Origin of the sequence: uncultured Cocleimonas sp. (assembly GCF_947495625.1) — a bacterium.
Lineage (GTDB): Bacteria > Pseudomonadota > Gammaproteobacteria > Thiotrichales > Thiotrichaceae > Cocleimonas.
Genome location: NZ_CANLZW010000004.1, coordinates 115,344 through 173,014, shown reverse-complemented (window position 1 = coordinate 173,014; position 57,671 = coordinate 115,344). Strand labels below are relative to the sequence as shown.

44 protein-coding genes (2 of these 44 cut by a window edge) are annotated in these 57,671 nt (G+C 38.2%); 13 read left to right on the top strand and 31 right to left on the bottom strand.

Translation table 11 applies throughout. From position 1 onward, the window contains the following. The 7 genes from Q1A31_RS03870 to Q1A31_RS03840 all read right to left on the bottom strand — a co-directional run. On the bottom strand, positions 1-487 hold the 5' portion of the coding sequence (locus tag Q1A31_RS03870; RefSeq protein ID WP_299872630.1) for a DUF1415 domain-containing protein. 74 nt of this gene lie to the left of the window's left edge; only the first 487 of its 561 coding nucleotides appear in the window; it begins with the start codon at positions 485-487; its stop codon lies beyond the left edge, outside the window. A 100-nt stretch (positions 488-587) separates the two neighbouring features. Continuing rightward, the gene (locus Q1A31_RS03865) at positions 588-1,196 is read right to left on the bottom strand and encodes an ankyrin repeat domain-containing protein (RefSeq protein ID WP_299872627.1); all 609 of its coding nucleotides are present in this window, start codon (positions 1,194-1,196) and stop codon (positions 588-590) included. Positions 1,197-1,487: 291 nt separating this feature from the next. After that, positions 1,488-3,041: an ankyrin repeat domain-containing protein gene (locus Q1A31_RS03860; protein WP_299872624.1), complete on the bottom strand. Its 1,554-nt coding sequence runs from the start codon at positions 3,039-3,041 to the stop codon at positions 1,488-1,490. 150 nt (positions 3,042-3,191) lie between these two features. After that, positions 3,192-3,974 (bottom strand): ABC transporter substrate-binding protein, encoded by a 783-nt coding sequence (locus Q1A31_RS03855; protein ID WP_299872621.1) that lies wholly within the window; start codon positions 3,972-3,974, stop codon positions 3,192-3,194. A gap of 459 nt (positions 3,975-4,433) precedes the next feature. Continuing rightward, positions 4,434-5,213 (bottom strand): ABC transporter substrate-binding protein, encoded by a 780-nt coding sequence (locus tag Q1A31_RS03850; protein ID WP_299872618.1) that lies wholly within the window; start codon positions 5,211-5,213, stop codon positions 4,434-4,436. Positions 5,214-5,342: 129 nt separating this feature from the next. After that, a complete protein-coding gene (locus Q1A31_RS03845) occupies positions 5,343-6,659 on the bottom strand; it encodes a VWA-like domain-containing protein (RefSeq protein ID WP_299872615.1) in 1,317 nt (438 codons plus the stop codon). Next, complete coding sequence (locus tag Q1A31_RS03840) at positions 6,652-7,701, bottom strand: AAA family ATPase (RefSeq protein ID WP_299872612.1); 1,050 nt, start codon at positions 7,699-7,701, stop codon at positions 6,652-6,654. Before Q1A31_RS03840 ends, Q1A31_RS03845 begins: the two co-directional genes overlap by 8 nt. Before the next feature lie 212 nt (positions 7,702-7,913). On the opposite strand from Q1A31_RS03840, the gene Q1A31_RS03835 reads away from it, so the two are divergent. From Q1A31_RS03835 to bioA, 3 genes are all read left to right on the top strand, one after another. Then, positions 7,914-8,303 (top strand): hypothetical protein, encoded by a 390-nt coding sequence (locus tag Q1A31_RS03835; protein WP_299872609.1) that lies wholly within the window; start codon positions 7,914-7,916, stop codon positions 8,301-8,303. Next, positions 8,303-8,746, top strand: coding sequence for a DUF2384 domain-containing protein (locus tag Q1A31_RS03830; RefSeq protein WP_299872606.1), 444 nt, complete (start codon positions 8,303-8,305; stop codon positions 8,744-8,746). The genes Q1A31_RS03835 and Q1A31_RS03830 overlap by 1 nt, the downstream gene beginning before the upstream one ends. Positions 8,747-8,834: 88 nt before the next feature. Beyond that, on the top strand, positions 8,835-10,145 hold the full coding sequence (gene bioA, locus Q1A31_RS03825; protein ID WP_299872603.1) for an adenosylmethionine--8-amino-7-oxononanoate transaminase: 1,311 nt from the start codon (positions 8,835-8,837) through the stop codon (positions 10,143-10,145). 142 nt (positions 10,146-10,287) lie between these two features. Here bioA and Q1A31_RS03820 read toward each other — a convergent pair whose 3' ends face one another. Beyond that, the gene (locus tag Q1A31_RS03820) at positions 10,288-10,632 is read right to left on the bottom strand and encodes a hypothetical protein (protein WP_299872601.1); all 345 of its coding nucleotides are present in this window, start codon (positions 10,630-10,632) and stop codon (positions 10,288-10,290) included. Positions 10,633-11,291: 659 nt separating this feature from the next. Here Q1A31_RS03820 and Q1A31_RS03815 point away from each other — a divergent pair. From Q1A31_RS03815 to Q1A31_RS03800, 4 genes are all read left to right on the top strand, one after another. Continuing rightward, positions 11,292-12,305 (top strand): hypothetical protein, encoded by a 1,014-nt coding sequence (locus tag Q1A31_RS03815; protein WP_299872598.1) that lies wholly within the window; start codon positions 11,292-11,294, stop codon positions 12,303-12,305. Positions 12,306-12,476: 171 nt separating this feature from the next. After that, positions 12,477-13,553, top strand: a complete 1,077-nt coding sequence (locus Q1A31_RS03810) for an FtsX-like permease family protein (protein ID WP_299872595.1) — start codon at positions 12,477-12,479, stop codon at positions 13,551-13,553. Then, on the top strand, positions 13,546-14,256 hold the full coding sequence (locus Q1A31_RS03805; RefSeq protein ID WP_299872592.1) for an ABC transporter ATP-binding protein: 711 nt from the start codon (positions 13,546-13,548) through the stop codon (positions 14,254-14,256). The genes Q1A31_RS03810 and Q1A31_RS03805 overlap by 8 nt, the downstream gene beginning before the upstream one ends. Before the next feature lie 61 nt (positions 14,257-14,317). Then, positions 14,318-15,331, top strand: coding sequence for a hypothetical protein (locus Q1A31_RS03800; RefSeq protein ID WP_299872589.1), 1,014 nt, complete (start codon positions 14,318-14,320; stop codon positions 15,329-15,331). 36 nt (positions 15,332-15,367) lie between these two features. Here the strand turns inward: Q1A31_RS03800 and Q1A31_RS03795 are convergent, their stop codons facing one another. The 6 genes from Q1A31_RS03795 to Q1A31_RS03770 all read right to left on the bottom strand — a co-directional run bounded on the left by Q1A31_RS03795 (position 15,368) and on the right by Q1A31_RS03770 (position 25,997). Then, positions 15,368-16,306, bottom strand: coding sequence for an ABC transporter permease (locus Q1A31_RS03795; protein WP_299872586.1), 939 nt, complete (start codon positions 16,304-16,306; stop codon positions 15,368-15,370). Beyond that, a complete protein-coding gene (locus tag Q1A31_RS03790) occupies positions 16,306-17,286 on the bottom strand; it encodes an ABC transporter permease (RefSeq protein WP_299872583.1) in 981 nt (326 codons plus the stop codon). The genes Q1A31_RS03795 and Q1A31_RS03790 overlap by 1 nt, the downstream gene beginning before the upstream one ends. 109 nt (positions 17,287-17,395) lie before the next feature. Next, positions 17,396-18,961, bottom strand: a complete 1,566-nt coding sequence (locus Q1A31_RS03785) for an ABC transporter substrate-binding protein (RefSeq protein WP_299872580.1) — start codon at positions 18,959-18,961, stop codon at positions 17,396-17,398. A 181-nt stretch (positions 18,962-19,142) separates the two neighbouring features. Beyond that, positions 19,143-20,864: an ABC transporter ATP-binding protein gene (locus Q1A31_RS03780; protein ID WP_299872577.1), complete on the bottom strand. Its 1,722-nt coding sequence runs from the start codon at positions 20,862-20,864 to the stop codon at positions 19,143-19,145. A 330-nt stretch (positions 20,865-21,194) separates the two neighbouring features. After that, complete coding sequence (locus tag Q1A31_RS03775) at positions 21,195-25,637, bottom strand: Ig-like domain-containing protein (RefSeq protein WP_299872574.1); 4,443 nt, start codon at positions 25,635-25,637, stop codon at positions 21,195-21,197. Positions 25,638-25,694: 57 nt separating this feature from the next. Continuing rightward, positions 25,695-25,997 carry a hypothetical protein gene (locus Q1A31_RS03770; protein ID WP_299872572.1) on the bottom strand — a complete coding sequence of 101 codons (303 nt, stop codon included), beginning with the start codon at positions 25,995-25,997 and terminating at the stop codon, positions 25,695-25,697. A gap of 116 nt (positions 25,998-26,113) precedes the next feature. Here Q1A31_RS03770 and Q1A31_RS03765 point away from each other — a divergent pair, with 116 nt between their 5' ends. The 4 genes from Q1A31_RS03765 (at position 26,114) to Q1A31_RS03750 (ending at position 30,398) form a co-directional block, all read left to right on the top strand. Then, on the top strand, positions 26,114-27,364 hold the full coding sequence (locus Q1A31_RS03765) for a lipoprotein-releasing ABC transporter permease subunit (RefSeq protein WP_299872569.1): 1,251 nt from the start codon (positions 26,114-26,116) through the stop codon (positions 27,362-27,364). Positions 27,365-27,405: 41 nt separating this feature from the next. Continuing rightward, positions 27,406-28,698 (top strand): lipoprotein-releasing ABC transporter permease subunit, encoded by a 1,293-nt coding sequence (locus tag Q1A31_RS03760; protein ID WP_299872566.1) that lies wholly within the window; start codon positions 27,406-27,408, stop codon positions 28,696-28,698. Then, a complete protein-coding gene (lolD, locus tag Q1A31_RS03755; protein WP_299872563.1) occupies positions 28,691-29,404 on the top strand; it encodes a lipoprotein-releasing ABC transporter ATP-binding protein LolD in 714 nt (237 codons plus the stop codon). The genes Q1A31_RS03760 and lolD overlap by 8 nt, the downstream gene beginning before the upstream one ends. 103 nt (positions 29,405-29,507) lie before the next feature. Continuing rightward, complete coding sequence (locus Q1A31_RS03750) at positions 29,508-30,398, top strand: PPK2 family polyphosphate kinase (RefSeq protein WP_299872560.1); 891 nt, start codon at positions 29,508-29,510, stop codon at positions 30,396-30,398. A gap of 172 nt (positions 30,399-30,570) precedes the next feature. On the opposite strand, the gene Q1A31_RS03745 is transcribed toward Q1A31_RS03750, so the two are convergent. The 6 genes from Q1A31_RS03745 to Q1A31_RS03720 all read right to left on the bottom strand — a co-directional run bounded on the left by Q1A31_RS03745 (position 30,571) and on the right by Q1A31_RS03720 (position 41,308). Further along, a complete protein-coding gene (locus Q1A31_RS03745; RefSeq protein WP_299872557.1) occupies positions 30,571-31,191 on the bottom strand; it encodes a hypothetical protein in 621 nt (206 codons plus the stop codon). Between the two features lie 59 nt (positions 31,192-31,250). Further along, entirely contained in the window at positions 31,251-33,755 is a 2,505-nt protein-coding gene (locus Q1A31_RS03740; protein ID WP_299872555.1) for a sugar-binding protein, read from the bottom strand. Positions 33,756-34,184: 429 nt separating this feature from the next. Next, entirely contained in the window at positions 34,185-34,508 is a 324-nt protein-coding gene (locus tag Q1A31_RS03735; protein WP_299872553.1) for a potassium channel family protein, read from the bottom strand. Positions 34,509-34,527: 19 nt separating this feature from the next. Continuing rightward, the gene (locus Q1A31_RS03730; RefSeq protein ID WP_299872550.1) at positions 34,528-37,572 is read right to left on the bottom strand and encodes an efflux RND transporter permease subunit; all 3,045 of its coding nucleotides are present in this window, start codon (positions 37,570-37,572) and stop codon (positions 34,528-34,530) included. Positions 37,573-37,576: 4 nt separating this feature from the next. Further along, positions 37,577-38,872 (bottom strand): efflux RND transporter periplasmic adaptor subunit, encoded by a 1,296-nt coding sequence (locus Q1A31_RS03725; RefSeq protein ID WP_299872547.1) that lies wholly within the window; start codon positions 38,870-38,872, stop codon positions 37,577-37,579. Between the two features lie 186 nt (positions 38,873-39,058). After that, positions 39,059-41,308 (bottom strand): NADP-dependent isocitrate dehydrogenase, encoded by a 2,250-nt coding sequence (locus Q1A31_RS03720; RefSeq protein ID WP_299872544.1) that lies wholly within the window; start codon positions 41,306-41,308, stop codon positions 39,059-39,061. Positions 41,309-41,786: 478 nt separating this feature from the next. Between Q1A31_RS03720 and Q1A31_RS03715 the strand changes: the two genes are divergently transcribed. Continuing rightward, the gene (locus Q1A31_RS03715) at positions 41,787-43,298 is read left to right on the top strand and encodes a fumarate hydratase (protein ID WP_299872541.1); all 1,512 of its coding nucleotides are present in this window, start codon (positions 41,787-41,789) and stop codon (positions 43,296-43,298) included. Positions 43,299-43,636: 338 nt separating this feature from the next. Beyond that, positions 43,637-44,161 carry a porin family protein gene (locus Q1A31_RS03710; RefSeq protein ID WP_299872538.1) on the top strand — a complete coding sequence of 175 codons (525 nt, stop codon included), beginning with the start codon at positions 43,637-43,639 and terminating at the stop codon, positions 44,159-44,161. A gap of 192 nt (positions 44,162-44,353) precedes the next feature. Here Q1A31_RS03710 and Q1A31_RS03705 read toward each other — a convergent pair whose 3' ends face one another. From Q1A31_RS03705 to Q1A31_RS03655, 11 genes are all read right to left on the bottom strand, one after another. Further along, on the bottom strand, positions 44,354-44,680 hold the full coding sequence (locus Q1A31_RS03705; protein ID WP_299872536.1) for a YkgJ family cysteine cluster protein: 327 nt from the start codon (positions 44,678-44,680) through the stop codon (positions 44,354-44,356). Positions 44,681-44,735: 55 nt separating this feature from the next. Beyond that, positions 44,736-45,746: a pseudouridine synthase gene (locus tag Q1A31_RS03700; RefSeq protein WP_299872533.1), complete on the bottom strand. Its 1,011-nt coding sequence runs from the start codon at positions 45,744-45,746 to the stop codon at positions 44,736-44,738. A 106-nt stretch (positions 45,747-45,852) separates the two neighbouring features. Further along, entirely contained in the window at positions 45,853-47,583 is a 1,731-nt protein-coding gene (locus Q1A31_RS03695; protein WP_299872531.1) for an ATP-binding protein, read from the bottom strand. A 9-nt stretch (positions 47,584-47,592) separates the two neighbouring features. Continuing rightward, on the bottom strand, positions 47,593-48,138 hold the full coding sequence (locus Q1A31_RS03690) for a heme NO-binding domain-containing protein (RefSeq protein ID WP_299872528.1): 546 nt from the start codon (positions 48,136-48,138) through the stop codon (positions 47,593-47,595). Beyond that, complete coding sequence (locus Q1A31_RS03685; RefSeq protein WP_299872525.1) at positions 48,135-50,939, bottom strand: ATP-binding protein; 2,805 nt, start codon at positions 50,937-50,939, stop codon at positions 48,135-48,137. The genes Q1A31_RS03690 and Q1A31_RS03685 overlap by 4 nt, the downstream gene beginning before the upstream one ends. Before the next feature lie 46 nt (positions 50,940-50,985). Next, positions 50,986-52,626 carry a glucose-6-phosphate isomerase gene (gene pgi / locus Q1A31_RS03680; RefSeq protein WP_299872522.1) on the bottom strand — a complete coding sequence of 547 codons (1,641 nt, stop codon included), beginning with the start codon at positions 52,624-52,626 and terminating at the stop codon, positions 50,986-50,988. An 85-nt stretch (positions 52,627-52,711) separates the two neighbouring features. Beyond that, on the bottom strand, positions 52,712-54,037 hold the full coding sequence (locus Q1A31_RS03675; RefSeq protein WP_299872520.1) for a DUF3131 domain-containing protein: 1,326 nt from the start codon (positions 54,035-54,037) through the stop codon (positions 52,712-52,714). 15 nt (positions 54,038-54,052) lie between these two features. Continuing rightward, the gene (locus Q1A31_RS03670) at positions 54,053-55,897 is read right to left on the bottom strand and encodes a cellulose synthase catalytic subunit (protein WP_299872517.1); all 1,845 of its coding nucleotides are present in this window, start codon (positions 55,895-55,897) and stop codon (positions 54,053-54,055) included. A gap of 38 nt (positions 55,898-55,935) precedes the next feature. Then, positions 55,936-56,352 carry an ATP-binding protein gene (locus tag Q1A31_RS03665; RefSeq protein ID WP_299872515.1) on the bottom strand — a complete coding sequence of 139 codons (417 nt, stop codon included), beginning with the start codon at positions 56,350-56,352 and terminating at the stop codon, positions 55,936-55,938. A 49-nt stretch (positions 56,353-56,401) separates the two neighbouring features. Further along, positions 56,402-56,749, bottom strand: a complete 348-nt coding sequence (locus tag Q1A31_RS03660; protein ID WP_299872512.1) for an STAS domain-containing protein — start codon at positions 56,747-56,749, stop codon at positions 56,402-56,404. Positions 56,750-56,770: 21 nt separating this feature from the next. Beyond that, on the bottom strand, positions 56,771-57,671 hold the 3' portion of the coding sequence (locus Q1A31_RS03655) for a fused response regulator/phosphatase (RefSeq protein ID WP_299872509.1). 272 nt of this gene lie beyond the right edge of the window; 901 of the gene's 1,173 nt are visible here — the last part of the coding sequence; its start codon lies beyond the right edge, outside the window — the gene reads right to left on this strand; its stop codon occupies positions 56,771-56,773.

The window sequence follows — 57,671 nt, the reverse complement described above, 5'->3', positions numbered from 1 at the left end:
GGATATTCTCAGGGTTTGGATAGCTCTCTAATACTTTTTCTAAACTAGCTTCGCGAAGTAAATGTAGCATCGGGTAGGGTGATCGATTGGTGTAATTACTCGCGTCATTTTCATCGGAATCAGCAAATAGATACTGTGGGTGAAAACTGGCTAATTGGTAAATGCCTTCATAACCTTGTTTATGCATCAAGGCATCTGCTATCTCTAAAAAATCGAGATAATCATCAAAGTCAGAAAGAGAATCAGGAAAAATTAACAGGCTCGTTTCGATAGCAGCATCATTGTCGAGCTTTTCACAATTGATGATGAGTTGCTCAAGTTGTTGTTCGATTCCGGATTGTTCGATCAGTTCGTAGTAAATCGTGTTATTCACGAATTCGCGTTTAGCAAACGGACAAATTGAATGTTCGATAATAACCGTGTTTAGCCATTTTTGAGTTTGGCTAATTGCTTTAAATTCTGTATTTGATGTGGGTAAAGTAGTCATTCGTGTATTGTAAATACACCCCCCCACTTATAGCGAGTTTTTGTTTAAATATTTATGATTTTAATTCGAATATTGTAAATATACATCGATGAACCGAGCACTAAAGTGTTCTAACCAGATGGCTACGATCAAGAAGCGCCCCATATTTAAGTAGAATATTTACCGCTTCGCTGTTGCCTTCCTGAATTGCAAAAGTTAAAGGTGAGGTGTTATCGCTAGAATGTGTATTCACATTTGCACCTTGTTCCAGCAAGAATTTGATAATATCGTTACTACCCATTCTAACGGCACAATTCAGTGCTGTTTCTTTGAAGTTATCTTTAAGTTCTAAGTCAGCGTCATGATCGATTAACAACTTTATCATTTTTGTATTCTGAACATGGATAGCAAAGTGTAAAGGTGTTTGACCTCTAATCAAGAAATTCACATCGAAAGAAGAATCTACAATCACTTTTAAGGTATCGAAAATATTATGTTCTATTAAAGTAACAATCAGTATTTGTTGATGGATCTCACTAAGTTGATAAAATTTTAATAGGACTTCTTTACTGTTATTTAGAGCGTCATAAATCGAAATGATCTCTTCAATATTATCGTACAAGTTGCTTTCTGGGATTTTGTTTTTATCAGCACTTTTTTTTATATCAATATTTGAATTTGCCGAAGGCTTAAGCAATTTCAGAGTAGATGATAAAGATGGGAATTTCATAATCAGTGTGTTTCTTATTAACTATTTTATTTTAGTTATTGAGTTGTTAATTAAACGAGTAAGATTCATTGTAAAACACGGTTACTGAACTGATCGTTAATGACTGCTAATTAGCGGGATATTATTCAACTGCTATCTTTAGTTAGGCTGAAAAAATCGCTTATAAATAGTTTTTCGAATAGTTTTTTCTAGTTAGGCACCCTCCCACTTATAGGTACTTTTTTGATATTATTTTTTTAATATCTACCCTGAGCGTAGACTGTCTAACTCTGATCAATCCCAGTCTAGCTGTTAAGTACTTGAAATAATAACGCTATCTTTTTCTGCTTTTTTAATCATTTCTATGATTTGTTTATTCTTGAACTTAAGCGCAAGATCTAACGCTGTTTGACCTTTTTTGTTTTTAATAGAGAGGTTTACATCCTGCTTTAATAAGTATTCCAGCGTGTCTCTTTTTTTGCCCTTAACCGCCAGCATAACTATAGTCCAACCACTGTTTGTGGTTTTATGAATGTCTGCACCTTTATCGATTAATAATTTAAGCGTATCCAGTGAATGGTGACGAGCAGTTGATAGGGCAGCTGTCCAGCCCGTTTTATTTTGAATATCAACTTTCGCACCCTGATCTATTAAATATCTGATGACGTTTTTATGACCCCAACCAGCTGCTCTCATTAATGGCGTGTCTTTTTTATTTGTAGCAAGCGCATGAATATCAGAACCTTGTTGGTGTAAGAGTTTTACAACCTCTAAATGGCCATGTCTTGCCGCCAAATGTAACGCTGTTGAACCGTCTTTGTCACGCGCATGAATATCAACGCCATTCTTAAGCAACATTCTGACAACTTCATAATCGCCTTTACTACTGGCTTTTAATAAAATGTCTTGTGGTTTTTTAACAATGCTCAATAACTCTTTTACTGTATTAGCATGACTATAATGGGCTGCCAGCCATAGCGGTCCGTGTTTGAATTTGTTGGTACGTTCGAGATTAGCGCCAGACGCTAAAAGAATCTTTACAATGTCAGTGTGGCCATTGGCAGCTGCAGTCATTAACGGAGTGTTTTTTGATTTTTCGGTGGGCAGCTCTATATCAGCCGAATGCTTTAATAATTGTGAAACAACGTCAGTATTGCCTTTGTTGCTGGCTAACGAAAGTGGGCTCCAGCCATTATTGGAACGCGAATCGACATCGATGCCATTATCAATCAGATAGTCAACAAGATGGGGATGATTGTAATTAGCTGCATAATGTAGCAAGGTCCAACCATTCTTCTGTTGTTTTATATGTAGATTAGCGTCGTGTTTAACGAGTAATTCTATGGCCTCTTTATTGCCTTTATACGCAGCTGTAGTGAGTGGTGAAGAGCCACTTTTACCGACGGTGTTTACATCTGCTCCCTGACTTATCAGGTATTTGAGCATCTCAATGTCATCCGTTCTGACTGCACTTTTTAAAGCGCTTTCCTGGTCTTCATCTTTTAGTTCGAGGTCTGCACTGTTTTTCACCAGTACTTTAATCGCATCCAGATTTTTGTCTTCAATCGCAAAATGCAGCGGTGATTTTCCTACGTAAAGATAGTTAATATCAAATCCGGATTTAATGATTGAATCTAACAAATCAGAGCGTTTGAGTCTTATTAATGTAAAGAAAATTATTTTCTGGTTTGATGGATGAAGCTTATTGAATCTATTGAGTAGTGCAGTCTCTTCACTTTTCTCTGATTCCATTGTCAGAAAATCTTTAACGATAGAGCGGGGATTATTCTCTGCATGAGAAGTAATAGGAAGAGCAAGTAAAAGAGAAGATAGGCTGATCGTTAGAAACAATGGCGTGCTTTTCATAGGTTTTTATTATTATGTATGAGAGGTATTTTAAATAATAAAGGAAAAACAGGATGTTATGAAATCTATAAGACAAGAGGTGTCTTAGAAAATAACGATTTTTATTATTATACACCCCCCTACTTATAGGCGGTTTTTACAGGCACTTTTTTATTTGTAACTATCAATCACTCTCTGAAAACCTTTCTTCAGGGTGACTCTTTCAAAAGCCTGTTCTAATTGTTTGATCAAATTAGTGGGGACTGACTTTTTTGAAAAACCAAAATAAACCTGATTTGTGTTGATAACGAATGGGTCTACTTTATATTCCCCGGTTTTCATCAATTCAATTTCGGCAGATACACCGCTGTAATTCTGTCTTAATATCCCAATAATTCTGCCTAATTTAAGTTTTTTAACGTTGTTTTCCTGAGAGTATGTTTTCTCGAATTTATCAGCAAAAACGGGGTCATTTTCTATTTTATCTTTAAAGGCTTTGCCAAAATATGCCCCATGTTGAATGCCAATTTTACCGGGTAAGTTTTTGATGTCATCCAAGGATTGAATCTCTGTATTGACTGACTTTTTTAATAAAAGTTGAATCGTTTCATTGTTATGTGGACCAATAAAGTGGATGTATTCTTTTCTTTCGTCCGTAATTGACATATTCATCATCATATCAACCTGGCCTGATTTCATTAATTCTAGTGATCGAGCCCAATTGATATTCTCAAAATGTACGTCGCAATTTGCTTCATTGAGTAATTCTTTTGTTAAATCTATGGTTAAACCAACCCATTGTTTGGATTCGTCTTGATAAAATAATGGAGGAATTTGCGTGACACGTGCATTGATATTGCATGTTTCTGCATTGATTGCAGTACTGCTAAAAAATATAAAAACAACTACAACTACAACTACAAGTACATTAACTATACTTATAACCTGTTTCATACTATTTACCCCTGTATTTGTTGCTGTTTTAATGAAAGAGTCAGATAAAAGTTTACGTATGTCATTGCACGTTGATACATATTTGTATTTATTGATGTGCAATATAAGTTTTTGAAATAAAACTGGCAAGATAAAATTCCTTTATCATCTTATGGAGAGTAGGGACGTTAAATAGTTCAGAATAGTTTAACTATAGTTTTGTTTTGCTTTTGTTCTGTCCTGTCCTTATTCTAGTTTCGTTCCGGTTTCGTTTAAACGTATTGGAAAAAATAGCTGTTATTTTATTGTTGTTTCTATATCAGTTAGGAAGCGAAATAAGAACGTAATGTAAGCTGGGTAATGATAGCTGCACAACTATAGCTATTAGGTATATCGGTTTAATAATACACCCCCCTACTTATAGGCACTTTTTTAAAAAAAATATGACTAATAAGCATGAAACAGGGTGCTTATAGATATTTATTTGTAGCTTTCAATGACTCTATGAAATTCTTTATTATTTGTGGCTCTGTCGTAAGCTTCGTTTAATTTACTGATAATTTCAGGCAATACCGATTTTTTAGAAAAGCCAAAATACACTTCATTATGATGAATAATATATGGGTGAACTTTGTATTCATTACTATTGAGTAGATCTTTCTGGGCAGATACACCGCTATAGTTTTGGCCCAAAATTCCTATTATTCTGTCAGATTTCAATTTATTCAGATTAAATTCCTGAGAGAATACCACTTCAAATTTACCGTTAAATTCAGGGTCACTTTTCAGTTTTTCATGAAATTCTTTTCCATAAAAAGAGCCTTGTTGATATCCAACAATTCCGGGTAACTTTTTAAAATCCTCTAAAGAATTAATATCTATGGCTATATTCTTTTTCGTTAATAGCTGTGCAGTTTCGATGCTTTGCGGACCAATAAAATGAATGAATTTTTCTCTGTCTTTCGTTTTTGAAAGATTCATCATCATGTCAATTCCACCCGTCTTCAATAAATCTAATGATCGTGACCAGCTAATTGATTCGAAATCGCCTTTACATCCTACTTCATTTAGTAAAACATTCGCTAAGTCTACCGTTAAGCCAGACCATTCTCCAGAATCGTCCTTATAATATAAGGGTGGGATATTTGTCACACGTGCTTTTAGAATGCATGACTCTGCACTTGCTGAAGAAAGGTTGCTGATAGAGAAAAATAAGACGAGAAGAGTAACAACAACATTATTTATGAAGTTTTGTCTCATGTTCTCCTCCTTTCTGAATGACTATAAGATGAATATTAATGAATCTAGGTAACAAATATAACAGAATTAATGTTTTTCAAATTAACTTAAATCAACAATCCGCCTAACGGAGGGTAAAGGGCTTATTAATTAGTTTAATTGAACACGTTGTCCCCATGGGACTTGTCCTTTCCCTTTAATTAACCATACAACAGGGTAATTAGGCTCAGTAGGAAAGCTACCCTGTGCGTCTGTAAAATAAACCACGCAACCCGGTTGATTATCTTGCTGATGCACCCAGTTAAATACAGGTCTAAAATCAGTAGATCCGCCACCTGCAATAGTGTCTGGCAAGGTGACTTCTTCCCATGGTTCAAAGACTCTAGGAAAGCCATCCGCGATATCTGAATCACACGCTATCAGCGTTATTTTTGCGCGCATTTGACCTTTTATGGCATTAATTTCAGAGAGGCATTCGAGCAGTTCTTTATCGCTGACAGAACCACTCACGTCTAGTGCAACCAATACATTGATCTCTGAACTTCGTAATGTTGGAAAAATAGCCGGATCACCACGACGTGTGGAAGGTCGGGTATAGCTATAATCGTCACGCGCCATCGCTGTCATGTATCTGGCGAGTAACATCCGCCACGGTAAGTTTGGTTGTAATAATGTTTCAACCAGACGTTTCATCACGCCACTTAATTTACCCGCCTGTTGCGCTTGTTGCGCAGCACCTGCCATGCGCTGTTGCCATTGAATACTGAGTTCTTCTGCTTCTTGTTGATCTAATGGTGGTGGTGGCGCTTCAGCACCTCCTGCATTTTCATCAAATTCTTGTTGGCCGCTTCCTTCTGGATCTTTTTCTTCATCGCCTGAACTGCCTCCTCCGGACTTATCTTTGGTCGATTTTTCTTCTGGCGGCTTTGTACCTTCCTCTGTGTGATCTAGTGGATTATCGCTGCTATCTTGTCCACCTTCACTGAACTGGTCTTCTTTATCATAGAGATGTTGATCGAGCGTATCGCTCATATCGTTATCGTCGATTAAAGGATATATTTCTTCAGCCGTCATCCCTTCGTATTCTTTTAAATGCAAAATACCCGGTGGAGGAGTTAGGCCCTCGGCTAAAAGTATCGGGTTGATGGCATAATCACAGGCGAGATCCCAACGATGTTTGATACGATGTTCACGGCGCGCGAAATGAGATAACGCACAATGTAATGCTTCATGCGCGAGAATGAATTGTGTTTCAGCAGGGTTTAAAGCATCAATGAAATCAGGATTGTAATAGAACTTGCGTGCATCAGTGCCTGTAGTAGCGCACCAGGCAGGATCAGCCGCTTGAAGTGGTAATCTTAAGACCAAAGCGCCAAGAAAGGGTTTATCGAGTATTAATTTAGTTCGCGCGGCAGTAAGCTTGTTTTCAATGGCGTTAAGGTCAGACTGTTCTAAAGTATCAGTCATATAACATGATGTCGCCAATAGAACTCGCCCATTGGGAAAACTCGGGAACTGAAAATAACTCATCACCGACTGCGCGTAACATATCTGAAACCAGCATCACTCCCATTTCTTTTTGTCTAAAGGCTTTGGCGTAATTCAAAATATGGCCAAATACTTCGGCGGAGTTGCCAGCATCTTTGGATTTAATCGCTCGTCCAACTAAGGCACTGGCCACCGCGTATTGCAAATCAATTTCTTTTGGTGCTTTAACGTCTTCTCCCGTTAAAATAGCATCAAGATCTGGCATCTGGTCCATACTGTCGATAAATGCTTTTAACTCAACGCCAGCGGCAGGGCCAACACAGGCTTGTAAGGTGCCGAGCAGTACTTGAGGTGAGTCTGAAAACTTAATCAACGCATTATTTGCAAACTGCCAGGAACGTGGTGATGGAAATGCAACGGGATTATGCGCGGGATCAAAATCAAATAATAACTCCGGGCGAAAGCGTAAGAAGGCGATGATTTTTTCGCTGATGTCATTTTTATAGGCCCAGGCTACCCAATCATCCAGATTCACATCAACTTCATAATGAGAGAAGCGATTAGCTAGTGGTGAAGGCATGGTGTACGTCACGCCTCGATCACCTTGGCGGTTGCCTGCTGCAAAGATTGCCCAGCCATCGGGTACTTCATATTCACCTAATCTTCTATCTAAAATCAGTTGATAGGCTGCAGCAGAAACACTCGGTACAGCTGAAGTGATTTCATCGAGAAATAAAATGCCTTTTTCACCATGTTTCTCAATATTCGGTAACATCGATGGAATTGCCCATTCAACATTGCCACTGTCGTCATCTCGAAAAGGAATGCCACGAAGGTCACTCGGTTCCATTTGAGATAAGCGGATATCAATTACCGAAACCTGCTGACGATTTCCGATTTGGGCGATCAAATCAGATTTGCCAACCCCGGGAGGACCCCATAACATCACGGGTGTATGGCTTCCATCCTGAGCGCCAATGAATTCTTTATCGAGGACAGTATTTAATAAAGCTGGACGCATAACCTTTAATTTCTCGCTATTTGGACGTTGTTGATAGAGTGTTGGTAATTTGTTTTAAGTAGTGTAGACAATCCACTAATGCTTGAATACTCCTATTAAGCAATAGATTCATCAAATGTTTGAGATCATTTTCAAAGATATAAATAAAGGGATATATGCAGAACACATCAAAAAAAGATAAAATAAAGCTAACTAGATAATCTGGAAATATTATGTCTCAAGAAGTCGAGCACTTCACCAAGGAGAAACGCGTACTGGTAGCGATGCGTAAAACCTTATCAAGCATTGTCAAAGATGTTACCCCATCAAGTTCTGCAATCAAGTCACCACTTACAGAAACAACGATTGAAGATATTAAAATGTGTTTCGGTTTGATTGCTGCACGTGAACAGGAAATTGCGAAAGAAGCGGGTGTTGAACTCAATGAAAAACCTCACTTTACCGATGAGGCTTTCACTTCCAATGTAGTTTCTCTGGATTCTTTACAAATCACGATGAAAAGTAAAAGTGTGAGTAAAAGCTCAAACAAAAAGCCAGCTAAAAAAATATCTAAAAAATCAAATTATGATGATATCGACCCTACTGAAGAGGGTTTTGAATAATGGCCCAAAAAACATACGATGAGTACTCTACAGATGAGCTATTGCAACTAACACAAGGCGTTATGGGTTATTTGGATGGTTGGCAATTGTCCACTGAGCAGATGATTGCTGTGTTAGGCTTGAGTGATGATGCCAAGAATCGGCATTTACAAGGCTTTCGAATGGGAGAAAGAGCATTCCCTGAAAGCAGTGAACTGATGATTAGAATCGATCATATTATTGGAATCGCCGATGCGCTTAGAACTACGTTTCCGTTTAGCGATAAAATGCGCTTGATGTGGTTGCGTAAACCGCATAGACGTTTTCGTAAAAATACCCCTTTAGCTGTCATTATGCATGACGATTCTCCCAATGGTTTACTGAAAGTACGTATGGAAGTGGATTGTGCTTATGGCTACGCTATTTCTGAAGCGATGCAGGATGCGGCAAATAGTCGAAGTTAATTATTCGCTTAAGATATTTGATTTAGACAAGAGGCATAAAGAAAGTCACTGTGAGATAATCTCTTATCAAATGATATGAGTTTCACGAATGAACCAAGATGAATTATTAGCGCTAGATGCCAAACACCTTTGGCATCCGTATACGAGTTTTTCCAAACCCACCCCCGTACTTCCAGTTGCTTCTGCACAGGGTGTTTATATTGAATTGACTGATGGCACAAAGCTCATCGATGGAATGTCGTCGTGGTGGTCAACTATCCATGGTTACAATCATCCCGTTTTGAATCAAGCGTTAATCGATCAAACTCATAAAATGTCACACGTCATGTTTGGTGGTTTAACCCACGAACCTGCGGTGACTTTGGGTAAAAAGCTCGTGGATATCACCTGTGATAATTTACAACATGTGTTCCTGGCAGATTCAGGTTCAGTTGCGGTAGAAGTCGCGATTAAAATGGCACTTCAATATTGTTTTGCCCAAGGCCAAACACAAAAAACCAAACTACTTACTGCAAGAAACGGTTATTACGGCGATACATTTGGTGGCATGGCTGTGTGTGATCCCGTTAATGGCATGCACGAAATGTTTACAGGCGTATTACCTCAACACATCTTTGCCGAAGCACCGCAGACTTTAACTGAGAGTGGTGAAGAAGTTACCTGGAAGCCTGAATTCATATATGACTTCAAAACCAAGCTTAAACAAAATCACCAACAGATAGCGGCAGTTATCATCGAACCGATGGTGCAAAACGCAGGCGGAATGCGTTTTTATCACCCTGAATACTTGCAAGCTGTCCGAGAACTTTGTGACCAATACGATGTGCTATTAATTCTCGATGAAATTGCCACTGGCTTCGGTCGAACTGGAACTCTGTTTGCCTACGAGCAAGCCAATATCCAACCCGATATTCTAACGGTTGGTAAAGCACTTACAGGTGGCACCATGACATTAGCTGCCACACTAACATCCCGTAAAGTAGTTGATGGCATCGAAGCAGACGGCAAAGGTCTTTTAATGCATGGCCCAACCTTTATGGGTAACCCGCTCGCTTGTAGCGTCGCCAACGCCAGTATTGATCTGTTATTAAAATCCCCATGGCAAGATAGAGTTAACGCAATATCTGCACAACTCAAAGCCGAACTATCTCTTTGTAATCAATTAGACTGTGTAAAAGAAGTCCGGGTTAAAGGGGCGATTGGTGTCGTTGAATTGCATGAGCCGTTAGTTACAACATGGTCACAACCACGCTTTACAGAAAAAGGCGTTTGGTTAAGACCGTTTGGTAAATTGGTGTATTTGATGCCCGCTTATATTATGGAATCGGCTGAGCTTAGGGTTTTGACTTCTGCCATATATGATGTGCTTGGTGAATGGCAAAAAGAAAAAAACGCCTAAAAGTAGGGGGGTGATATAAATCGGTGGTGATAATAAACAGAGGGGTGACTTTACATAAAATTACAATCCAAAAACGTATTCCGTGCGTATATTTAACTATACTAAGATAAATGTTGTTTTATTTTAGATACTTAAATCAATGTTAAGATATAAAAATTCCATGAACCCCCCAAGGATGGATAAAATGTATAAGCTCGGTATCGTTGTAGTTTTTGCTTTTCTTATTAATGGTTGCACCTCTGCTCCACCATATTCTGATTCTGGCTATGTAGGTTCCGGTTCGTCGACCTATTATCGTCCCTACTACGATTCTTATTATTCCGATTATGATTATATTGGTTACAATCCATATTACTTTAATCGTTATCCCAATCGAAATACCAGGTCGTATACCACTAGATACAATGGCCATAAACATAAAAGTCGGAATAAACAGCATAATCGCAACCACATAAAACGAAATCATAACCGTGTTAAAAACGGTCATCCAAATCGTGTGCGAGGAAGTCAACCGAATAGAGTTAGTAATGGTCATCCAAACCGGGTACGTAATGGTAATACAAACAGAGTTAGAAGCGGACAACCTCACAAGATGAGAACAAGTGGAGTAAAGAGAAATCATACTAAACGCGATTATGCGAGGCAGCATAATCGCGCATCCAACTCTAATCGTAATCGTTCAAGATCTTCTAGTAATAGAAGACCATCGAGTTTCTTTAAAAAAACTACATATAAGTAGTGGGGTGTGAATTCAAGCGACGGTTGCAATCCAACATAATCATAAGTAAATCTAGCTTAGAATATACCTCTCACTAAAGTTATGTAACTCGTAATCATATTACTACGATATTGTAATTTGCTATACACCGTTTTTCATACGAAATTCTTTTCGTAAATTAAATAGAATAAGATTTCACTTTTACAAAAAGCTAACATTCTTCTTCTAAAATAATTTCTATATTTTCTTGATTTAAAGCAACTAAATTTCCAATAAATAAATTTTTTATTTAATTCTTAACAATTGTTAATTATTAAACTATATCAATAGTTTATATATGAACTGTCAGAGGCGAAATAGAAGTGTTCTGGTAAATCAGTTTTGTTAAACGTTCATTTAAATTTGAACATTAAATAAGGAAAATAGAGATGAAATTTAATTCTAAAATTAAATTGTATGCGACAGTTGGCTTGACTTTAGGTTTAGTTGTTGGTTGTGGAGGTGGTAGCAGTAGTGATGAATCCGATCCTGCACTAGCTGAGTTATCACCGGAGACGGGTGATATAATGGCTAATAATGTCTCAAAAGCTCTACCAGGCTGTACTTACACATCAGCGGATGCGGTTTTAGCCGCCCGTTCAAATGAAGATTTATTGGTGTTGTACAAAAGCACAATAGATGAGTACGCAAGTAAAGCTAAAGATGATTTAAGCGCTCGCACAATTAGTGCAAGAGATATTAATGAAGAATATCAAGGCAATTGTGCAGTACCAGGATCTTATTCTATTGTAGGAACACATGATGATGGTGTAGATGATGTGACATATACATTTACAAATTATTGCATACTTGTTGAAGGGGGTAGTTCAACTTTAAATGGCGTACTTGATGTTGATAATGTAGGGGTACCAAGCGATATAGGTCCCATCCCCCAGAATACTGCAGTTTCAACGGGTAGTAGTGGTCTTCAAATTGCAGAACAGACTGGAGAAGGTGCAATCTATAACCATGTAGCAAAAATTGATAATCTTCTATACAACTATGGTAATGGATTTGCGGATCCTATAGTAACTGCTCCTAATAAATTGGAAGCTAATTCCATAGTTATAGTTGATGGAAGAGATAATAAAGAATTTAATGTCTCTAATGTTAAAATCTCAGGATACACCGATGGGGTGAATGACATAATTAAAATAGAAGGAACGACTTATAAAGATCCTGATACTGGCTCTATCAATATTTCAACAACTGATCTTCAGATAGATGAAAACGGAGTTTTAATAAGTGGTTCAATTACTGCAACAGGTTCAGATGGTTCAACTATGGTGATGAATCCAAGTGCAACCGTAGATAATGCCTTCGATGTAGTTGTCGGTGAACAGATGTTAGGTGTTATGGATTGTTCAAACTTATCTTTAGATGACATCGTAGATAGTCAGTAATTTAAAGTTTAAGTTTAGTCAGATAAGCGTTTGATGAGTGGGGGTGTAGCTAGAGCGAGTAGCTCCTTAAGTTAATGGTGTTAAGTTACACTCCCTACTAATTTATAATAAGGATGTATTGTGCTAATAACAATTCTAAAATATGCAACCAGAAACATTCTTAGATCACGGATGCGGTCATTTTTTACACTCTTATCAATCATGCTTATTATTACTCTCTATACAGTTCTAACAAGTGTAGGAAATTCATTTACCTCTCAAATCAATAGAGTTACTAACCAACAAGATGTTGATATTGCGGTACAAGCAAGATATGCATCTTCACCAGTTTCATCAAAAATATCCTCTGCTATTGTGAATGAAATAACTAATTATAAATCTGTCAAAGATAGTGAATCGATTTTAATTAGTAAGAAACGAGTGAGGGGAGAATCATCGGTATTTCTTTTAGGAGTATCTAATTATTCTGTTTTTGCCCAAAGATTAGGTTTCAATATCATAGAAGGCAGACAGATATCTGATAAAAGCTCTGAACTTGTTATTGGGGATAAATTATCAAAGGTACTTAACTTAGGAATTGGGGATAAAATCAAACTCGACGGGGGTAATGAATATATCGTCACGGGTATTTACTCTAGTTGGTTAAATTTTTTAAATTCTGGAATAATTTTAGATCTAGAATTATCACAAAAACTGACAGGTAAGAAGGGCTTTTCGAGCTTACTTTTTTTGTCACTTAAAGATAGCAATGATACAAAGCGAGTTGTAAATCTGATTAATAATCAATTCCCTGAAATGAGGGCAATAGAAAGTTTACAGCTTCCTGATTATATGGGGCCGATAAAGAGTGTTTTTTTCTTTTCAAAAATTGTATCACTTTTAACCCTTGTTATTGCTGTTGCGGTTTTATTGAATACTTTTATTATGGCGATCAGTGAGCGTACGAAAGAAATAGGAATACTAAATGCCATCGGTTGGCCAAGGTCGTACATTATTTTTACAATTTTGATTGAATCATTACTTTTATCATTTGTTGGTGGAATATTAGGTTTTATTACAGCCTATCCAGTGATGTTTTATCTAAGAAATAAATTCACAACTGTATATATGTTTTTGCCAGATTCACCATCACCGGACATTTTTATTAATGTGATGTTTATATGCTTTTTGGTCGGTTTGATTAGTACAATTTTTCCTGCTGTTTATGGTACTCAAATACAAGTGTCTAAGGCGTTACATCATGAGTAGTTTAGTAACAGTAAAAGCAATTAATAAAATATATGAGGATGGTCTTATACGGGCATTAAATGGTGTAGATCTAGTGCTAGAACATGGAAAAATATATGCATTAATGGGGGCTTCCGGGTGTGGTAAGAGTTCTCTTCTAAATATAATAGGCACATTGGATAATGCCACTAGTGGCGACATCACTTATGAAGGTACTCATAAAGATGAAATCTTATCCATGTCTAAATTTAGGCAGGAATTTGTTGGTTTTGTTTTTCAGTTTCACCATCTTATTCCTGTTTTAACATTACGTGAAAATGTTGAATCGGCACTTTTACCTATACATCGATTTACTCTATTAGAAAGAAAAAACCTAGCCATGGAAAGCCTTGAAGAAATGGATATAGCACATTATGCGAATTCTTTTCCTGAAAAAATATCAGGTGGTGAACGCCAACGTGGTGCGATTGCAAGAGCATTAATAAATAAACCTAAATTATTATTAGCTGACGAACCTACCGGCAATGTTGATTCAAAGACAGCTAAAAAAATTCTTGTAAAAATGAGGGATTATGTATCTACATACAATTCTACTATATTAATTGCCACACATGATAAAGATGTCGCAGAGCTTGCTGACGTTGTAATCCAGATGAAAGATGGAAAAATTATTTTTATTGAGGAGAATTTATCTATAAACAATGGAAAATTAAAATCTAACTAAAATAATTAACAAATCTATTATTTTGCAGTCTTCATAAAATATTCTTCCTAGGTGTACATAAATGAAAAAATTAGTTCTTTTCTTATTAATACTCTTAAGTTTAGTCGGTTGTGGTTCAGGAAGCACTTCAAATCCAGTAACTAGAGATAATGTTACACAAGAGGATGTTGTGGATAGGTATGCCATTGATTATCTATCGAATAAATCTTATATTTTTTCAGCGATAAACCCTGATACAAGAGAACTAAGTTACCAGTCATTAGAACGATTTGATCTGATTTTTGTTGGTTATGATCTTTATAACTCAAGTTCTACAAATGATTACACCGATATTTTAGCAAGAGCAATTCCTGGTATTTATACACACATGCTTATGTACATAGGTAAAGATTCAGATGGGTTTGCTTATGCTGTAGAAATAAATTCTACTGAAAATCAGAGTTACACATTAGGTTTAGATGGTTTAAACATAGATGGTAACTTGTTTGTATATTGTTTAGGTGCAGATTTTGCTCAGCAAGAATGCCCCGAGGATAGATATATACATGGTTTAGAAAAATATGATTATATGTGGGCAAAACAGTTAGTCCCTGATTTAAAAAAATCTTTGTTTGAAAATGAAGCAGAATTAATATCAACCATTAAACAGCATTTAATCAATGAGTTTCCATCTCAAATCCCTTTTCATATAGGACCAGAAACAAAAATAACAAAAGTTATTCCACTTGTTGATGATGGACTAAAAAATGGTGCTGATTGCACAGCATATATTGTTTCTTTATTTGAGGAAGTTGCAGAGGTATGTCTTGATGATGTCAGAATTAATGCGGCTGAAGGAACAGCATATTATTTGGATGATCCAATAGGCCAAGAAACAATAATTCCTGAAGAATATAATATTTTTAGTGAAGGTGATCTGTATTTTTCTGAAGTACTAACGACGTATGGATATTCATTTGTAGATAATTTTCCCAGAAAAACATCTTGTCCAGATAGCAGGGAGGTTGTTGGTATACCTCTTCCAGATCTAGTATTTAATAGCCCTAGTTTAATGGACGTTCCCACAGTCGAATGACGCTAACATATAATTCTTCTTGAATTCCTACATAACTTAATCTTTATAGAGCTTTGGATTAAAGGTATCTCGTAAGAAGTCACCGAGTAAATTAATCACGATTACCAGTACAATTAAAAATGCTCCGGGAATCAAGGTAATCCACCACGATCCAGAGAATAAATACTGTTTGCCAATACTAATCAACGATCCAAGACTTGGTTCGGTTACTGGCATTCCTAGTCCAAGGAATGACAGACTGGCTTCGGTAATAATCGCATTGGCAATCTGAACCGTTGAGATTACGAATATAGGCGAAAGACAGTTAGGCAAAATATGTTTAAACATTATTCTGATAGGACTAAACCCCATTACTTTTGCTGCATCTACGTATTCTTTCTCTTTTTCTGCCAGCACACTGGAACGAACTGTTCTGGCGATTTGTGGCCATTCTGCGAGTCCAATGATTAAAATCAGTATTACCATCGCCCATTGATTAAACGCGTCGCTACCAAAGGCGCTTTGAACGATAGCCAGAATAATAATGGCAACCATCAACGTAGAAAAAGACAACTGCACATCTGCAATACGCATCAGTAAATTATCCGTTCTACCACCAACATAACCGGCAACAAGACCAATCGTAATACCGATTACTCCCTGTAGTAACACCGCAAGAATGCCAATCATCAAAGAGACACGCATACCATAAAGTATGGTGCTCCATAGATCACGACCTTGATCGTCTGTACCTAAAAGAAACCGTGGATCTCCACCTTGTTGCCAAACGGGTGGCATTTCAGAATCCATGATATCCAGAATCTGTAAATCATAAGGGTTATAAGGCGCTACTAATGGCGATAGGATTGCAAGTAGAACCAGTATGAGAAAAATAATAGTACTAATGATCGCTAGTTTATCGCGTTTAAAATGGTAGAAAAAATCAGACGCTAAAAAGCGCTGAAACTTTGAATCTTTGCTTGTAGAGTCATTCATTATTTACTTTTACCCAATAAATTAACCGTTGGGTTGATGACGCCGTAGAGCAAATCCACCAGCGTATTAACAACAACAAATAGAAAACCTACAAACATAATGTAAGCGACGATCAGGGGAATATCAGAACGATTTACCGCCTCTAAAAACATAAAGCCCATGCCCGGCCATTGAAAAACTGATTCTGTTAGAATCGTGTAAGCGACCATGATTCCGATCTGAACACCGCCTACAGTTATGACGGGTAACATGGTATTTTTTAAGGCATGTTTGAAATAGATTTTGCCTGCTTTCAAGCCTTTTGCTTTTGCAAATTTAACGTATTCAGAGCTTAACACTTCGAGCATTTCAGCTCTTACTAAGCGTATGAATAACGGCAACATGATGGATGACAAAGCGATTGCTGGCATGATGATATGCATGATGCCGTCTTTACTGAGGAAATTCGTTTCCCAATATCCAAACAGGTGAACGGTTTCGCCGCGGCCAAAAGATGGCATCCAACCGAGCTTTACTGAAAAAATGTAGATTAAAGCTAATGCAGTAAGGAACACGGGTATTGAAATACCCACGATACTTACCGCCATAATGAATTTACTAAACCAGTGTTTGGGTTTTATGGCGGAAAAAACACCCAGCGGGATAGAAAGAAAAATGATAATTAGCGACGCGGCAAAGGTAAGCTCCAGGGTCGCGGGTAGTTTCTTCAGGATAACTGTCATTGTCGGTAATTTATGGAAATAGGATGTACCTAAATCACCGTGTACTGCATCTTTAATAAATCGAAAATATTGAACTAAGAATGGATCATTCAAGCCCATTTCATCACGCATAACCTCTCTTTCTGCCTGCGATACTGATTGTCCTGTCATTTCCCGTAAAGGGTCACCTAATTTATCTTTAATAGAAAAACTCAGGAGGCTAATGATTAGCATCACAACGATGGCTTGTATAAACCGTTTAAGCAAAAATTGCAGCATAGTAGGGCGTGAATATTATTAGTGTAGTTAATAAAAAGCTGGGTAAGGTTGAAGCCTATACCCAGCATTAGTCATTAATTGTAAAAATTAATGGAGTCGATTGGTAAAACTAGTCAATAGCAAGATCGCCAATGTAAGGGAAGTTCATTGCATTTACGATCGGCTTGATGTTTACACCTTTACGCGAAGCCCATGCAAGATTCTGCCAATGTAGCGGGATAAAAGCAGCGTCATCATAAATCTGCTTTTCTATAGACTTCAACATAGCAGCACGCTTAGTATCGTCTGTTTCTTTGTTAGCTTTCATCGTTGTTTCATCAACCATTTTACTGCTGTAGTTTCCTGAGTTATAAGCACCCATACCGGTTTCTTTGTTAGGCGTCATAGCCAGGAATTCATAGAAGTTTGCGCTATCTTCTGTATCAGAATGCCAGCCGATCATCATCATGTCAGCTGCGCGCTTATCAAACTCAGGCCAGTACTGTGCTTTCGGCATGGTTTTAAGGTCAACTTTGATATTGATTTTAGATAGCATTGCAGCAACCGCCTGCGCGATTTTTTCATCATTTACATAACGGTTATTTGGCGCCATCATAGTTACCGAGAAACCATCTGGATAGCCAGATTCACTCATGAGCTGTTTAGCTTTTTCTAAATTAAAACGAGGCTTAAGGCTTTCGTTATAACCCAGGTAACCTTTAGGGCTCATCTGTCCGGCGGTGGTTGCAAAGCCTTTCATGATCTTTTGTACAATACCTTCATTGTTAACAGCGTATGTCATTGCCTGACGTACTTTCTGGTCTTTGAACTCTTTACGGCGTTCCTGATTAAGCTGAAAAGTTATTACACGAGTGCCAGCCATAGTCACCAATTGCACTTTGTCATTAGCTTCGATCTGACCAAACTCATTTGGTGCAACAGGTGCGATAAAGTCAACATCACCTGATAATAAAGCAGCAACACGGGTTTGGTTGTCTTTAATCGGCGTCAAAATGACCTGGCTAACATTACCTTTTGAGTCTTTATCCCAGTAATCGGCAAAACGATCAAATACCACTTTTACGCCTTGTTCACGAGATGTAACTTTGAAAGGACCTGTTCCCGAGGTATTGGATGAAGCAAAAGAAGCGCCGTCTTTAACGATTTCTGCTTTGTCTTTTCCATTCGCGTCTTTGCCTGCATAGAACTTACTATCCATTGGGAAGATGTAAGTCGCAGTGTGCATCACTAGTGGATAAGGTCCATCAGTTACTAGATCAATAGTATTATCATCAATAACGTTTAAGGCTTTAAAGTTCGAGAAAATACCTTTGAAATCTTTACTGGTTTTTAGACGATCAAACGTCCATTTAAAGTCAGCAGCTGTTAGCGTATTGCCCGAATGGAATTTAACCCCTTCACGCAGTTTAAAACGAACAGTATTTTCATCTGTACGTTCCCATGATGTCGCTAAACGTGGCTCAAAAGATAAATCCTGTGCCCAACGCACGAGTGGATCATGCGTCATGTGTGAGAGCTGTAACATACCGCCAGATAATTGTTCATGAATATCTAAACTGACAGGATCAGCGTCATACGCTAATTTAAGTGTTTTAGCAGTAGCTGGGTTTAGTACGAGTAAACTCGTCAGGAGAAGTCCGCTGACTTTTCCGATAAAACCAAGTTGTTTCTTCATGTTTTAACTCCCTATTTATTTTGATTAAGGTTTTTGGATAACTTAAAAGACTAAATAATTTTTAGACTTTATGAGTTTAGTACAGATTTTTGGAACTGCTTTTTAAATTGGACTATTAGTTTTGGACTTAAATCAGCACTTTAAATAAGCATGGCTAATATTGCTAATATAAATTTAAAGTTTAAATAGCCGAGTTAGCAGATGAGTCACTCGTAATATCATCAAAACGAGGCATTAGATCAAGCAATTCTTTAGTATATGTATCTTTAGGATGTTCAAACAGATCTTCAGTATCTTGAAGTTCAAGAATTTTACCTTGTCTCATAATGGCAACCCGATCACACATTTGGCGTATTACCGGTAAATCGTGACTAATGAAAAGCATGGTTAGACCTAATTCATCCTGTAAATCTTTTAGCAGATTAAGGATTTGAGCTTGAACAGATACATCAAGCGCGGATGTTGGCTCATCGCAGATAAGTAGGCGAGGGCGTGTAGCTAGTGCTCTCGCAATCGAGATTCTTTGGCGTTGACCACCTGAGAATTCGTGCGGGTATTTAACCCCGGATTTACGGCCTAAACCAACATGATCAAGCAGGTCACCCACAATCCCTTCTACATCTTTTTTATCGGCAAGATGATGGTACAAAATCGGTTCAGCAATAATGTCTTTGATATGCATTCGTGAATTGAGACTAGAATAAGGGTTTTGAAAAATCATTTGTAGACGTTGTCTAACAGACTTTATTTTTTCTTTGTCGGGATTGTTTATTAGCTCAACACCATCATAAACAATAGACCCAGAATCTGGCTGTTGTAAGCCTGCTATCATCCTGGCGATGGTAGATTTTCCAGAGCCACTTTCTCCTACCAATCCAAAAGATTCTCCTTGTTTTACGCTAAAGCTAACATCGTGAGTCGCTTGAAGACGTTTTTGATTCTTTTTGAAGAAGGCATCCTGAGTTAGAAAACTTAAATTGAGGTTTTTAATGACTAACAAGTCATCAGTATTATGATGCTGAGAACTCTGGCCTAGCCAGTGAGTGGTTACATCAATTGATTTTAAACCAGACGCTAAGCTCTCTATAGTCTCCACTAATGGAAATCTATCAACTTTTTTCCCTGCTAATGGCACAGCACTAATCAGGCTTTGGGTATAAGGGTGTTGTGGATTACCCAAAACATCCTTGGTAGCTCCGATTTCTACCAATTCTCCACGATAAAGAACGGCCACGCGATCTGTTACATTAGCAATAACACCCATATCGTGTGTGACTAACATACAACCCACTTGTAAATCGGTGCATAAATCCTGAATCAGTTTAAGTATTTGGTCCTGAACAGAGACATCGAGTGCAGTGGTTGGCTCATCGGCAATAATGAGATCGGGCTCACCAGATAAAGCAATAGCAATCACTACGCGTTGACGCATACCACCTGAAAATTGATGAGGGTACTGTTTGATTCTTACTTCAGGTTCAGGAATGCCTACTTTGTTTAGTAGTTCGATAGACCTCTCTAACGCTTCTTTGTAGCTAACATCAAGACAATTAATAATGGTTTCCACCATTTGATTTTCTATGGTGAATAGAGGATTCAATGATGTCATCGGGTCTTGAAAGATAAACCCGATCTTAGAGCCCCGAATCTTTCGAATTGCTTCGCCTTGAAGACCAGAGATAAACTTACCATTGAGAGTCACTTTACCGGATGAAACTCGACCGGGTTTACTTAATAACTGGACAATTCCGTTTCCAATTGTGGACTTTCCTGCACCGGATTCACCCACTAATCCAAGAATTTCTCCTGCATTAATAGTTAAACTAACGTTATCAACAGCAACTTCAGTGCCATGACGATTGGGGAATTCTATAGTAAGGTTTTCAATTTCTAAAAGTGACATTAACAGCTCAACTCATATTTAATATGAATTTAGTTTAGGACAGCTAATCAATTAAAACACAAAAAGAATCTTAAAAATGATGAGTTCATGAGATAAATCATGCTGATAGAGATTATTCTAATGTGATCTCAAATAGTTATAGACTAAAAAAGTGCCTAAAAGTAGGGGGGTGACTATTTATTACTCTAATAACAGGAATATCTGGAAAATATTGGATAACACTAAGTGTTATCCAAAAAAAGCCACAGCATAAACTGTGGCTTAAGTATTAAAACAACAAGTAACTTAACTTACTCAACATGTAACTCAATGCGTAACTACGTTTTTTAACTAGTTACATTTAGTACCTGTAGGACAACCTTCTTCGACAAATATTACGATTAATGCTGAATCAAGGTGCCCATTTTCATCCTTTATGTCATACCAGATATTTTCTGTACCGGTAAAGCCAGCAAAAGGTGTATATACGATTTGATTTCCACTAATGACTGCATTTCCGTTACTACCAGAATCTACCGCTATGATTTGTAAACCATCGCCGCCATCATTTGCAAGTGCATTTATGGTTATCGCTGTTCCTTTAGTCGTTGTTACATCATCTGATTCAGCATCGATAGTGGAAGTACCTGTAACACCTTCCACATTAACGATAACATCACCAGTAGCTGTATGTCCTTTTTTATCAGAGATGGTATAACTTAGGCTATCAACACCTGTATCACCTTTACCACAGGTATTTAAAGGAGTGTAAACAATGCTGTTACCTGAAACTGTAGCAGTACCCAGGTTTGCACCGGTTACGCTAACTAACTCCAATGTATCACCATCTGGATCTGTATCATTACCTAAAACATCAATAGTGATAACACTACAACCTGTTGTTGCTGTGTCTTTTACGGCATTAGGTGCTTTGTTAACCGCTGTTACAATAACAGTTTCAGTAGCCGTTGCCGTTCCGCCATTACCATCAGAGATAGTGTACTGGAATTTATCTGACCCAGAGAAACCAGCTTTTGGTGTGTAAACTATAGTTTGACCCTTAATAACTGCTGCACCGTTTGCAGGTTTATCTACATTAGTAATGGTCAAGTTATCACCATCAGGGTCAGAATCATTAGAAAGGGTAGCTAATGTCACTGCAGTTGCTTCCGGTGTAGTAGTGGAATCATCTTTAGCAATCGGTGCTTTATTAGGCACAACTACTGCCTTAATGGTAATAGTTTCAATTGCTGTTGCAGTGCCACCTTTACCATCCGAAATAAAGTAGGTGAAAGAGTCCTCTCCAACAAATCCTGCTTCTGGTGTATACACTATCTTATCGCCATTAATTACCGCTTTACCATTAGATGGATTACCTATGCTGGTGATTGTGAGTGTGTCTCCATCAGGATCAGAATCATTTGATAAAGTATTCAAGGTTACTGGGGTGTCTTGATTTGTTGTTACAGAGTCATCCTTGGCAACGGGCATTTTATTCGGCTCAACTACTGCAGTTATTGTAACTGTTTCAGTTGCTGTTGCAGTGTTGCCTTTGCCATCTGAAATAGTGTAGCTAAATGAATCCTGACCGACATAACCATTATCAGGTGTATATATGATTTGATTACCACTGATTTCGGCAGAACCATGAGAAGGAGAACCAACAGCTGTGATTGTTAAAGTATCATTCTCTGGGTCGGAATCATTCGTTAAGCTATTAAAACTTACCGGAGTATTCTGTAATGTTGTTTTATTATCATCCACGGCAACAGGAGCTGAGTTAGCAGCAGGGTCGACAACGACAGTCACTGTTGCTGTATCTGAGCCGCCGCTACCGTCTGAAACTGTGTATGTGAATTTATCATCAATATCACAAGCTGCACCGTTAGAGGTATAGATCAGAGTGCCATTAGATCCTTGAGTTACCGAACCATTGGCTGGCTGTGTGAAACTGCTGACAGATAAGGTGTTTCCATCGGTGTCGGTATCATTCGATAACACATTGATCACAACGTCATCATTACAAGCCACTTTACTAGCATCATTGACCGCATTCGGTATTGCGTTACCAGAGGCTGTAACAATTACTGTTTCAGTCGCTGTTGCAGTATTGCCATTGCCATCAGATATTGTGTATGTGAATGTTTCAGTACCAACAAAATCAGTATCCGGAGTGTATATGATTTCTCCACCACGAATGACTGCGGTTCCATTTTGTGGGTTGCTTACGTTTGATATTGTTAAAGCATCACCGTCTGGGTCTGTATCATTAGATAAGGTAGTCAGTGTCACTGCTTGATTGACAGGCGTAGTTGCATTGTCATCTGTCGCTACTGGTGCAGAGTTGGTAGGATTTGTAGAACCTGTGATCGTAATCGTTTCAGTCGCTGTTGCATTGCCGCCATTACCGTCGGAAATGGTGTATGTAAAGCTGTCAGTACCGACATAACCAGCATCTGGCGTATAAATAATCTGACCACCTCTGATAACTGCCGTACCATGTGCTGGGTCACTGACATTGGTAATGGTTAATGTATCATTTTCAGGGTCTGAATCATTATCTAGAATATTAAGTGTAACGGCTTGTCCCATTTGTGTCGGTGTAGTTTCGCCCACAGCAATAGGTGCTGAATTTTCAGGTTTTTTAACGGTTACTGTTACCGTAGCGGTGTCAACATTGCCACTAGGATCTTTAACTTCATAAGTAAACTTGTCAGTACCATAGAAGCCCGGGTTTGGGGTATATACCAACTTGCCATTTACAATCGAAACCACACCATTAGCAGCTGCAGCTACGACACGAGTAATAGTCGCATCGGCATCATCGTTGCTGAGCACATCGATAGTCACTGCTTCGCCTTCTTCTGTTGCACTTACTTCATTTGCTGCGACTACTTTATCATCAGCTTCAACCGAGATTGTTACAGTTGCTGTATCTGTTCCACCATTTCCATCAGAAATCGTATAAGTGAATTGATCATCAACACCACAACCACCGCCATTAGCCGTATAAATGAGTTCGTTATTCGCTCCACGACTAACCGTACCGTTTGAAGGCTGGGTAAAGCTTGTTACATTTAATGTGTCGTTATTGACATCTGTATCGTTAGCAAGAACATTAATTGCTACTGATTGACCACATTCTACTTTTGTCGAATCATTAGTCGCGACTGGGCCTTGATTGCCAGGGGTAGTCGTAGAACCTTCGGTAGTTTGATAAGTATTAACACTTCTATCGTGCTTAATATTATTGTGAAGCGCACGGGTAATCCAGGCCGGTGAATTTTTGATTGTTTCGGTTTTCCAGATAACGCGTGGTGTTCCTGGTTGTCCGCTATCAATCATGACATTTTTTGTGCCATTGGGAACATTTTTGAAACCACTGACTACTTGACGGGTGCCTGTTTGTACTCTTTGTTGTGCCGTTTTGTCTTCAACATAACGCTGGGATTCTGTAACGTATTCGATATCGACACGTCGATTTTTGAACCCTTGTCCTGGTACGTTAGGATATTTGGGATGAGCTTTACCTAAACCACGAGAAACCAGATGATCAGGGTTGAAACCGTTTTTAATTAAGAATTTCTTTACAGAATTTGCACGTTTCTCAGATAAAATCTGGTCATATACGGCATCACCTAAACCGCAGGTATTACCAGTGATTCGGATATTACCCTTATAACCTGTTTTACGAATTTCTGCAGCGACTTGAAGTAAACGGGTTTTTGCAGAAGGAATTAATTTAGAACTATTGAGTTTAAAGAACGTTTGTCCTTCAAGTTCCATAGTGCTTTTAACTAAACGTTTTTTGCCGGTGCCAACGTTTTTATTTCCATAAACAGGGACTGTTTTGTAAGTCGGTACACGTTTATATTGTGTGCGTTGTTCATAACGAGGTGGTGTTGCTTTCCCCGGTACTTCTACACGAACTCGACGAGTTGTCGATTCGGCGCGGAATGCACTTCCAAAGTCGTAACGATAGCCAACACGTCCGCTTACATCTGCATCTGAGCTTCCACCATCATTATAACCACCGCTGCGTTTAGAGCCTGAAACATCAACGGATACACTGTGGCCTGTTCCCTGGAAGAATTTTTCTAATCCAGCAGATAAAGTAGTATTGCGAGCATCTTTCTCTCCAGCGCCAACTTTATCACTCCATTCATGATCTAATCCGGCACGTACACGCACATTAGCATCAGGAATAAATTTACCGATAGTTCCACCTACACCGTAATCATAGGCACGATCGCTTACTATTTTACCATCAACAGGTCTTGAATCTTTTCGACCAGATAAACCTTTACTTACGTGTGCATCCCAGAATAAGTTCTGATTTTCACGACCATAACCGACAGTAGCTTTATCATGACCTGCTTCGTTTTTATCGTATGCTGCAAATATTTTATTTACGTGTGAAGCATTGCCCAATTTATCGCGTGAGACCCAGTTATGATTAACTTGAACGCCGCGATCTAATAAGCCTTTGTCCTCACCTTCTATATCATAACCTGCCCAGAGTCCAACTCCAGTACTGTGGTTTTGACCTTCTGAAATTACCTGATTAAATTCTACATCGACGTCGCCGTCATCTGTAACACCAGCTCCAATACTGGTTCTACCACCTACATATTCATGGTTTGCCCGGCTTACTTGTCTGGCATCTTCATAATGGCCATCTTGATATTGTTGTGATGCTGATGGTGCAGCAAATGAAGGTGATGTAAGAACTGCAGCTGAACTGAAGACGAACGGAAGGAACGCCCACGTGTAAGTGGTAAACTTTTTAGACATTATTAATTTCTTTGGTGGTTATATTATTTTTATATTTATTTTTCTAAGCTGTGACTGCTATCGCTTTACAACACTATGAATTACATGTGAATTTTCAAAATATACTGAGAAGCCTGAGTAATCCCAACGAGTGATTTTTGGGTTACGTTTAGTTACTTTACCTTTTGATACTTTGATTCTTTGAGCAGGACCGAAACGCTTTTTTACCTGTTTCATGCTTTGACCATGTGTAGGCAGATTCGCTTTCTTTAATACTTTTGCATGCGGGCCAATCGCTAATATTTCTGCACTTGCACTCATTGGTATCATTTGTGCACTAAAAGCAAAGGCTGCGCTAAGGAGTAGGGGTTTAATATTCATTTTTATTTTCTCTTCTTTATGACTATTTTTATTAATTCGTTGTCAAATTTTTAAGTATGTGTTTTCTTTTACAATTTTGTTACTTATTCATACAGTCAGGGCTATAATCCGCACCCATGTTTAAACCATTAGAACTCTTTGTCGGTTTGCGTTACACACGCTCAAAGCACAAAAATAACTTTATATCGTTTATTTCCTTGGCTTCCATGCTTGGGATATTATTTGGGGTTCTTGTACTTATTACCGTTCTTTCCGTAATGAATGGGTTCGAGAAAGAGCTTAGGGATAGAATACTAAGCATGGTTTCGCATGTCACCATTAGTGAGACAAACGGTTTGCTCTCAGATTGGCGGAAACAACAGCAGGAACTTGTTGATATGCCAGAAGTTATTGGCTCTGCACCATTCATCAGAAATCAGGTTATGTTAAGCGCAAATGGTGAACTTCGTGGCGTTTTACTCGAAGGAATTTTACCAAAAGAGCAGCCAAAGGTGGGGGGTGTGCATAATCGAATGCTGGAAGGCAGTTTTGATGATCTTCAACCGCGTGGATATGGTATTGCCTTAGGCGTAGAACTTGCGCAACAACTAGGTGTGTTCCCAGGGGATAAGGTAACGGTTGTAACACCCAGGTTTAGAGTCACTCCCGCTGGCATGATTCCCAGAAGTAAACGCTTTACCGTGGTTGCCGTGTATAAAATCAATATGGCAGAATATGATAGCGCGACAGCATTTATACATATGCAAGACGCCTCCAAGCTGTTTTCAACCAAAGAGAATGTCACGGGTATTCGTTTAAAATTAACCGATTTATTTGATGCGCCTTCAGTATCAAAAGAATTATCTGAAAAACTCGGTGATGAATTTACGGTTACTGATTGGGGACAAGAAAACAAAAGCCTGTTTCAAGTCCAGAAGACTGAAAAAGTAGTGATGTTCTTCATCCTGTTTTTGATTGTACTGGTCGCAGTGTTTAACCTGGTTTCATCGCTAGTGATGGTGGTGAATGACAAGCAAGCTGATATCGCGATTCTACGTACCCAAGGTATGTCGGCCAAACAGGTCAAACGAATATTCATGGTTCAGGGGATTATTATCGGTTTGTTCGGTGCGATTCTCGGGGCGATTTTAGGTGTATTACTGGCACTGAATATCGGCACAATTGTTGAATGGATAGAAACACTCTTCAATATCGAGTTATTGCCTCAGGATTTGTTCTACGCTAGTTCTAAATTTCCATCAGTCGTGGATTTTAAACAAGTGATAGGCATTTCAATCGCATCGTTTGTTCTCGCAATTTTAGCAACGTTATATCCTGCAAGTCGCGCCGCTAAAGTTCAACCTGCTGAGTCTTTGCGTTATGAATAAACTGATTAATTTAATAAGCAATAAGAGCGAAATTTAAGTATATGTTTCAGCCACTATCCGCTTTTATCGGTTTTCGCTATACCAAGGCGAAGAAAGACAACCACTTTATTTCATTCATTTCATTGGCCTCAGTGATAGGAATTGCGCTGGGTATCATTGTTTTGATTACTGTTCTGTCAATCATGAATGGTTATGTCAAAGGTATTCAAGATCGTCACTTAGGGATGCTTTCTCACGTTACCGTTTCTGATTCGGACTGGGTACTACCCCAATGGGAAAACCGTCGTAATCAGATACTGGAAAATACTCAGGTTACCGGAGCTGCACCATTCATAGAAAAACAGGTGATGCTTAAAGAAGCTGATACTGTTCAGGCAACTTTACTGGAAGGTGTTTTGCCTGATTTAGAAAAAGATATCGGTACAATCAACCGCTATATTCAAACGCCTGAAGGGACAACAGAAGCGGTGAGTTTGAATGTACTTAAATCTGGCGAATATAAAATAATACTGGGTGAAACACTAGCGAAAACCCTGGATGTTTCTATCGGCGAAACAATCACTCTGTTAAGTCCTAAACAACAGAGTTTTACGAATGACGGAGAGTCACAAAACCCTGATGATTTGATTCCGATACTGAAGGATTTTGAAGTCGCTGCCACATTCAAAGTAGATTTAAATATCTATGATAAGTCGGTTGCTTACATTCACATGGACGACGCTGCTGAACTGTTTGGAATGGATAAAGAAGTAACAGGAATACGCGCCCAGATTTCCGATATATTTATGGCGAATCAAGTCACAAAAGAGATAGCTGAAAATTCTAACGGTGACTACGTAATTACTAATTGGACAACACAGCACTCAACATTCTTTAAAGCTTTGCAATTACAGAAAACCATGCTTTTTCTAGTCTTGCTTCTGATCATTGGTGTGGCTGCATTTAATCTTGTCTCTACCTTGATTATGGTCGTTACTGATAAAGAATCTGACATCGCTATCCTCAGAACCTTAGGCATGTCACCGGCACAAGTAATGCGGGTTTTTATCGTGCAAGGTGGATTACTGGCTTTAATAGGAACCGTTATTGGTGTGCTGCTGGGTGTATTGGTTGCGAGTAATGTCAGCGCTATCGTTCAAGGAATCGAGCACCTGATAAATGTTCAGCTATTGAATGCCGAAATTCACGGTATCACGCACATCGATGCAAAAATTGAATGGGGAGATGTGATCTTGATTTCTATCAGTGCCTTCCTGTTATCTATACTGGCAACCATTTTTCCTGCGTGGAAAGCATCTAAAGTCCAACCCGCTGAAGCGCTTCGCTATGAGTAAAACAATGACTGAAACTAATAATAATGGAATAGACAAGGTAATTGCGTGTGAAAACCTTACCAAACGTTTTAAAGAAGGTAAGTTAGACGTTGAAGTACTCAAAGGTATTTCACTTGATATTAGCGCCGGAGAAAAAATAGCCATCGTGGGTAGTTCTGGCAGTGGTAAAAGTACCTTGCTACATATCCTGGGTGGGCTTGATCTTCCAACCGAAGGTACTGTGCGTGTCATGGGTAAAAATATTGCCAAGCTCAGTGATAAAGAACGCGGAGATTTACGTAACCAGTCTCTAGGTTTTATCTATCAATTCCATCACTTACTACCCGAATTCACTGCGCTGGAAAACGTCGCAATGCCATTGCTGATTCGTGGATTATCTACAACTGAAGCCAGTAGCAAAGCCAGTGAAATTCTTAATAAGGTGGGACTCTCTGAAAGGTTGTCTCATAAGCCGGGTCAACTTTCAGGTGGTGAACGTCAACGTGCAGCCATAGCCAGAGCATTGGTAACCAATCCGAATGCGGTATTGGCTGACGAGCCAACAGGAAACCTTGATCATAAAACGGCACTACAAATATTTGATTTGATGCAAAGCCTCAATCAGGAAATGCAAACCGCATTTGTTATCGTTACCCACGATATGCAACTTGCTGAAAAGATGGATAAGATTTACTCGCTGGTTGATGGAAGGCTGAGTAACTACTAAAGTACTTATACGAAACTTCTCGTTAAAAGAACAACACAAGAAAAGCACATCACAGGAAAAGTAGATCACGCTATAAGATAAAATAAGTCTTGAGGACGTCAACATGCTAAAAGCGGTTAAAAGTAATTTTCAGGTTGGAATAGATAACCAATTCAAGCTTTCAGAGGCAGCAACCATTGCTGATAAATCTGAGTTAGATAAAAAAACGCTGAAAAAAGAATTGGGTGACCTCAGGCAGGAACTTGCTGAGTTGCAACATCAGCTATTCGCCGAAGATAAACGCTCATTGCTTATCGTTTTTCAGGCAATGGATGCCGCAGGAAAAGACAGCACCATACGTTCGGTGTTTAATCGTGTAAATCCTGCTGGCTGCCAGGTTTCATCCTTCAAACAACCTTCATCATTAGAGCTCGATCATGACTTTATGTGGCGCAGTAATATTCGCGCCCCAGAAAGAGGTAAAATAGGTATATTCAACCGCAGTTACTATGAAGAAGGTTTAGTGGTTCGTGTTCATCCCGACTATCTAAAATACCAGCGCTTAAATGATTTACCAGAAACGCTGGATGAAAAGAATCTACAAGGATTTTGGCAGAATCGTTTTGAATCCTTTAATGACTATGAAAAGCACCTAGCCAGAAATGGTACTCTGGTTCTAAAGTTCTGGTTGAATGTTTCTAAAGAAGAGCAGAAAAACCGTTTTCTTTCCCGTTTAAACGAACCAGAAAAAAACTGGAAATTCTCATCCGGCGATATCAAAGAACGTGCCTTGTGGAATGATTATATGCACGCCTATGAAGAGCTTATTAATCACACCAGCAAAGAGCACGCTCCGTGGTATGCGATTCCTGCAGATAATAAACTCTATATGCGAGTGCAGGTTGCCAGAACAATTGTTGAGAACCTACGTGCGATGAATCCTCAGTTTCCAAAAGTAGAAAAGAAAGAAGGTGAAAAATTTGAAGAAATGAAACGCTTACTCGAATCAGAATAGATTCATTAAGTAGTTTGTTTTAAATAATCGAAAAAGTGCCTAGCCGAACAGAGTGAGAAAACGTTGGAGTATAACGACGACCCGAAGGGCGTGGTTTCATTATTCATAAGAGAAAAACCACGTTAAAGTAGGGGGGTGACTATTATCTATTATAAATCCTCAATGTTTGTCTCTACGCCGCTTTTACAGCCAATACACCTTCATAAAGAAGATAAGCGCCATAGATAAACAATAATAAGGCATTGAAAATATTGAATTTATCTTTGGCTATTTTCGCACCAAATTTCCCCATATATGCCCACATAAAGAAGCCGATATAGTAAAGCGGGATACCAACAATAAACATAATTAAAATATTCAGGCTATTATTGTCTGTGTAGTTGGCGGTCAATACACCGGTAGGGACAGTCAGCCAGACTTTTGGATTGGTCCACGAAAGCACTATCATCGCTTTCCAATTAAATTTAAAACTGGCTTTGCTGCTTATTGTGCTTTGATAGGTTTTATACGCAAGGTAGAAAATGACCGCTGCACCAATGAAATAGAGACTTGTGTAGATGGCCTCATTTAATTTTCCAATGGTTGTTACGATTGCACCGATCACCATGATGATCGGGAACCAGCCTAATAATTGATAGATCAGGAAATGACGGAATAATTCAGATATCGGCGTATGCTTTGCCGAACTCATCACGGTTATCCAGAAAGGGCCAGCGCTTAGGGTAAACGAAGCCCAGAAGATAATGGTGGGTATAAATTGTTCGAAAGAATCGAAGACAGTTAATATATTCAATGTAAAAAAACGCCCCAAAGGTGGGGGGTGCCTTTACATTAGATCATACTAATAAAAGACTACCTGCCACTCATTAAAATCATCCCGTAATCACTAGGTACAGGGTGACTATTTCTAGTGTTCCAGCCTAATCGTGCATCACTTTTTCCGCCGTCATCATCGTCATTAATGACGACATCCATGCCGAGTTTATTTTTAACAGCAGGTGTTACACCCAGATCTTTCCATTTGATCTTGGCGTGGATTTCGTAGCCATCATATTTCTCTTCTACATCAAATGGAATATCTAATTTCTGGTTTTTTGAAGTGCCACTTCCAAAGGTTGCTTTTTTGCCATTTCGAGCAAATATAAAATGGAAATCGTTGGATTTGTCTAGGGTTTTGCTACGACTATTATTCGGGTCTATGAAGAATTCTACAGAGTCATCATCTTCAGGTTTTTTAGAATCATTCTTCGCTTCTTTGTCGTAAACTTTTGCACTGAAATACAAATAGTCTTTATCCCATTTGACTTGCCATTTACCCGATATATCGCGTTTATCCCACGAATCACCTTCCAGTAAGATATTAAGTGCTTGTGGATTCTCCAGACGGAAGAAATGCTTTGGATCACCTTTAGCAGGGCGAATCACTATTCGAGGTTTATCCGGATCAGTTTTCGGTAGGTATTTTGCTACTTCTTTGCTGCTAGGCTTCTTCGCAGCTTTAATCTCATCCCACTTCCACCACTTATCATTGGTGTTGATAAAGTCGAGACTAGCTTGATGTTTCGGAGATTCTTTTAGATCTTTGCGGATATGTTCTTTTAATCCCCAGCAACCAGACGCATTACAACTTCTAGGCGCACTAAATGCCACAAATAAGTCTGCCCCAAGTTCACGCCATTCTTTATAAATAGTGGCGTATAAATCCGCCATACGGGGATCACGATTTGCTCCAAAAAATAGTGGGTTAGGGTGTTGCATATAATCTCTGGTGGCCCAATCTACTAGACCTTGACCACCTTCATAAGCAACCAGACTCACACCAAAATCATTCGCCAGTTTTTCATGTTTTTTGATTTCATCGATGACTTTATTTAAAGAGCGATACGATTTCTCATCGGTAAGTAGATGGAAAATATCATCAACTGTCTCAGACTCTCTAAAACCACGCGTATTGCCACCGATATAAGGCGCGATTGCCAAAGCATCAACAGACTTGTAAGTATCTTTGTAGGCCAGAATAATGCCGCTAATATCAGGGCGGGTATCCCAACCACTGATGACTCTGACAAATTTCTCGTGACCACCATAGATCTTCTCCCAGATTTCAAAAAATTCAACAGAGCGCTTGGAATAGTATTTATAACCAGCCATTAATGCATCTTGATCGAGTTTTTCCTTGATGCCCATTTTCTGCATGTATTCGTTGTGCACGAAATTCGAATTCCACGCTTCATTGGTGTATTCAATATAGGGTGTTAACTTTGGGTCTAGATTCTCATGCACATAGCTAGCGAACTGCTTAATATAATTATCATCAGCAGCATGTGGCACATTTAACCATGGGTTTGCCTTGAGTCGATTAGCTAATTCAACCTGAACTTCTAACGGTGCACCACGTGATCCATATATGCCGCCCCAGGTTGCATTATCCATTTTAGGACGTTGATCCCAGGTAACTGCAGGATTACGCGTCACGCCAGACATGGGCATAAAACGAATGACATTAAAGTCTTTCATAAAGTTTAGATAATCAGGGTTAAACAGAATTGTTTTGTAATGATCTTTAAAGCTTAGGTATTTTGAATCTTTACAGAAAATAGAGTCTGCAACCTGCTCAAACGGTTTGCCCTGACAAATACCACCCGGTAACAGAATACGAATATTGCGTAAGGGTTTTTCAGGGTTTGATTCTACAATTTGTAATGCAGCCGTCATGAATCCATCAGCGCGCGCGGTGAGTTGAATGGTATCTTCGCCTTTTTCACGTTTCACGACTTCGACATTCTGTAGGTACTCGATTTTGCCTTCACCGTCATAGAGCACGGTATAATTACCCTCTGGATAAGCTTCGCGGCTGACGTTACGTATGAAGAATACACCGGCTTTTCCACCATTGAGTTTCTTCGGCCAGCCTTGTTTATCGTATTCTACTTTTGCCGATGTTAAGCAAGGCTGATCCTTCTTTCGGCAACGAATATTTTCATGAAACGGCATTGATACTCTGAATAAATCAACAAAGGGAATACTGGCATCCTGCTCATAAATTTCATTGGTGTTAATGCCTAATGGTGAAGTCTTATTAACAGCAGGTGGGTATTTAACGTCAATAGAAACTTTTTTTGGCTTAGACGCTGTGTTTTTATCATCAGCTATTTTTGTTATCTCAACAGATGATTGAGTATTACCTTCTGCTGTTTTATTTTTTGTAGTGTCGCTTGTTCCATTTTTGATTGCAGCAGGCGTGAAAACGGATTGCGCTGAGACTTTTTCAGGTTCAAGGTTTTTATAGAGATAAGCCGCAAAAGGGGTTAGCGACAATAAGGCGATAAAAACAAATGTTATGGTACTCAATTTCATTAAAACTCTAAGTTGATTAAAGTGGATAGCTGATTAAATAAAACAGTCGATTAAATGTAGCTTGGTTAAGCTGGCAAGCTACAAAAAGCTGGTAACAATAGCAGATTACAAATAGAGATACTTAATGAATATTTATACGTAAGTATCAATCGCTTAGAAAATCATAACTGGTTAAAATAGTTGTCCCACCTGCTATTACTAAGCCTGCTAATAGATGGTGAAAAAAATAGCTAATTTATGTAATGCTTTGTCTGACTTAAGGCTACTTTAGTTCAAGTTAACTGTCAGATGAGAGTACTTAATATTGGTTTACTATGGGTTTGCTATTGGTATTTTAAAGTTTTGACATTAATTTGGTATTTGTCTGAAATAGTTAAGTAAAAAAGCTTGTTAAAGTAGGGGGGTGACCTCATCTAAATAACAAAATACTTATTTCGACGCTAGCTGTTCCTGTAACGAACTTCCAAAGGTATTGACGGTTATTGCAACTACAATACCGAATAACATGATTCCTATCACTGAAATAAGCAGAGCAAAAATTCGTGATGACTTTTTAGTCGGTCTTAAATCGCCATAACCAACGGTTAAGGCGGTAATAAAAGCCCAGTAGATCGCATCAAAGTTAGTCCAGCCTTCCTTCTTTCCAACCACTAAGCCCAAGACAGCAATCACTATTGAGAATAGTATTAGCGTCGGAAAGGTCAGGACTACCGCCCAAAAAAACTTATAAAGAAAGGCAAATGTTAGATCCATAACTCATTCCTTGATCAGGCTAGACTTCATCCTTTTTAACCCCAAAGAAAATCGCATATAAAGTCGGGACAATAATCAGTGTTAAAATCGTTGCAAAGCTTAGGCCGCAAATAATCACCACAGCCAGGCTTCTAAAGAAAGGATCTGATAGTAAAGGAACAACCCCTAATACCGTGGTCAACACACCTAAACTTACGGGGCGTACACGAGATACAGCCGCATCTATGACTGCAGCCATCCGGGCTTTACCATCGGCTATTTCTGAGTCGGTTTGATCAATCAGCACGATGGCATTTTTTATCAGCATGCCTGTAAGACTTAACATTCCAAGGATTGCCATGAACTCCATTGGCGTCCTTAAAGCGATCAGTCCAAATACAACACCAATGATTGCCAATGGAACCGTTAAATAAATGATAATGGGCTGTTTAATGGCATTAAATAATAAAAAGACCACGATTATCATCGCGCCAAAACCATAAGGGAACGTCGACGCTAAGCCTGCATTTGCATCATTTCCATCGCCATATTGACCTCGCCACTCAAGTTTATATCCATCAGGTAAATTCAGCGCTTCTACTTCAGGTTTAATCTTTGCAAATACTTCACTAACATCAACATCGGGCGCTGGGTCAGCTTCTGCCATAATCGCTAGAGAACGGTTATAACGTTGTAACTTGGCATTTTCAAAGACCACGCCAAAATCATCTACCACTTGCGTGATAGGGATATAACGTCCTGATGATTGACTAAATATTTCGATATCACGAATATTTTTCACATCTTTGCGGTTCTCGGCATTTGGTCTAAATACAATTGAGCGCAATTCATCAGCTTCACGATAAAGTCCAACCGTTGTGCCATTAAAAAACTCATCGATAGCTTTAGATATATCCGATTGTGAGAGACCCACACGTCGTGCATTCTGCTCATTAATTTTTGGCCTGATAACTTTAACCATTTCACGCCAATCATCTTTAACACTTATCGCACCCTGTTTGCTATAGATGGACTTGGTTTGTTCGGCGAGTTCTCGTAAAACTACCGGATCTTTACCCGTAAAACGGGCTTGAATTAAACTGCCTCCACCAGGGCCAAGTACAAACTTCCAAACTTTAGAGATTGCATTGGGGTAGGTCGAATCAAGGTGTGTTTGGATTTTAGGCAATAAGTCTGTTATCTGTTGATAATCTTCCACATCAACTAAAAGTTGACCATAAGCGGCATTACCACTTTCAGCAGAGTAGGTAAGCATAAAGCGTAAATGGCCGCCACCGACGACTCTATTTGTGCCTGTAACTCCTTCTAATTTACGTACCCAATCACTTACTTCATTCAAGTCAGAATTGGTTTTATTAAAGGTTGTACCTTGAGGAAGCGTGTAATCAATAACAAATTGTGCACGCGTAGATGTCGGAAAAAAGCCTTGTTTTACCTGTCCAAAACTAACGACTGCGGCAGCGAAAAGAGCAAGAACCAAGCCCAGTGTTACCCAGCGAAAACGTAGAAAACCAGTCAGGATTTTGCGATAACCGGACAGGATAAAATGCTCTTTCTTAACTTTGGTTGAAGCAGCTTCAGCTTTTAAGAATAACGTACAAAAATACGGTGTTAGCCAAATCGCGATCAACCAACTAAATAGCAGTGATATGGTAATCGTCCAGAATAGCGAACCAGCGTATTCACCGGTGTTATCTGGTGAAAATCCGATCGCTGAAAAGGCGAGGAAGCCAACAACAGTTCCGCCTAATAATGGCCATTTAGTTTGTTCAACGACGGCGATAGAAGCTTCTTTGGGAGATTCACCTTTTTTAATTCTGACCAGGGTGCCATCAACTACCACAATGGCATTATCCACCAGCATACCTAATGCAATAATCAGTGCGCCTAAGGAAATACGTTGTAAATTCAATCCATAGAAGTACATGCCGATCAGCGTTCCCGCAACAGTAACGAGCAAGATGCCACCCATTAACAGACCACTACGCAAGCCCATAAATATCAGTAAAGTACCAACAACGATCGCTAAAGCTAACATCACATTGACGACAAAATCATTCACAGAAGTCCGTACCGAAACGGATTGATCAGAAATGACAGACAACTGCATACCTAAAGGTCTTTGGCTTTCGAGTGCCGCTATACGGGCATTAACAGCATCACCCATATTTACAACGTTACCGCCGATGGTATTCGAAATGCCTATACCAATTGCTGGTTTGCCGTCTCGATATAACAGTTTTGACTCTGGTTCTTTAACCCCACGTTTAACAGTAGCAATATCTTTTAAGCGAAAGCTGCGTCCACTTTGCGCATTTACAATCACGAGTTCTTCGATATTTGCTAGCGATGAAACTGCAGAACTAGGGCGAATTGTTAAACGGGTGTTACCTGCATCGACACTACCGGCAGAAGTGACAAGATTTTGCCCTTCGAGTAATTGCGCTACTTGCCCAGATGAGAAACCTAACTGAGCAAGTTTGGATGGATTATATTCAACATAAATGACTTCTGTGGGGTCACCTGCTATCAATACTTTAGAAACCCCCGGTACCAATACTAATTCCTTTTGTAGAGATTTTGCATAGGTCTTTATTTCAGCTAGCGAATAGCCATCACCAGTAATAGCAAAATAAAGCGCATACACATCACCGAAATCGTCATAAACGATTGGGGGTGAAGAACCCGGAGGTAGTTGATTGGTGATATCAGATATTTTCGCCCGCAGTTGTGAGAATTTCTGATTTAACTGAGGACGGGTTTTAGTTGATGAAATGGTAAATTCAAGAGTGACTTCTGAAAGACCTATCGAAGAAACTGACTTTACTTCTTTCACACCTTGTAATTGTTGTACCGCATTTTCTACAACATCGGTCACTTCGTCAGCGACTTCTGTTGCACTCGCACCCTGATAAGGCGTGATTATTTTGACCTGTCTAACGATAAACTCAGGATCTTCAAAACGTGGCAATAAGGTATAAGCCAGATATCCGCCAAATAAAATAAGCAGTGTTAATAAAGCACTGACTACGCGTTTTTCAATCGCAAACTTTGCAAGATTCATGCGATTATTCTCCAACAGCGGTGATTGGTTTTACTTGCATTCCATCTTGTAAAGCGGATATCCCCGCAGTGACAACCACATCTCCGGTTTTGATGCCCTTAGAAACTGCTACATTCGCTCCTGTAGCTTCGCCTATAGTGATATCACGTTTTGACACTTTATTGGCATCATCAACTACCCAAACAAATGGATTTCCTGAAGGTAGGGAAGCTATTGCTGCTACTGGTAATGAGTATTTATCACTGTTACCGCTATTACCCGTTACAATTAAATTACCGGTCATACCTGGAAGTATTGGCTCGCCTTTAGAGTTCTTGATAGCAACACGCCCCTGGTAGGTTTGTGTAGCTGAATCTGCTTCGCTAGAAAATTCGCGCTGTTCTGCCGGAAACTCTTTTCCTGGAAAACTATCTAACACAACAGTCGATTTCAATTGATCTTTAATAGGAACAAGTATCACGATATCAGGCGCAGGGATATTAAAAACAATATCAATTTCAGAAGAGGTTTTCTGGATGGTTGCGATAGACTCTTTTGCTTGAACGTTGGCAAAATTTTCAACTTGACGCGATGAAATTCTGCCGTCAAAAGGTGCGCGTAAAGTGGCATCAGCCAAAGTATCTTCAAGATTTTTAAGTTGCGATTGCAAGCCTTGAATGACAGCAACCTGTGCAGAAACATCTTCTTTTCTACCGCCAGTTTTACCTTTGCGTAATTCTTGCTTTTTGCTGTTTAAATTAGCTTTTGCAACGGTTAAGGCGCTCCGGTCTTTGTCCAGCTCATTTCTTGCAATTACCTGCTTTTTAACCAACTCTGCGGTACGGTTAAATTGAATTTGAGCTTGATTCAATTCTGCCTGAGCCGCTGTTACCGCTGAATTTAATGAGGCAACATCTTCAGGTCTTGCGCCTGCTTTCATTGCTTTCATCTGAGCATTGGCTTGATTTATCTGGCTTTTAAGTTGAGTGATTTTGGATTGAAAGTCACGTTTATCAAGTTGCGCAATGACATCACCTTTCTTAACTTCCATTCCATTTTTTATCGGTAACTGTTGCAATTTACCTGATACCCTAAAAGAAAGATCGACTTGTTGAGTGGCCAAAACCACTGCAGAATAAGTTTTCTTTATTGAATTACTGGCGGGTTTAACCGTGATTGTTTTTACCGGTCTAACCACTGCAGCTTTGGCTTCTGGTTTTTTATTGTCACCGCCATTACATGCACTGACAAACAAACTAAAACTAAGTGTGATCAATAGGATTATGCGTTGATGTAACTTTTTTGAAAGCCTGTAATTCATTAGAAATCCTTTGGTAGAAAATTGTTTTGTTTTAATATTTCATGATTATAGGAGAAATATATAGGCTTGGTAAAAAGTGCTTAAAAGTAGGGGGGTGACTTAAAAGATATACATTAGAATTTATTAGACCTATCTGACTGAATAGTCAGATAGGTAATGGGATAGTTTTTATGGAATATTCTTAACTTAACTTAACTTAACTTGGCTAAGAGAAGAAAGTAATGCATTGAAGGTTGCGCTAGGGCGCATCTCGGCAACCGCTTTATCTTCATCCGGGAAGTAGTAACCACCGATATCCACTGCTTTAGCTTGAACACTGTTTAGTTCAGTTACGATTTTTTCTTCATCGCTAACAAGTTTGTTCGCCAACTCAGTAAACTGTGCTTTTAACTCAGCATCCGCGTCTTGTTCTGCAAGTGCCTTAGCCCAATACAAGGCAAGATAGAAGTGACTGCCACGATTATCTAACAAGCCTACTTTACGTTGTGGTGATTTATTGTTGTTGAGTAATTCACCCGTAGCTTTGTCTAATGCTTCAGCCAGTACATGGGCTTTAGAATTATCTGTAGATTCAGACATGTGTTCAAGCGATTCAGCTAATGCCAGGAACTCACCTAATGAATCCCAACGTAAATAGTTTTCTTCGTTGAACTGCTGAACGTGTTTCGGTGCTGATCCGCCTGCGCCCGTTTCGAACATTCCACCACCTTGCATTAGTGGAACCACAGATAGCATTTTTGCGCTAGTGCCTAATTCTAAAATAGGAAATAGGTCAGTCAGGTAATCACGTAACACATTACCTGTTACAGAGATCGTGTCCTTACCTTCGATCAAGCGTTCCATGGTGTAACGGATAGCGGTTACAGGAGGCATGATTTTGATATCAAGACCTTCTGTATCGTGATCTTTAAGATACAGTTTAACTTTTTTGATTAACTGCATATCGTGTTCACGTTTGTGATCTAACCAGAACACCGTAGTGTCACCTGTAATACGCGCACGTTTAACGGCAAGCTTTACCCAATCTCTGATAGGTGCATCTTTGGTCTGACACATTCTCCAGATATCGCCTTTCTCAACATTATGCTCCAGGAATACTTCACCATTGTCACCAATAACGCGAACGATACCATCAGCCTCTAGTTCAAAGGTTTTGTCATGAGAACCGTATTCTTCAGCTTTTTGTGCCATTAAACCCACATTAGGGACAGAACCCATGGTCGTTGGATCAAATGCACCGTTCGTTTTACAGAAGTTAATCACTTCCTGATAAATCGTCGCATAGGTACTTTCTGGAATTACGGCTTTAGTGTCTTTAAGTTTGCCGTCAGCTCCCCACATCTTGCCAGAGCTGCGAATCATCGCAGGCATAGAAGCATCAACAATCACATCGCTGGGTACGTGTAAGTTTGAGATGCCACGATCAGAATCAACCATCGCTATTTCTGGACGGTTTATGTAACAGGCACGAATATCCGCTTCAATTTCTGCACGCTTAGATTGAGGGAGATTTTGAATCTTGGCATAGACATTACCCAAACCGTTGTTTGGATTAACCCCCACCTCTTCAAACACTTCTCCCCACTTATCGAACAAGCGTTTGTAGAAAACGGTAACAGCATGGCCAAATACAATAGGGTGAGAAACTTTCATCATTGTCGCTTTTACATGCAACGAGAATAGTATGTCTGTCTCTTTAGCATCATTCATTTGTTCTTCAAAAAACGCTCGAAGTGCTTTGCTACTCATGAACATGGCATCGATCACTTCACCTTTTAGTAAAGGTGCAGGTGTTTTTAATAATTTCTTCTCACCTGTTGCCTTGTCTTCAAACTCAATGCTGAAATTACAGTCTTCTTCCATCACTGTAGATTTTTCACTTGAGTAGAAATCACCACCACGCATATGTGCTACGTGAGAACGTGATGCCTGACTCCAGGCGCCCATCTTGTGTGGATTATTTCGTGCATATTGTTTAACGGATGCTGGTGCACGACGATCTGAATTACCTTCACGAAGCACAGGGTTTACCGCACTTCCTAAAACCTTGCTGAATTTGGTACGAATTTCTTGTTCTTCATCCGTTTGTGGGTCGTCCGGAAATTCAGGAATGGCATAACCTTTGGCCTGTAGTTCTGCAATTACTTTTTTTAACTGTGGAATAGAAGCGCTGATGTTAGGAAGTTTTATAATATTCGCATCTGGGCTTTGAGTCAGTTCACCTAATTCTTGCAGTGCATCATCAATACGCTGATCTTCTGACAAGTACTCTGCAAAGTTAGAAATAATTCTTCCCGCTAATGAGATATCGCGTGTCTCAACATTGATATCTGCTTTTGCAGCAAAAGCCTGAACAATAGGTAATAAAGAACGAGTTGCTAAAGCGGGTGCTTCATCAGTATGCGTATAAATAATGGTCGATTGTTTATCAGTCATGCAAAAATCCTACTTTTTATAAATTAATATGTGGCGACTGTATAAAACACTTTTGAAATAAGCTCAAGAAAACTTACTATAGATTTAACTAATTGAGTGCCATGAGATTTTTTTGAAAGAGCGTTATTTGTAAAATGAATTGTTTTAAAACCTAGCTATATCGAGCTATTAGAATTTAAGGTATTTGAACAATATTTTTCTATGCTGATTTAAGATCATAGATTCATCACTGACAAATTGTTTAATCTCTATTATTTATTATAAAAAAGCCTCTATAAGTAGGGGGGTGACTTTACGAAATTTATAAATCATCTTTTTATTGGTTTTAGAATTTTTAGCTAGTTGGGTTTATTTTCACTATTCATTTTTTATGAGTGTAGGAAATAATTCAAGTGCTATAGTTATTTGTTAGATATTAAGCGTTATCCTATCGAATTTTGACCAATATTTATTAACTAAAACAACCCAATAAGATCCCATGACTATAATTAAACAAGCTGACTTTATTTCTAGTATTGCCGATGCATTGCAATTTATTTCTTACTACCATGGCGAAGATTTTATCCGTGCTATGACTAATGCATGGGAAAAAGAAGAATCTCCTGCAGCTAAAGATGCATTAACTCAGATTTTGGTGAATTCACGTATGTGTGCTGAAGGTCATCGACCTATTTGTCAGGATACCGGCATTGTGGCTGTTTTTGTAGATGTGGGAATGGATGTGAAGTGGGATACCACTTCAATGGATATTCAGGAAATGGTTAATGAAGGAACGCGTCAGGCCTATAACAATCCTGATAATAAATTACGCGCTTCTATTATGGCTGATCCATTAGGCGCTAGAACCAATACCAAAGACAATACGCCTGCCGTCGTTCACCTGAATATGGTGAAGGGTGACAAGATAGATGTTCAGGTAGCTGCTAAAGGTGGCGGATCAGAAAATAAATCTAAAATGGTAATGCTCAACCCAAGTGATTCGTTGCTTGATTGGGTAGTTAAAACGGTTCCAACAATGGGTTCTGGCTGGTGTCCACCGGGTGTTTTAGGCATTGGTGTGGGTGGTACTGCAGAAAAAGCAGCTGTGCTGGCAAAAAGATCATTAATGCAGGAAATTGATATCCAGGAATTACGTGATCGTGGCCCACAAAATAGAGTTGAAGAACTGCGTATTGAGATTATGGATGCGGTTAATAATCTCGGTATTGGTGCACAAGGTTTGGGTGGATTGACAACAGTGCTTGATGTCAAGATTCTGGATTATCCAACACACGCGGCTTCATTGCCTGTGTGTATGATTCCTAACTGTGCAGCGACACGTCATATACATTTCACGCTTGATGGCTCTGGTCCTGCGGTATTAACGCCTCCAGACAGTAGCGTCTGGCCTGATATCAGTTATGAAGCGGGTGAGTCAGCTAAACGTGTTGATATCGATGCGATTACGCGTGAAGAAGTACAAAGTTGGAAACCAGGCGACGTGTTATTGCTCAACGGTAAAATTCTAACGGGTCGTGATGCTGCGCATAAGCGTATGACTAGTATGTTAGATGCTGGAGAAGAACTTCCGGTGAGTTTAAAAGACAGATTCATTTATTACGTTGGACCTGTTGATCCTGTTCGCGATGAAGTGGTAGGTCCTGCTGGCCCTACAACATCTACACGTATGGATAAATTCACCGAGCAAATGCTGGCTGAAACAGGTTTACTTGGAATGATCGGAAAAGCGGAACGTGGACCCGCTGGTATCGAAGCTATTAAGAAACATAAAAGCGTGTATTTGATGGCTGTTGGTGGTGCTGCGTATCTGGTATCTAAAGCTATTATCGGATCAAAAGTACTGGCATTCGAAGAAATGGGCATGGAAGCTATCTATGAGTTTGAAGTCAAAGATATGCCAGTAACGGTAGCAGTAGATTCTAAGGGTGTGTCGGTACATCAAACCGGACCGGCTGAATGGCAAGAGATCATTCTTAATAAAAAGGCTTAAATCACACCTGGCACTATTAACTTGATAAAGATCCTGTCTTTGTCTTTGTATTTGTTTTTTTGCTTTGTTTGATTAGATTGTAAATAGTGACTTAAAGTAGGGGGGTGACTTAATATTCCCCTACTGTTTAAAAATCACCCAAATAGTTGAAATTGCTACATATTTGATCATCTAACTCTATATAGAGTCTGATAGTATCTTAATAGAAATGTTTAATCGGTTCGTTTAATTCTACAACCGCGTTAGCTAACATTCTTTGGTTTTATCTTGTGCTAATTCTTTGTACCTAATTCTGCACTTGATATAGTCATCACACTATCATTATCAATGGATTGAATATGAATAAAACAATTTTGAGTATTACACTGCCAGTGGTTCTCGCACTGGGCATATCATCGTCAGCAAATGCTAATGGCTTCTATGTCGCTGCTAATAGCTTACACGCAGAATATGAAGATGATTTCGATGAAGCTGGCTATAATGTTGCTGTCGGTAAATACATAGGAGAAGGCAAACGAGTTTCTCTAGAATTGGGTTATACCGATTACGGCGATAAAACAGTTAATCAAAACGGAATTGATGCTGAATTTAAAGCTTCTGCGATTCAATTCTCGGCTGTGGCCTATGTGCCACTCAGCCCACGAGCAGGTCTTTACGGACGTGTTGGTGCAGAAAGAATAAAAACAAAAGCTTCGTCAAATACATTACGAGCAAAAGTTGAAGAGACAAATCCATTCTTTGGTGTTGGTGGTTATTACAACGTTACAGAAAATATTGATGTGCGCGTGGAATACCAGAGACATGAACAATCAGATGAATATTTTGATAGTTATAATGCGGGTGTTACCGTAGAAACGTTTTAAATATCGATAGCTATTTGTTTGTAAGTTATTTTTATTTTAACAACTAGCGTTATAAAAAGTGTTACAAAAAAAGGTTCTATCAACTGATAGGGCCTTTTTGTATATATTCTTTATATTTTAGAAACTAACTTATAGGTGTTAAGCAAAAAGGTTAGCAAGTCGCTAAAAACTCATTAAAAGTAGGGGGGTGACTTACTTTTTGTTTTTATCTTCACTGATGATGTTGATGCCAGCAATACTTCCGATACTTCCATTTTTATTACTTTCACTGCTGCTAGTAAACTCAAAGCCACAGGTATCTTGAACTAACTGATGTTCTTCTGCTGTTCGTGGAAATTTTCGGCAATTTGGTGGGCGTACTGTATAAATGGAACAGTATTCTTTTTCGTCTTCTGCTGTTTTTAGGAAAACACAACGATAGGGTAAGTGACAGCAAGCCCCACAATTATTACACGAACCAGTTCTACCCTCCTCAACAGGAAGGAAAGAAGTGATAGTGCGTTTAAGTTTTTTATTCATTGGGGGCGGATTTTAGCGTCTGCTTTTTTATTGTTCTAGTACTTTATGAATTATTTTAATGACAGAATGCTAATTTTTGTTCACTTTCAAAAAATCGTTTTTCATTCGTAATAGGGTCTACAAATGAAATATTCTTTGCTAATAATTGTAGTGGCTGAGAATAATCATCGCCTTTATCCGGTAACACAACAGGGTAAAAAGGGTCATTTAAAATTGGAATACCTAAAGACATTAAATGCACACGAAGTTGATGTTGCTTGCCAGTGACTGGGCTTAAGCGGTATTTAGCCAGTTCTCCTTCAATTTTAATGAGATCAATAAATGTTTCAGAATTGGGTTCTCCATCTTCTTCGCGCATCACAAAAAACGGATCACCATTCACTATTCGACTTTTGTAGTTGAGAGGAAACGTTAATCCTGAATCAGCAGTAGGTTTTGATGCAATGGCCTCGTAAGTTTTAACCACTTGTTTCTTTTGAAACAGACTTTGGTAGTCACCTCGAATATCTTTATTACAACTGTAAAGCATCACGCCGGCTGTTTCCCGGTCTAATCGATGTATAGGGCTGATTTCTTCTAGCTGATAATGATGTTTGAGTCGTGCGAGCAAACTCTCGCGCACATAACGTCCTGAGGGAGAGACAGGCAAGAAGTGCGGTTTATCAACAACAATAATATTTTCATCTTTATAAAGAATCTTTTCTTTGAAAGGTATTTTGGATTCGTTAGGGATTTCCCGGTAATAAAACAAAAACGTTTCGGCTTGGTACTTACTCTCAGGATTAAAAACTGTGCCATCCTGATTAACAATATCACCTCGTGTCATTCGATCACGCAATATGTCTTCAGGTATAAACGGAAATCTTTCAATCAAAAATTCTAGAATAGTATTCCATTCGCCATGTTTTTCTGTCCCATTTTTAGAGTCACCCGCTTTGGGTAACCAGACTCTACTTGCCGATACGCCGTGCCTCATGGGTAGTGGAGATTTAACGGAATGTTTGGGGGTTTTTACACGAGTATTAGTCTTGTGATGTCTGTCTTTCATTTGAGCATATTTAAACATTCTTTTTACTTTTTTGCTCAGGCTTTAACTCGTTAATTCGTTATCAATTAATTATCTGGTATTTATTAACTGTTTTTAAATTTATGAGCACCAAAGAAAACTTATTCTATAACCACTTATTAAGCTCGGCGTGGAGTTTATCTATTTCAATAGGTTTAGATAAATAGCCATTCATACCATAAGAACGATATTCTTCTTCAGCACCCTCCATGACATTCGCCGTTAATGCAATAATCGGTGTCTTAGACGCTTTATCCCCCATCATTTTGTGTAATTCCTGAGTGGCTTCAATACCACTCATATTTGGCATATTGATATCCATTAAAATTATATCAAAAGAATCTTTCTGATAGGCTTCTAATGCCTCTAATCCATCGTTCGCTACTGTAACGACTAAGCCTATTTTCTTTAAAAGCGCTTTCGCAACCATTTGGTTTACTTTATTGTCTTCAACCAATAGTAAATTTTTATCAGTGTAATCCACAATGGCTTCTTTTTTAGGGGCTATATTTCCTTTTTGATCGATACTTAATGATTTAATAGTTTCATATAGTGTGAACTGGCAGGTTGGTTTTATTACCGTATTTACTTGATGTTTTTCACAATATGACTCTAGTTCATCATTTTTATCCTTTATACTTTGGATAAATATCCATTTATCGTGCCTAATATTATTGTTAGTTAAATAATCAAGAAGCTCTGTCATTTCTTTTTTATTCAGGTTTTCCGAATCAAGAATGAAAACGTCTGCTTGGTTATCACTTTTTGATGCATGATCAAGAAAAAGACTAAGAGATTCAGTATTTTCGATATTCTTACTGATATTACTGAGCTGTTTTTCTACTATCGTAGCTATTGATCTCAATGATTGATAAAAAATCAAGTTCTTATCTAACAGAGGGGTACTAGGGTTTAGATCTACCTGTTTTTTGTTTGGAGTAAAAGGTATGGTTACTGTAAAGGTCGAACCTATATTCACTTCGCTGTTAACATGAATAGTACCGCCCATTAATTCTGCCAGCTTTTGGCTGATTGATAAGCCTAAACCTGTACCTTGTTGGATAGTGCGTTTCTCTTTGTAATTTTCAATTTGACTGAAAGGTTTAAATAATTTAGCGAGGTTCTTCTTGCTAATACCCATGCCTGTATCACGGATAGTGAATACCAATTGTGGAGGTGCACCGTTTGTTTCTAAATCTAGCTTTAAAACGATATGTCCTTCTTCGGTAAATTTAAATGCGTTACCTAACAAGTTTATTAGTACTTGACGCAAGCGTAGAGGATCACCGGTAATTTTGGTTGGAATTCTGTTATCGATTAAGTTAAGGAGTTCTATGTTTTTTTGTTTACTGGTTATGGCAAATGAATTTAAAAGATCATCTAAAAATATACTTAAATCAAAGGACTGTTTTAGAACCTGAAGTTTGCCAGATTCCAGTTTAGATAAATCAAGAATATCATTTATGATTTGTAATAGAGATTCGGAAGAAGATAATAAAACGTTTGCTTGCCGTCTTTGTTTGGAACTTAAGTCTGTATCTAACAACAAGTGAGCCATACCTATAACGCCGTTCATAGGGGTTCTAATTTCATGACTCATTGTGGCTAAGAAATTACTTTTAATGCTACTAGCTTTGATTGCCTTGTCTCTAGCTATTTTTAATTCCTGAGTTCGTTTTTGTATTTTGTCTTCTTGAGATTCAGCGACTTCTTTTAATTGTAAGTTGGCATTGTAAAGTTCAAGACTTTTAGATTCGAGCAAGCTTTCAGCTTGTTTACGTGCTGACTTTTCTCGAATTAACCTTCGCTCGAGTAATCTAACTTGTTCTTCACTCATGATATTTATCTATTGTTTAATTAATGTAAATTTGACGTGTTTATTCGTATCGTCGGATAGCTGTTCTTTTTGGATTTCTATTTTTTCACCATAATGTTCCATACAACCATTCATTAAACCTTCCGCAAGTGGCGCAAAAGGACGTTTTGATTGGTATATCATTTCAAGATGTTTATCATCCAATAAATTTGTCTCAAAAGTGGGTAGTTCCGCTTCTGGATATAGTTTCTTTACTTCTATATGTACATGGTTTTCTATCAATTGAAGGAAACCAAAAGTAGTGTTGTTTTCATCAAAAAAGCTAGGGTATAGCGCAACAAAACGTCCAAATAAATAAATTCCAAATGTTTGGACTAATAATTCTAAATCAATATCGGTTTCTTCACTAAGGTGTGATACCAATTCGATTAACTCGGAATGATGATAAGTTGATACTGCTGTGTAAGCACCACCTGTGGATAAATTTTTGGATGCATCAATGATTTTATCTGCCATGTCTGGTGAAAATTTTTCTTCAACCATCTCTAAAAATTCTGTAAATACTATGCCTTTCATACTAAATCCTTCATTATTTTTTGTTTTAAATATTTAGCCTGACGTTCAGTCATCCCCTCAAGCCATTTAATAAGAACCATCTCAAGTTTATCAATACTAACCGGTTTACTTAGATAGTCATCCATTCCAGCTTGTTCACATTTCTTATGATCATCTTTCATGGCATTTGCTGTAAATGCTATGACTGGAACATTATAATTAAAGTGATCGACAGGAAATTTTCTTATAAGTCTAGTTGCTTCATAGCCATCCAGTTCTGGCATCTGACAGTCCATGAATATGGCATCAAAAAAGTGATTATCTGCTTGTTCTAATGCTTCTACGCCATTTTTAGAAACTGTTATTTTACATCCCAATGTTGTAAGCATTTTGACTGCAACTTTCTGGTTTACGAGGTTATCTTCTGCTAAGAGTATATGGAACTTATCTTTTTCTAATCCATTCGATTTTGCTTCTTTCCTGGTTTCGTTTTTACTATTGCTTGAAGTATTATTTTTGGTATTACTTTCTGTTTTTGCATTACTTTCAAACTTTTCCATTAACGCTTTGATAGCTGTATGTTTAATGGGCTTTTTGAATAGAACGATATTCTTTTCGAAATTAAGTTTTAATAATTCCTGATATTGATTATGGCTGGCATATAGAACAAAAAGTGCATTGGATTTCTGTCGCAGTTTATCAATAATTGGAAAAAATGATTCTGGGTTTTCTGAATCTATAAAAATATTATCGGCATCTAGCGCCAACATATTGTAGCTGTTTTGCTCTAATTCACTCTTTAAGTTATTGAGGTTTTTGACAATCTTTGAGCTCATTCCCCATTGAGTTAATTGCTGTTTGTAATAGCTATTTAAGGTTTCTGATGTGCTCCACATTAAAACCCGCGCATTCGAATTAATTAATGGTTTGGTTTTATTGTATTTTGTTGAATCAATTTTAATGGTGAACCAGAAGGTAGAACCTTCACCTTGTGTACTTTCTACTCCCATTTTCCCATGCATTAAGTCTACCAGTTGCTTACAAATTGCAAGACCTAAACCTGTTCCGCCATGCTCTCTTGAACTGGAACCATCAACTTGAGAGAAACTATCGAATAGTGTCGCTAAAGATTCTTTTGGTATTCCTATTCCAGAATCGGTGATTGAAAAAGACATTGTTTCATCATTTTTCATTGAAACATATAAAATGATTTGGCCATCTTCTGTAAATTTTAACGCGTTGTTAAATAGATTGATTAATATTTGGCGCAATCTACCTGCATCGCCATTTATTTCCAGTGGAACATTTTTATCAATGAAAAATGCCAGTTCAACCTGCTTTTTATTGGCTTCTTTTGATAGTAAATCAATTGAACCCTCGATCATATTTAACAGCTGAAACTTCTTATTACGGATTTTTAACTTGCCAGCTTCGATCTTAGAAAAGTCTAAAATATCATTGATAATAGTCAGTAATGAATCTGCACTATCTTTAACGGTATGTGCAAGTTCTTGTTGTTCTCCATCGAGTTCAGATAACAGCAGTAACTCGGTCATTCCTATGACTCCATTCATGGGAGTACGGATTTCGTGACTCATATTAGCCAGGAATTCACTTTTCAATTCTGCAGATTCTAATGCAGCGTTGTGTGCTTTTTCTTTTTCTAGTTGAGCTTCCTTACGAAGCGTAATATCCCGGATACTACCAGTAAAGAAAACTTTATTTCCGATACGTGCGTCATTTACGAAAAGCTCTATTGGGAATTGTTCTCCGTTTTTACGTATGGCAACAAATTCTCTGTTTTGTCCCATAACCGTACCTTCGTTTTTATGTATATATGACTTAATATATTTATCATGATGCTTATGGTGTTCGCCCACCATTAGCATACTGACGTTTTGACCAACTATTTCTTCTACAGTGTAACCAAATATTTTTTCTATCGAGTTGTTACACTCGGTTATTATGCCATCATCATTTATGACTATAATTACTTCTTCTACAGAATTGACAATAGCCAACATTTTTACACTACTGGCATGTAACTGCTGTGATGTTTTTTCTTCTTTTTTGTAAGCTTCATAGGTTGAATCTAGAGAAAAAGTCAATTTTCTGAGTACAAAAAAGATAAGCCCAACCATAGATAAAATGATAGCTAACATCATTAAAAAAGATTCTTTAAGTAATCCTATGGAGTTTAGTTCTACAGTATTTATAGGCCTGATTACTTCTAATATCCCCCTAACATCACCAACTTTCCAGTCAGTTTTTGGTGATCCAGGATAGCTGTTGTGACAAGCAACACAACTTTCTTCCATAATGTCGCCACGAGCATATCTGAGCACTTTTACGCCGTTAACCGTCTCAAATGATGTCACAGGTGAGTCTGGGTTCTTTTTTATTTTTTCCAGTGTGAGTTTTTCAAACTCATCTAAAGTATTTTGTTCCCTCCAGGGGAAGGGTAAATCACTGTATAGCTTTACGGTGTAAGATCCATCATCGCTAGATATATATTCACCAAAATCTTTAGCAAATGTTGCAGGTAGGGGAATTGACCAATTGGCATTTTCATAATCATGAGTGATGTTTAATCCATGATCCTTAGCAATAGGTACGATCTTTTCGCTGTAAAAATTTCTGAACTTTGAGACTGATATTGAAAATTGTTTAGCATCAAGTTTAGCAATTCGTTCATTCATCGCATTAGTTTGTTCATAGGTATATGAAAGCACAATCGCACTACCTAGGATCAAAACAAAAGCTAATATAATGACAAATGAATGTCTATATACAACATCAGACCTTGTTAGTTTATTAAACATGAATTCTCATTCTTTTTTTTATTATCTTTTTTAAAATCAAATACACTTAAGACGCTAGTTTATCTAGAAAGCTGGATTTAAAGTAATTCATTAATCCTTCGGTTGAGGAGTCATGCTTACTTGAGCTTTGGTTACTTACTAGATCTTCTAGTATTTCGTTTGCTAATTTTTTACCAAGCTCTACTCCCCATTGATCAAACGAATTTAGGTTCCAGATAACACCTTGAACGAAAACTTTATGTTCATACATTGCGATTAACATCCCTAAGCTGTGAGGTGTTAAATGATCAAATAGAATCATGTTTGATGGAACGTTACCGTCGAATACTCTATATGGAACAATATCTTTATCATGTTGTGATTTAGCTTCTTGAGTCACTTCTTCCTCTGTTTTTCCACACATTAATGCTTTAGCCTGTGCAGCCATATTAGAGAACAGTTTTTGTTGGTGGCCCTCGAGTGAATAACCACTGTTAACACTTCCAATAAAATCCAAAGGCACTAATGTTTTGCTTTGATGTAGTAGCTGAAAGAAAGCGTGTTGACCATTGTTTCCAGTTGCTCCCCAAACGACAGCTCCTGTTGCATAGTCTATTTCTTCGCCATCTCTATCGACTGATTTACCGTTGCTTTCCATACCTAATTGCTGGAGAAAGTCAGGTAGATCAGCTAACAAATGATCATAAGGTAGTATCGCTAAAGTTTCCGCACCTAGAAAGTTCCTGTTCCAGATTCCGACTAAAGCCATGATCACTGGAATATTTCTTTCTAACGGACTGGTTTTAAAATGTGTATCGATATCATAAGCACCTTCACGAAGCGCATTGAAATGATGCATACCTATTCCTAAAGCAAGTGGGAGTCCTATTGCTGACCATAGAGAATAACGACCTCCAACCCAGTCCCAGAATTCGAACATATTATTGGTATCGATACCAAACTCTGAAACGCTTTTAGCATTGGTCGAAATAGCTACAAAATGCTTTGCGATGTCACTTTCATTTTCTGTATGACGTAAAAACCAGTTTCGAGCAGTATTTGCATTTTGCATGGTTTCTAAAGTGGTGAATGTTTTCGAAGCAATTGTAAACAACGTTGTTTCTGGATCAATCTGATTGAATTGGTTGGCTAGGTCTGCACCATCAAGGTTCGATACAAAACAGACTTTTATTTTAGGTATATGATATGGCTTTAGTGCTTCATATAGCATCTTCGGGCCTAAATCTGATCCTCCAATACCAATATTAACAATCGTATCAATGGGTTTTCCTGTATAGCCTAGCCATTCACCAGAGTGCACTTTGTTAATAAATGCTTCCATTTTTTCTAGTACAGAATTTATTCCAGGTTTTATGTCTTCACCATCAACAAATATAGAATTTGGAGACATATCTCTTAACGCTGTATGCAGCACTGATCGATCTTCGGTATGATTAATTCGCTCACCATTGAATAACTTATCGCGCCAGCTTTCTAAATCACTATCCTTGGCTAGCTGAATAAGTAAGTCCATTGTTTTATTGGTTATTCTTTGCTTCGAAAAATCAAACAGGAGGCCATCTAAGTGGATAGAATATTTTTTAAAGCGTTCAGAATCGGCAACGAAAGCATCACGCAAATGAAATTCTGACATTTCAAGTGCATGTTGTTGTAGGTTTTTCCAAGCTGTATTTGTTGTAATACACATATCTATCACGACCTTATTATAATTATTCTATTTCTGTAATAATTCTGGATGACTGATGTTTAAAGTATTGTTAACACGAATAACTTTAAGGCTTCAGCATTATTCCTGTTTGTTTATAGGCCAAAGCTTCAAGAATTATTCCATTGGTATTCGCTGTAATCGCTTTATTTGGCTCACCTGATTTATCGTAAAGTCCTGAATACCAACCTAGATTTGGATCATTTAGTGTACTAGCAACTTTGATCAGTTTTTTGGTGTAATCAGTTTCATATAACATGTGCCATCCGAAAGCTGCTTTTGTACTTAGTGTTTTAAATTCACTTGCATCAGTTCCATCTTCGGTTATAGCGTTCCACTCTTTACCATTGGTAAATACAGTGTTGTATACGAAGTAGGGAGCTTGATCGATGTTGTCCTCACTTACTGCAGTAAGTTTGCCTGTATTCTTATATCTTTCTTCTTGAACAGTATAAATACGACCTGCAAATTCACGTGACATTTGGTCCCATCCGTATTCAATACCATCAAGGATATAAGGCTCAGATACCACATAGTTGTTTGCGGTAAATCTTTCAGGTGTTCTGCTATCGGTAGGTATATTAATCCCTTCGATACTTATAAATTTTAGCCAGGACGTATAATCAATAGCACTACTAACATCTAAACCTATTAGTTGAAATGATTTAGAGGCATATTCTTCATACCCTAAGCGACCTTCCTGAAGATAGGCTGTTTTGCCATCTTCATTAAGAGCACCATACATGTCACCTTTATTAACAGCAGAATTAAGATCCCAGTGTTTTGTGATCGCTTTTACTTGAGTAGTAAATTCAGGATAGTTCCAGACTAATATATTCAGTGGAACCATTAATCGTCCAATATCTATTGCAGACCAACCCAGTCCTTTTTCTGTGGCTTTATTATTGTAGTCAACCATTTTCAAAGTTTCAGTGTTATATACTTTGTTAGGCAATTTATCTTCGTATAAAGGTAGGGCTAGCATAGTTGCTAGAAACTTATTAACCCTACTAGTAAATTCTTGTTGATCAATAATATCTAATCTTTTCGCAGAAATTACGGCTAACAGATAAGATGAACTATCCCATAATGTGGTTGATTTATAGGCATTTGCAGAGTTGGCTAAGCCAGTAGATTCAATAGTGTTATTTTGGAAATATTTCCAGGCTATTAATGCCCACTTTTTTTCTTCTTCTGTTAAATTTCTTTGAGGAGGTAATTTCATATCTATCACATTCTTTACCGTAGATTTTGCCGTTACACGATCTTCAAAAGAAGCATTTGATAATGATATCACCAAGGAAAATGCTGTGATTAAAGCCAACATAAAAATGATATGTGCTCTTGCTCTAACTAAATTTTCTTTGAACCCTAATACTTTATTGTTATTCATTTTTATATACTCGATTTAAGCTACAGTAATTTCTTCTTGCTGTTGTTCTTCTTCATCTTCATCTGGTTTCCACAAAGCAGCGAAAATTATGCCACTTAGCGCTAAAATATTATTTAACCCCCAGAAAGTATTCAATAACACGCCATTAATGTCATAAGAGGGGTGTTCCATTTGGTATTGAGACCAGGCAAATATAATTCCAATGATGGTCAAAATAATAATGACAGTTTGTGGAATCGCTAAGCCCAAAAAGTTTCCTTCTTGGCGGTCTTTCGGCGTCACAGGAAAACTAATTTTCTCGCCTTTCATGACTGTCCATAGAGCCCTCAAATTAGTGGGGAAAAAAGCCAAATATGAGGCTTTGGAAGGATAGCCAGCAAGCCCCCAGCCACCAATCATAAAGGCAATTTCAGTCAATAATAAAAACGGTACTATATGAATATAAAAATCCATTGAATAGCTTTGTACCGGAGATACAGCAAAGAATAAATATATGAGTGGAGCAGTTAGGAAAATGGCATTCCAGATTCCTCCCATATAAGACCAGATGGTTGTTGCGTACATTAAACGTTGTGGAAGAGACATCCCTTTACGAAAAACAGGATTGTCGTTTTTAGCGATATCTAATGTTCCGCCAGCATATTTAAATCGTTGAATTGTCCAGGTCAACAAATCCTGTGGCGAGAGCATTTTAGATTCCACATCTGGGTGCATCACAGACTTCCAGTTTCTATCCGGATCTGAATGCAACACAATGGAAGTATAAATATCTTCAGACACATGAAAGCGATAAGGAGTGAATTCATTATTTAGAAGTGCTTGTTGATCAATCAGTGTTAGCAAGCTTTCATCGAGCTTTGATTCACCTGTAATCTTTTTTACTTTTTTATAGATATCTTCGACATCAGCATCAATCTGTTCTGCATATGATTTTAATGCCGCTTCCATAACCGCTTCACGTCTATGGATAGAGCCAGCGCCGCAACAAAATGATGCGTTACACCAATTACGTCTGCGTTGAATGACGTCATAAAACATCTTTGGGTCATTCACAAAAGGGTCATGGCCAACTTGTACTGGACCTATTACTTTCTGTATTCCTTTACCTAACCAACTACCGGGAGTAGAGAGGTATTTACCAAGTGCTTTATCCAGTGGTTTTCCCTCAGGTATATCAAAAAACCATTGTGGTGTTTGCACCCAAGCAACATCTGAATCTTTGAAATAACCTAAAGTATGTTCTAACAAGGTAGGAAGAGGGCGTGTATCTGCATCACAGATAACGATAAAGTCTCCACCCGTTTGTTCCATGGCATTTCTTAAGTTACCCGCTTTGAACCCGATATTGCCTTCTCTGGTTATGTAGTTAACACCTTCTTCATCAGCAACTTGTTTCATGCTCTCGCGACTACCATCATCCAGAACATGAATACTGATATTGACACCCATGGGATTCAGTACGTTTTTTGCATCGATTAGACTTAATCGAACTAATTCAGGGTCTTCATCATAGGTAGGAAAATACATATCGACGTTGATGGTTCTATCTTTAGCAATATCATAGGCAACCACTTCACCTAACATGGTAGGTGGATCTTGTTTAGGTGTATCTTTTACTTTCCATAAATTGAATGTGAATAGTATTAGACCAATGTAAGCACCCGTTTCGGCAACCACTAATGGAATGGCATACCATAAGGCATCGTAGTTAAGCGATGAAGTCCATCTCCAGCCAATATACCAGGCACCTACAACGAGTGCGATTACAGCAAAATACTGCCAAAGTAACTCGCGCCATTCATTATGTGGTAATGGCGGTTCTGGTTGTCTATCTTCGTATTTGTCAAAATAAAAATTCATTTTTTCTTCTTATTGTTGATGTTCGGTTATAATTATTTTCAATTGATGCTTTTGATAATTGTCAGGGTATTTGAATTACCTGTCCTACTTCTCTTGATTTCATCGACGATTGATTCAATCAGATCTATTCCCCAATTACCTTCTGGTAGCGCATCTATATCATCACTTTTAGATTCAGCGTTTTTATCTTTTGCAGAAAATTGTTTACCGAAATCAGTGAGTGTAATAATAATATTGTCATCTGTTTTTTTATAATCAGCTTTAATACTGTTGCCGGGTACACCTTCATAAGCATGAATAACTATATTATTAACCGCCTCTACAAGAGCAAGTTCTAGTAATCCAGATAACTGTTCATTTAATTTATTGTAGGTACAGAAAGCTTGAAAGTGACTAGCAAGGTTTTTAACTTCGGATAAGTCACTATCTATTTCTGTTTGATTAATGGTATTCATGTCAGTTTAATAACACCTTAGGTTCTTTTTATTATTATTAACGAGGGTGTTATTTAGCGTCAGCAATAAATGCTTGTTTTGCACTTGCCATATCTTCAGACAAAGTGAAAATACGATCCATTCTAGTAAGTTTAAATAACTCTAGAACAACACCAGAAGCACCACAAACGATTAGCTTACCGTTATTGCCCATTGCTTTTAAAACGCCAACTAGCGCACCCAGGCTACTACTGTCCATAAAACCAATCTCTGTAATATCAAGAATGATTTTATCTTTATCGTTATTGATTATTTCTTCCATTTGTTTTTTAAATTCAGGTGCTATAGAAGCATCTAAACGTGATTCATTGACTGTAACGACTGTTATGTTTTCGTTTTCAGTGATAGAAAGTTGCATGGTTATTTCTCCTGTTATTTCTTATTTAAACTCAAAAATGAGTATGCTTATATCGTCTGGTAGATTTTCTAACTGATCTTTTATCAGCCACGTATTTTCGATTTTATCTATCATCTTGGTTGGCGATAGATCTCTTATGGCATTGAAATGCTCATAGAGTGTATTTGATTCTAATTTTTTGTTGGTTAATGCCGAATCGACTTCGTTGATACCATCCGAATAGACAATGAATTTGTCACCTGGTGAGTAATCAATATGTTTAGTCTCATATTCAGCATTCTCTATTAAGCCAATGGGAAAACCATCTACGTCTATTTCTGTGAGTTGATCTTTTTCTTTATTGTAAGACATAGGGTGTGGATGCCCAGCTTGTACATAGTGCATTTGGTTTAGTTTGATATCGACGATGCCAAATATCATTGTGAGATAATGATCTGCGGTATTTTCTAAAATCATCTTGTTCAGATTTTCAGCGAATACTCTTGGCAGGTCATAAGAACTTTCTCTCGTGATAGGACCACCATATAATGCACGTTTTAACCCTAACGTTGATTGCAGTGACATTGAAAGCATCGCTGCTGAGATACCATGTCCGGATATATCAATCTTATAAAACACCAGAAATTCAGGTGAGGGTGAAAAGTAGTTGAATGTATCTCCACCAACAAAAACTGCGGGTTTATAATACCAGGCAGTATTAAATTTATTAGTATTTAGATTAGAAGGTAATAAGCTGATTTGTGTATTCGTTGCATTTCTTAAATCAGTACTTAGCTGATCGTTTATTTTTGCTAAAGCAATATTCTTTTTTTCTAATATGTCTTCAAGGTTTAACACTCTTTGAGCAGACATTAAACGAATTTTTAATTCATCAGAATCAATCGGTTTACTCGCAAAATCATCTACGCCAGCTTTAATCGAA

What these genes read in the sequence shown, in the direction of transcription:
- Q1A31_RS03865 (WP_299872627.1), bottom strand. Translation starts at nt 1,196, where the DNA reads ATGAAATTCCCATCTTTATCATCTACTCTGAAATTGCTTAAGCCTTCG.
- Q1A31_RS03860 (WP_299872624.1), bottom strand. Translation starts at nt 3,041, where the DNA reads ATGAAAAGCACGCCATTGTTTCTAACGATCAGCCTATCTTCTCTTTTA.
- Q1A31_RS03855 (WP_299872621.1), bottom strand. Translation starts at nt 3,974, where the DNA reads ATGAAACAGGTTATAAGTATAGTTAATGTACTTGTAGTTGTAGTTGTA.
- Q1A31_RS03850 (WP_299872618.1), bottom strand. Translation starts at nt 5,213, where the DNA reads ATGAGACAAAACTTCATAAATAATGTTGTTGTTACTCTTCTCGTCTTA.
- Q1A31_RS03845 (WP_299872615.1), bottom strand. Translation starts at nt 6,659, where the DNA reads ATGACTGATACTTTAGAACAGTCTGACCTTAACGCCATTGAAAACAAG.
- Q1A31_RS03840 (WP_299872612.1), bottom strand. Translation starts at nt 7,701, where the DNA reads ATGCGTCCAGCTTTATTAAATACTGTCCTCGATAAAGAATTCATTGGC.
- Q1A31_RS03835 (WP_299872609.1), top strand. Translation starts at nt 7,914, where the DNA reads ATGTCTCAAGAAGTCGAGCACTTCACCAAGGAGAAACGCGTACTGGTA.
- Q1A31_RS03830 (WP_299872606.1), top strand. Translation starts at nt 8,303, where the DNA reads ATGGCCCAAAAAACATACGATGAGTACTCTACAGATGAGCTATTGCAA.
- bioA (WP_299872603.1), top strand. Translation starts at nt 8,835, where the DNA reads ATGAACCAAGATGAATTATTAGCGCTAGATGCCAAACACCTTTGGCAT.
- Q1A31_RS03820 (WP_299872601.1), bottom strand. Translation starts at nt 10,632, where the DNA reads ATGACCGTTTTTAACACGGTTATGATTTCGTTTTATGTGGTTGCGATT.
- Q1A31_RS03815 (WP_299872598.1), top strand. Translation starts at nt 11,292, where the DNA reads ATGAAATTTAATTCTAAAATTAAATTGTATGCGACAGTTGGCTTGACT.
- Q1A31_RS03810 (WP_299872595.1), top strand. Translation starts at nt 12,477, where the DNA reads ATGCGGTCATTTTTTACACTCTTATCAATCATGCTTATTATTACTCTC.
- Q1A31_RS03805 (WP_299872592.1), top strand. Translation starts at nt 13,546, where the DNA reads ATGAGTAGTTTAGTAACAGTAAAAGCAATTAATAAAATATATGAGGAT.
- Q1A31_RS03800 (WP_299872589.1), top strand. Translation starts at nt 14,318, where the DNA reads ATGAAAAAATTAGTTCTTTTCTTATTAATACTCTTAAGTTTAGTCGGT.
- Q1A31_RS03795 (WP_299872586.1), bottom strand. Translation starts at nt 16,306, where the DNA reads ATGAATGACTCTACAAGCAAAGATTCAAAGTTTCAGCGCTTTTTAGCG.
- Q1A31_RS03790 (WP_299872583.1), bottom strand. Translation starts at nt 17,286, where the DNA reads ATGCTGCAATTTTTGCTTAAACGGTTTATACAAGCCATCGTTGTGATG.
- Q1A31_RS03785 (WP_299872580.1), bottom strand. Translation starts at nt 18,961, where the DNA reads ATGAAGAAACAACTTGGTTTTATCGGAAAAGTCAGCGGACTTCTCCTG.
- Q1A31_RS03780 (WP_299872577.1), bottom strand. Translation starts at nt 20,864, where the DNA reads ATGTCACTTTTAGAAATTGAAAACCTTACTATAGAATTCCCCAATCGT.
- Q1A31_RS03775 (WP_299872574.1), bottom strand. Translation starts at nt 25,637, where the DNA reads ATGTCTAAAAAGTTTACCACTTACACGTGGGCGTTCCTTCCGTTCGTC.
- Q1A31_RS03770 (WP_299872572.1), bottom strand. Translation starts at nt 25,997, where the DNA reads ATGAATATTAAACCCCTACTCCTTAGCGCAGCCTTTGCTTTTAGTGCA.
- Q1A31_RS03765 (WP_299872569.1), top strand. Translation starts at nt 26,114, where the DNA reads ATGTTTAAACCATTAGAACTCTTTGTCGGTTTGCGTTACACACGCTCA.
- Q1A31_RS03760 (WP_299872566.1), top strand. Translation starts at nt 27,406, where the DNA reads ATGTTTCAGCCACTATCCGCTTTTATCGGTTTTCGCTATACCAAGGCG.
- lolD (WP_299872563.1), top strand. Translation starts at nt 28,691, where the DNA reads ATGAGTAAAACAATGACTGAAACTAATAATAATGGAATAGACAAGGTA.
- Q1A31_RS03750 (WP_299872560.1), top strand. Translation starts at nt 29,508, where the DNA reads ATGCTAAAAGCGGTTAAAAGTAATTTTCAGGTTGGAATAGATAACCAA.
- Q1A31_RS03740 (WP_299872555.1), bottom strand. Translation starts at nt 33,755, where the DNA reads ATGAAATTGAGTACCATAACATTTGTTTTTATCGCCTTATTGTCGCTA.
- Q1A31_RS03735 (WP_299872553.1), bottom strand. Translation starts at nt 34,508, where the DNA reads ATGGATCTAACATTTGCCTTTCTTTATAAGTTTTTTTGGGCGGTAGTC.
- Q1A31_RS03730 (WP_299872550.1), bottom strand. Translation starts at nt 37,572, where the DNA reads ATGAATCTTGCAAAGTTTGCGATTGAAAAACGCGTAGTCAGTGCTTTA.
- Q1A31_RS03725 (WP_299872547.1), bottom strand. Translation starts at nt 38,872, where the DNA reads ATGAATTACAGGCTTTCAAAAAAGTTACATCAACGCATAATCCTATTG.
- Q1A31_RS03720 (WP_299872544.1), bottom strand. Translation starts at nt 41,308, where the DNA reads ATGACTGATAAACAATCGACCATTATTTATACGCATACTGATGAAGCA.
- Q1A31_RS03715 (WP_299872541.1), top strand. Translation starts at nt 41,787, where the DNA reads ATGACTATAATTAAACAAGCTGACTTTATTTCTAGTATTGCCGATGCA.
- Q1A31_RS03710 (WP_299872538.1), top strand. Translation starts at nt 43,637, where the DNA reads ATGAATAAAACAATTTTGAGTATTACACTGCCAGTGGTTCTCGCACTG.
- Q1A31_RS03705 (WP_299872536.1), bottom strand. Translation starts at nt 44,680, where the DNA reads ATGAATAAAAAACTTAAACGCACTATCACTTCTTTCCTTCCTGTTGAG.
- Q1A31_RS03700 (WP_299872533.1), bottom strand. Translation starts at nt 45,746, where the DNA reads ATGTTTAAATATGCTCAAATGAAAGACAGACATCACAAGACTAATACT.
- Q1A31_RS03695 (WP_299872531.1), bottom strand. Translation starts at nt 47,583, where the DNA reads ATGAGTGAAGAACAAGTTAGATTACTCGAGCGAAGGTTAATTCGAGAA.
- Q1A31_RS03690 (WP_299872528.1), bottom strand. Translation starts at nt 48,138, where the DNA reads ATGAAAGGCATAGTATTTACAGAATTTTTAGAGATGGTTGAAGAAAAA.
- Q1A31_RS03685 (WP_299872525.1), bottom strand. Translation starts at nt 50,939, where the DNA reads ATGTTTAATAAACTAACAAGGTCTGATGTTGTATATAGACATTCATTT.
- pgi (WP_299872522.1), bottom strand. Translation starts at nt 52,626, where the DNA reads ATGTGTATTACAACAAATACAGCTTGGAAAAACCTACAACAACATGCA.
- Q1A31_RS03675 (WP_299872520.1), bottom strand. Translation starts at nt 54,037, where the DNA reads ATGAATAACAATAAAGTATTAGGGTTCAAAGAAAATTTAGTTAGAGCA.
- Q1A31_RS03670 (WP_299872517.1), bottom strand. Translation starts at nt 55,897, where the DNA reads ATGAATTTTTATTTTGACAAATACGAAGATAGACAACCAGAACCGCCA.
- Q1A31_RS03665 (WP_299872515.1), bottom strand. Translation starts at nt 56,352, where the DNA reads ATGAATACCATTAATCAAACAGAAATAGATAGTGACTTATCCGAAGTT.
- Q1A31_RS03660 (WP_299872512.1), bottom strand. Translation starts at nt 56,749, where the DNA reads ATGCAACTTTCTATCACTGAAAACGAAAACATAACAGTCGTTACAGTC.